The 56,665-nt window shown below is 70.4% G+C and carries 53 protein-coding genes, 1 pseudogene and 2 riboswitches (1 of these 56 cut by a window edge); of the genes and pseudogenes, 24 read left to right on the top strand and 30 right to left on the bottom strand.

The features are described 5' to 3' along the window. From ACWDUM_RS22790 to ACWDUM_RS22780, 3 genes are all read left to right on the top strand, one after another. Nucleotides 1-995: the 3' portion of a serine aminopeptidase domain-containing protein gene (locus ACWDUM_RS22790; protein ID WP_450135739.1), read on the top strand. The gene continues 103 nt to the left of window position 1, outside the view; the window shows 995 of its 1,098 coding nt (coding positions 104-1,098); its start codon lies off the left edge, out of view; it ends in the stop codon at nucleotides 993-995. Between the two features lie 23 nt (nucleotides 996-1,018). Continuing rightward, complete coding sequence (locus ACWDUM_RS22785) at nucleotides 1,019-3,196, top strand: AAA family ATPase (RefSeq protein ID WP_450135738.1); 2,178 nt, start codon at nucleotides 1,019-1,021, stop codon at nucleotides 3,194-3,196. A 62-nt stretch (nucleotides 3,197-3,258) separates the two neighbouring features. Then, complete coding sequence (locus ACWDUM_RS22780) at nucleotides 3,259-4,266, top strand: DUF3089 domain-containing protein (RefSeq protein WP_450135737.1); 1,008 nt, start codon at nucleotides 3,259-3,261, stop codon at nucleotides 4,264-4,266. 50 nt (nucleotides 4,267-4,316) lie between these two features. Here the strand turns inward: ACWDUM_RS22780 and ACWDUM_RS22775 are convergent, their stop codons facing one another. After that, nucleotides 4,317-5,069, bottom strand: coding sequence for an isocitrate lyase/PEP mutase family protein (locus ACWDUM_RS22775; RefSeq protein WP_450117103.1), 753 nt, complete (start codon nucleotides 5,067-5,069; stop codon nucleotides 4,317-4,319). Nucleotides 5,070-5,166: 97 nt separating this feature from the next. Here ACWDUM_RS22775 and ACWDUM_RS22770 point away from each other — a divergent pair, with 97 nt between their 5' ends. Continuing rightward, nucleotides 5,167-6,546 carry a hypothetical protein gene (locus ACWDUM_RS22770; RefSeq protein ID WP_450135736.1) on the top strand — a complete coding sequence of 460 codons (1,380 nt, stop codon included), beginning with the start codon at nucleotides 5,167-5,169 and terminating at the stop codon, nucleotides 6,544-6,546. After that, nucleotides 6,543-7,826 (top strand): hypothetical protein, encoded by a 1,284-nt coding sequence (locus ACWDUM_RS22765; protein WP_450135735.1) that lies wholly within the window; start codon nucleotides 6,543-6,545, stop codon nucleotides 7,824-7,826. Before ACWDUM_RS22770 ends, ACWDUM_RS22765 begins: the two co-directional genes overlap by 4 nt. 26 nt (nucleotides 7,827-7,852) lie before the next feature. Here ACWDUM_RS22765 and ACWDUM_RS22760 read toward each other — a convergent pair whose 3' ends face one another. Then, entirely contained in the window at nucleotides 7,853-8,521 is a 669-nt protein-coding gene (locus tag ACWDUM_RS22760) for a TetR/AcrR family transcriptional regulator (protein WP_450135734.1), read from the bottom strand. Nucleotides 8,522-8,706: 185 nt separating this feature from the next. Here ACWDUM_RS22760 and ACWDUM_RS22755 point away from each other — a divergent pair, with 185 nt between their 5' ends. Then, on the top strand, nucleotides 8,707-10,200 hold the full coding sequence (locus tag ACWDUM_RS22755) for an MFS transporter (RefSeq protein WP_450135733.1): 1,494 nt from the start codon (nucleotides 8,707-8,709) through the stop codon (nucleotides 10,198-10,200). A gap of 21 nt (nucleotides 10,201-10,221) precedes the next feature. Here ACWDUM_RS22755 and ACWDUM_RS22750 read toward each other — a convergent pair whose 3' ends face one another. The 3 genes from ACWDUM_RS22750 to ACWDUM_RS22740 are packed head-to-tail and all read right to left on the bottom strand — an operon-like array spanning nucleotide 10,222 to nucleotide 12,147. Then, nucleotides 10,222-11,055, bottom strand: coding sequence for an O-methyltransferase (locus tag ACWDUM_RS22750; protein ID WP_450135732.1), 834 nt, complete (start codon nucleotides 11,053-11,055; stop codon nucleotides 10,222-10,224). A 26-nt stretch (nucleotides 11,056-11,081) separates the two neighbouring features. Continuing rightward, on the bottom strand, nucleotides 11,082-11,702 hold the full coding sequence (locus ACWDUM_RS22745) for a hypothetical protein (RefSeq protein WP_450135731.1): 621 nt from the start codon (nucleotides 11,700-11,702) through the stop codon (nucleotides 11,082-11,084). 37 nt (nucleotides 11,703-11,739) lie between these two features. Beyond that, nucleotides 11,740-12,147, bottom strand: a complete 408-nt coding sequence (locus tag ACWDUM_RS22740) for an NUDIX hydrolase (RefSeq protein WP_450135730.1) — start codon at nucleotides 12,145-12,147, stop codon at nucleotides 11,740-11,742. A 120-nt stretch (nucleotides 12,148-12,267) separates the two neighbouring features. Here ACWDUM_RS22740 and ACWDUM_RS22735 point away from each other — a divergent pair, with 120 nt between their 5' ends. The 6 genes from ACWDUM_RS22735 to mnhG are packed head-to-tail and all read left to right on the top strand — an operon-like array spanning nucleotide 12,268 to nucleotide 18,499. Continuing rightward, nucleotides 12,268-15,111 (top strand): Na+/H+ antiporter subunit A, encoded by a 2,844-nt coding sequence (locus ACWDUM_RS22735; RefSeq protein ID WP_450135729.1) that lies wholly within the window; start codon nucleotides 12,268-12,270, stop codon nucleotides 15,109-15,111. Beyond that, nucleotides 15,108-15,704, top strand: a complete 597-nt coding sequence (locus tag ACWDUM_RS22730) for a Na(+)/H(+) antiporter subunit C (RefSeq protein WP_450135728.1) — start codon at nucleotides 15,108-15,110, stop codon at nucleotides 15,702-15,704. The genes ACWDUM_RS22735 and ACWDUM_RS22730 overlap by 4 nt, the downstream gene beginning before the upstream one ends. Next, nucleotides 15,701-17,329, top strand: a complete 1,629-nt coding sequence (locus tag ACWDUM_RS22725) for a Na+/H+ antiporter subunit D (RefSeq protein ID WP_450135727.1) — start codon at nucleotides 15,701-15,703, stop codon at nucleotides 17,327-17,329. Before ACWDUM_RS22730 ends, ACWDUM_RS22725 begins: the two co-directional genes overlap by 4 nt. Further along, complete coding sequence (locus ACWDUM_RS22720) at nucleotides 17,326-17,898, top strand: Na+/H+ antiporter subunit E (protein WP_450135726.1); 573 nt, start codon at nucleotides 17,326-17,328, stop codon at nucleotides 17,896-17,898. The genes ACWDUM_RS22725 and ACWDUM_RS22720 overlap by 4 nt, the downstream gene beginning before the upstream one ends. Continuing rightward, nucleotides 17,895-18,155 (top strand): monovalent cation/H+ antiporter complex subunit F, encoded by a 261-nt coding sequence (locus ACWDUM_RS22715; RefSeq protein ID WP_450117091.1) that lies wholly within the window; start codon nucleotides 17,895-17,897, stop codon nucleotides 18,153-18,155. Before ACWDUM_RS22720 ends, ACWDUM_RS22715 begins: the two co-directional genes overlap by 4 nt. Beyond that, the gene (gene mnhG / locus ACWDUM_RS22710; RefSeq protein WP_450135725.1) at nucleotides 18,152-18,499 is read left to right on the top strand and encodes a monovalent cation/H(+) antiporter subunit G; all 348 of its coding nucleotides are present in this window, start codon (nucleotides 18,152-18,154) and stop codon (nucleotides 18,497-18,499) included. The genes ACWDUM_RS22715 and mnhG overlap by 4 nt, the downstream gene beginning before the upstream one ends. Before the next feature lie 128 nt (nucleotides 18,500-18,627). Here the strand turns inward: mnhG and ACWDUM_RS22705 are convergent, their stop codons facing one another. From ACWDUM_RS22705 to ACWDUM_RS22685, 5 genes are all read right to left on the bottom strand, one after another. Next, complete coding sequence (locus ACWDUM_RS22705) at nucleotides 18,628-19,947, bottom strand: DUF5933 domain-containing protein (RefSeq protein WP_450135724.1); 1,320 nt, start codon at nucleotides 19,945-19,947, stop codon at nucleotides 18,628-18,630. Nucleotides 19,948-19,979: 32 nt separating this feature from the next. Continuing rightward, nucleotides 19,980-21,104: a glutamate--cysteine ligase gene (locus ACWDUM_RS22700; protein WP_450135723.1), complete on the bottom strand. Its 1,125-nt coding sequence runs from the start codon at nucleotides 21,102-21,104 to the stop codon at nucleotides 19,980-19,982. A 124-nt stretch (nucleotides 21,105-21,228) separates the two neighbouring features. After that, nucleotides 21,229-21,903, bottom strand: coding sequence for a superoxide dismutase[Cu-Zn] (gene sodC / locus ACWDUM_RS22695; protein ID WP_450117086.1), 675 nt, complete (start codon nucleotides 21,901-21,903; stop codon nucleotides 21,229-21,231). A gap of 109 nt (nucleotides 21,904-22,012) precedes the next feature. Then, nucleotides 22,013-22,573, bottom strand: a complete 561-nt coding sequence (locus tag ACWDUM_RS22690; RefSeq protein ID WP_450135722.1) for a LytR C-terminal domain-containing protein — start codon at nucleotides 22,571-22,573, stop codon at nucleotides 22,013-22,015. A 38-nt stretch (nucleotides 22,574-22,611) separates the two neighbouring features. Further along, entirely contained in the window at nucleotides 22,612-22,938 is a 327-nt protein-coding gene (locus ACWDUM_RS22685; protein ID WP_450116853.1) for a DUF3263 domain-containing protein, read from the bottom strand. A 258-nt stretch (nucleotides 22,939-23,196) separates the two neighbouring features. On the opposite strand from ACWDUM_RS22685, the gene ACWDUM_RS22680 reads away from it, so the two are divergent. The 3 genes from ACWDUM_RS22680 to ACWDUM_RS22670 all read left to right on the top strand — a co-directional run bounded on the left by ACWDUM_RS22680 (nucleotide 23,197) and on the right by ACWDUM_RS22670 (nucleotide 25,897). Beyond that, nucleotides 23,197-23,787: a peptide deformylase gene (locus ACWDUM_RS22680; protein WP_450116852.1), complete on the top strand. Its 591-nt coding sequence runs from the start codon at nucleotides 23,197-23,199 to the stop codon at nucleotides 23,785-23,787. Nucleotides 23,788-24,052: 265 nt separating this feature from the next. Beyond that, a complete protein-coding gene (locus tag ACWDUM_RS22675; protein ID WP_450136022.1) occupies nucleotides 24,053-25,009 on the top strand; it encodes an N-acetylglutamate synthase, CG3035 family in 957 nt (318 codons plus the stop codon). Nucleotides 25,010-25,081: 72 nt separating this feature from the next. Then, nucleotides 25,082-25,897, top strand: coding sequence for an exodeoxyribonuclease III (locus tag ACWDUM_RS22670; protein WP_450116851.1), 816 nt, complete (start codon nucleotides 25,082-25,084; stop codon nucleotides 25,895-25,897). A 94-nt stretch (nucleotides 25,898-25,991) separates the two neighbouring features. On the opposite strand, the gene ACWDUM_RS22665 is transcribed toward ACWDUM_RS22670, so the two are convergent. The 3 genes from ACWDUM_RS22665 to ACWDUM_RS22655 form a co-directional block, all read right to left on the bottom strand. Further along, the gene (locus tag ACWDUM_RS22665; protein ID WP_450116850.1) at nucleotides 25,992-26,420 is read right to left on the bottom strand and encodes an SPW repeat protein; all 429 of its coding nucleotides are present in this window, start codon (nucleotides 26,418-26,420) and stop codon (nucleotides 25,992-25,994) included. Nucleotides 26,421-26,527: 107 nt separating this feature from the next. Beyond that, nucleotides 26,528-26,908: a GNAT family N-acetyltransferase gene (locus tag ACWDUM_RS22660; protein ID WP_450116849.1), complete on the bottom strand. Its 381-nt coding sequence runs from the start codon at nucleotides 26,906-26,908 to the stop codon at nucleotides 26,528-26,530. Nucleotides 26,909-27,014: 106 nt separating this feature from the next. Further along, nucleotides 27,015-27,356, bottom strand: coding sequence for a GNAT family N-acetyltransferase (locus tag ACWDUM_RS22655; RefSeq protein ID WP_450116848.1), 342 nt, complete (start codon nucleotides 27,354-27,356; stop codon nucleotides 27,015-27,017). Nucleotides 27,357-27,522: 166 nt separating this feature from the next. Then, nucleotides 27,523-27,649, top strand: a riboswitch (TPP riboswitch). Here ACWDUM_RS22655 and thiC point away from each other — a divergent pair. Beyond that, nucleotides 27,640-29,292, top strand: coding sequence for a phosphomethylpyrimidine synthase ThiC (gene thiC, locus ACWDUM_RS22650; RefSeq protein ID WP_450135721.1), 1,653 nt, complete (start codon nucleotides 27,640-27,642; stop codon nucleotides 29,290-29,292). (Overlaps the previous riboswitch by 10 nt.) Nucleotides 29,293-29,302: 10 nt before the next feature. Beyond that, nucleotides 29,303-30,169, top strand: coding sequence for a bifunctional hydroxymethylpyrimidine kinase/phosphomethylpyrimidine kinase (gene thiD, locus ACWDUM_RS22645; protein ID WP_450116846.1), 867 nt, complete (start codon nucleotides 29,303-29,305; stop codon nucleotides 30,167-30,169). Here the strand turns inward: thiD and ACWDUM_RS22640 are convergent. The 8 genes from ACWDUM_RS22640 to thiO form a co-directional block, all read right to left on the bottom strand. After that, complete coding sequence (locus ACWDUM_RS22640) at nucleotides 30,157-30,342, bottom strand: hypothetical protein (protein WP_450116845.1); 186 nt, start codon at nucleotides 30,340-30,342, stop codon at nucleotides 30,157-30,159. The two genes, thiD and ACWDUM_RS22640, sit on opposite strands and share 13 nt — an antisense overlap. A 43-nt stretch (nucleotides 30,343-30,385) precedes the next feature. Then, nucleotides 30,386-31,210 carry an adenylate/guanylate cyclase domain-containing protein gene (locus ACWDUM_RS22635; RefSeq protein ID WP_450116844.1) on the bottom strand — a complete coding sequence of 275 codons (825 nt, stop codon included), beginning with the start codon at nucleotides 31,208-31,210 and terminating at the stop codon, nucleotides 30,386-30,388. 89 nt (nucleotides 31,211-31,299) lie between these two features. Beyond that, a complete protein-coding gene (locus ACWDUM_RS22630) occupies nucleotides 31,300-32,094 on the bottom strand; it encodes an ABC transporter permease (protein ID WP_450116843.1) in 795 nt (264 codons plus the stop codon). Then, entirely contained in the window at nucleotides 32,094-33,029 is a 936-nt protein-coding gene (locus tag ACWDUM_RS22625) for an ABC transporter ATP-binding protein (protein WP_450135720.1), read from the bottom strand. Before ACWDUM_RS22625 ends, ACWDUM_RS22630 begins: the two co-directional genes overlap by 1 nt. 132 nt (nucleotides 33,030-33,161) lie before the next feature. Next, a complete protein-coding gene (ppk2, locus tag ACWDUM_RS22620; RefSeq protein ID WP_450136021.1) occupies nucleotides 33,162-34,109 on the bottom strand; it encodes a polyphosphate kinase 2 in 948 nt (315 codons plus the stop codon). Between the two features lie 120 nt (nucleotides 34,110-34,229). Next, a complete protein-coding gene (thiG, locus tag ACWDUM_RS22615; protein WP_450116841.1) occupies nucleotides 34,230-34,985 on the bottom strand; it encodes a thiazole synthase in 756 nt (251 codons plus the stop codon). Further along, a complete protein-coding gene (gene thiS, locus ACWDUM_RS22610; RefSeq protein WP_450135719.1) occupies nucleotides 34,978-35,193 on the bottom strand; it encodes a sulfur carrier protein ThiS in 216 nt (71 codons plus the stop codon). The genes thiG and thiS overlap by 8 nt, the downstream gene beginning before the upstream one ends. A 7-nt stretch (nucleotides 35,194-35,200) precedes the next feature. Beyond that, entirely contained in the window at nucleotides 35,201-36,277 is a 1,077-nt protein-coding gene (thiO, locus tag ACWDUM_RS22605; protein ID WP_450135718.1) for a glycine oxidase ThiO, read from the bottom strand. Beyond that, nucleotides 36,274-36,385: riboswitch (TPP riboswitch) on the bottom strand. It overlaps the preceding gene by 4 nt. A gap of 26 nt (nucleotides 36,386-36,411) precedes the next feature. Here thiO and thiE point away from each other — a divergent pair. Beyond that, nucleotides 36,412-37,119: a thiamine phosphate synthase gene (gene thiE / locus ACWDUM_RS22600; protein WP_450135717.1), complete on the top strand. Its 708-nt coding sequence runs from the start codon at nucleotides 36,412-36,414 to the stop codon at nucleotides 37,117-37,119. A gap of 100 nt (nucleotides 37,120-37,219) precedes the next feature. Here the strand turns inward: thiE and ACWDUM_RS22595 are convergent, their stop codons facing one another. Then, a complete protein-coding gene (locus ACWDUM_RS22595) occupies nucleotides 37,220-38,092 on the bottom strand; it encodes an NUDIX hydrolase (protein WP_450116837.1) in 873 nt (290 codons plus the stop codon). Between the two features lie 199 nt (nucleotides 38,093-38,291). Between ACWDUM_RS22595 and ACWDUM_RS22590 the strand changes: the two genes are divergently transcribed. Genes ACWDUM_RS22590 through ACWDUM_RS22580 form a run of 3 tightly spaced genes read left to right on the top strand, consistent with a single transcriptional unit; the run spans nucleotide 38,292 to nucleotide 42,891 of the window. After that, nucleotides 38,292-39,614 carry a hypothetical protein gene (locus ACWDUM_RS22590; RefSeq protein WP_450135716.1) on the top strand — a complete coding sequence of 441 codons (1,323 nt, stop codon included), beginning with the start codon at nucleotides 38,292-38,294 and terminating at the stop codon, nucleotides 39,612-39,614. Next, nucleotides 39,611-40,597: a glutamate ABC transporter substrate-binding protein gene (locus tag ACWDUM_RS22585; protein WP_450135715.1), complete on the top strand. Its 987-nt coding sequence runs from the start codon at nucleotides 39,611-39,613 to the stop codon at nucleotides 40,595-40,597. The genes ACWDUM_RS22590 and ACWDUM_RS22585 overlap by 4 nt, the downstream gene beginning before the upstream one ends. A gap of 8 nt (nucleotides 40,598-40,605) precedes the next feature. After that, complete coding sequence (locus ACWDUM_RS22580) at nucleotides 40,606-42,891, top strand: tetratricopeptide repeat protein (protein WP_450135714.1); 2,286 nt, start codon at nucleotides 40,606-40,608, stop codon at nucleotides 42,889-42,891. A gap of 21 nt (nucleotides 42,892-42,912) precedes the next feature. Here the strand turns inward: ACWDUM_RS22580 and ACWDUM_RS22575 are convergent, their stop codons facing one another. Together ACWDUM_RS22575 and pta are read right to left on the bottom strand one after the other, a co-directional pair. Beyond that, the gene (locus tag ACWDUM_RS22575) at nucleotides 42,913-44,103 is read right to left on the bottom strand and encodes an acetate kinase (RefSeq protein ID WP_450116833.1); all 1,191 of its coding nucleotides are present in this window, start codon (nucleotides 44,101-44,103) and stop codon (nucleotides 42,913-42,915) included. Beyond that, on the bottom strand, nucleotides 44,100-46,196 hold the full coding sequence (gene pta / locus ACWDUM_RS22570; RefSeq protein ID WP_450116832.1) for a phosphate acetyltransferase: 2,097 nt from the start codon (nucleotides 46,194-46,196) through the stop codon (nucleotides 44,100-44,102). Before pta ends, ACWDUM_RS22575 begins: the two co-directional genes overlap by 4 nt. 143 nt (nucleotides 46,197-46,339) lie before the next feature. Between pta and ACWDUM_RS22565 the strand changes: the two genes are divergently transcribed. Together ACWDUM_RS22565 and ACWDUM_RS22560 are read left to right on the top strand one after the other, a co-directional pair. Continuing rightward, a complete protein-coding gene (locus ACWDUM_RS22565; RefSeq protein ID WP_450135713.1) occupies nucleotides 46,340-47,173 on the top strand; it encodes a hypothetical protein in 834 nt (277 codons plus the stop codon). Next, nucleotides 47,160-47,768, top strand: a complete 609-nt coding sequence (locus ACWDUM_RS22560) for a hypothetical protein (protein ID WP_450135712.1) — start codon at nucleotides 47,160-47,162, stop codon at nucleotides 47,766-47,768. Before ACWDUM_RS22565 ends, ACWDUM_RS22560 begins: the two co-directional genes overlap by 14 nt. A 45-nt stretch (nucleotides 47,769-47,813) precedes the next feature. Here the strand turns inward: ACWDUM_RS22560 and ACWDUM_RS22555 are convergent, their stop codons facing one another. From ACWDUM_RS22555 to ACWDUM_RS22535, 5 genes are all read right to left on the bottom strand, one after another. Then, on the bottom strand, nucleotides 47,814-49,175 hold the full coding sequence (locus ACWDUM_RS22555; protein ID WP_450135711.1) for a serine-threonine protein kinase: 1,362 nt from the start codon (nucleotides 49,173-49,175) through the stop codon (nucleotides 47,814-47,816). Between the two features lie 37 nt (nucleotides 49,176-49,212). Continuing rightward, the gene (locus tag ACWDUM_RS22550; RefSeq protein ID WP_450135710.1) at nucleotides 49,213-51,048 is read right to left on the bottom strand and encodes a S8 family serine peptidase; all 1,836 of its coding nucleotides are present in this window, start codon (nucleotides 51,046-51,048) and stop codon (nucleotides 49,213-49,215) included. Between the two features lie 45 nt (nucleotides 51,049-51,093). Then, nucleotides 51,094-53,730 (bottom strand): LuxR C-terminal-related transcriptional regulator, encoded by a 2,637-nt coding sequence (locus tag ACWDUM_RS22545; protein ID WP_450135709.1) that lies wholly within the window; start codon nucleotides 53,728-53,730, stop codon nucleotides 51,094-51,096. A gap of 102 nt (nucleotides 53,731-53,832) precedes the next feature. Next, nucleotides 53,833-54,435, bottom strand: a complete 603-nt coding sequence (locus ACWDUM_RS22540; protein ID WP_450116826.1) for a suppressor of fused domain protein — start codon at nucleotides 54,433-54,435, stop codon at nucleotides 53,833-53,835. A gap of 28 nt (nucleotides 54,436-54,463) precedes the next feature. After that, entirely contained in the window at nucleotides 54,464-55,114 is a 651-nt protein-coding gene (locus tag ACWDUM_RS22535; protein WP_450135708.1) for a TetR/AcrR family transcriptional regulator, read from the bottom strand. A 262-nt stretch (nucleotides 55,115-55,376) separates the two neighbouring features. Between ACWDUM_RS22535 and ACWDUM_RS22530 the strand changes: the two genes are divergently transcribed. After that, entirely contained in the window at nucleotides 55,377-56,363 is a 987-nt protein-coding gene (locus ACWDUM_RS22530; protein WP_450135707.1) for a tyrosine-protein phosphatase, read from the top strand. Nucleotides 56,364-56,428: 65 nt separating this feature from the next. On the opposite strand, the pseudogene ACWDUM_RS22525 reads toward ACWDUM_RS22530, so the two are convergent. Further along, nucleotides 56,429-56,665, bottom strand: a pseudogene (locus tag ACWDUM_RS22525) (glucose-6-phosphate dehydrogenase (coenzyme-F420)); the annotation flags it as partial.

The raw sequence follows: 56,665 nt of genomic DNA, 5'->3' as shown, positions 1-56,665 counted from the left end.
CGCCGATTCCGGCCGCGGGATCGTCGACTCCGCAACCGGGCGCGGACACAGAGGTCACGTTCGAGTCCGGAGGCGTGACGTTCCACGGCAGCCTGCGCACCCCGGCCCTGCCCCGCGCGGGGGCCGCCGCCCTGCTGTTGCCGGGCAGCGGCCCGACCGACCGCAACGGCAACCAGCCCGGACTCACCACGAACACGATCGCCCGGATCGCCGACGACCTCGCGGCGCAGGGCGTCGCCAGCCTGCGCTTCGACAAGCTCGGCAGCGGGGCCACCGGCCTCGCCGGGCTGACCCCGGACCAGCTCGCGGACATCGGGTTCACCGCGCAGGTCGACCACGCGGCCGCGGCCGCCGCCCTGCTCGCCGAGCGCACCGGCGTCCCCGCCGGCGGGCTGTCGGTGATCGGCCACAGCGAGGGCGGGTTCACCGCCCTCGCGCTCGCCCAGCGGGACATCGGCCGGGGCGGCCTCGGACTGCTCGCCCCCCTGCCGATGCGTTACCTGGACCTGCTGACCGCGCAGCTGAACACGCAACTCGACCAGGCGGTGCGCCTGGGTCAGATGACCGGCGAGAACGCCGAGGGCGCCCGTGCGACCCTCCGGGACAGCGTCGAGTCGCTGCGCGAGACCGGCAGCCTGCCCGCCAAACCGGATCCGCTGCTCGCGAGCATCGGACTGGTCCGCACGAACGCGAAGTTCCTCGCCGAGGCCGACGCCCTGGATCCGGTACGCCTGGCCGCCGCCGTCGCCGAGGACACCCCGGTCATGCTCACGTGCTCCGACAAGGACCTGAACGTCAGTTGCGATCAGCTCGTCCCCCTGCGTGACGCGCTCGGCCACACCGAACTCCGGTTCGCGCGTTTCGCCAATGCCAACCACCAGCTCGACGAGCTGGGACCGCTTCCCCCGAGCACGGTGGACCGGATTGTGGCACTACCGGAGTCGGCCGAGTTCGCCGCGACACTGCAGCAGTGGTCGGTGCGGCTCGTCCGCTGAACGTCGCCACTAGGGTGGATCTCGTGACGTCTCCGGAACTCGCCCTGACCGCCCGGTTGAACACCTCGGCCTCCGATGCCCGCCGCGGGGTGGTGCGCCTGCACCCCGAGGCGCTGGCCGCGCTGGGGCTGCGGGAATGGGACGGGATCGCGGTGGTCGGCGCCCGCCGGACCGCCGCCGTGGTTGCCCTCGCCCCGGCCGGGATCCCCACCGGCACTGCCCTGCTCGACGACGTCACCCTGTCCAATGCCGGCCTGAAAGAGGATGCGCGCGTTGTCGTCTCGCCGGTGACCGTGTACGGCGCGCGCGCCGCCACGCTGAGCGGGTCGGCACTGGCCACCCGCTCGATCTCCGAAACCACCTTGCGCCAGGCCCTGTTGGGCAAGGTGCTCACCGTCGGGGACACCGTCTCCCTGCTCCCGCGCGACCTCGGGCCGGGCATCTCGACCAGTGCGGCAACACAGTCGCTCTCACGCACCTTCGGGGTGGCGTGGACGTCGGAACTGCTGACGGTGGTCTCCGTCGACCCGCCCGGACCGGTGAGCGTGCAACCCAATTCGGCGATCGGCTGGGGAACCTCCCCCGTGGCCGCGGTGCCGGAAGCCACGGAATCGGCACCGTCCGCAGACCACCCGGCACCGCGTCCGGAACCGGTGGCGGTGCAGGACCTGGTCGGGGTCTCCGCACAGGCGGCCAAGCTGACCGAGTGGCTCAAGCTGGCCCTCGACGAGCCGGAACTGCTGCACACCCTCGGCGCTTCCGCGCATCTCGGCGTCCTGATCACCGGGCCGGCCGGAGTCGGCAAGGCGACCCTGGCGCGGGCGGTGCTCGCCGACCGCACGGTCGCCGAGCTCGACGGCCCGACCGTGGGCGCCCTCGAGTCCGCGGCCCGGCTGCAGCGCGTCGCCGACAGCGTCACCCGCCTGCGGCACGATCGCGGGGTCCTGCTGATCACCGACCTGGACGCCCTGCTCCCGGCCGAACCGGAACCCGTGTCGGCGCTGATCCTCGACGAGCTGCGTCGCGCGGTGGACACACCGGGGGTCGCCTTCGTCGCCACGACCGCCCACCCCGATGCCCTCGACAGCCGCGCCCGCGGGCAGGACGTGTGCGACCGGGAGCTGACGATCCCGCTGCCCGACGGCGGCACACGCCGCGCCCTGCTCGAGCAACTGCTGCGCCGGGTGCCGACCTCCACCCTCGACCTCGGCGAAATCACCTCCCGAGCACCGGGGTTCGTCGCCGCCGACCTGGCGGCGCTGGTCCGGGAAGCTGCCATGCGGGCGGCGTCACGGGCCAGCAGCGAGGGCACCGAACCGCGACTCGAGCAGTCCGACCTGGTCGGTGCACTCGACGTGATCCGTCCGCTGTCGCGGTCGGGCACCGAGGAGCTGGCGGTCGGGTCGGTCACCCTCGACGACGTCGGGGACATGGTGGAGACGAAGCAGGCGCTGACCGAAGCGGTGCTGTGGCCGCTGCAGCACCCGGATTCGTTCGCCCGGCTCGGCGTCGACCCGCCGCGCGGCGTACTGCTGTACGGGCCGCCCGGCTGCGGCAAGACGTATCTGGTTCGGGCGCTGGCCAGTTCGGGTCAGTTGTCGGTGCACGCGGTGAAAGGCGCGGAGCTGATGGACAAGTGGGTCGGCGCATCGGAGAAGGCGGTGCGCGAGCTGTTCCAGCGGGCCCGCGATTCCGCGCCGTCGATGATCTTCCTCGACGAGGTGGACGCCCTGGCACCGCGGCGCGGACAGTCCACCGACTCCGGCGTCACCGACCGCGTGGTCGCCGCACTGCTCACCGAACTCGACGGCGTCGAGCCGCTGCGCGACGTCGTGGTGGTCGGCGCGACGAACCGTCCCGACCTGATCGACCCGGCCCTGCTGCGGCCCGGCCGGCTGGAGAAGCTGGTGTTCGTGCCACCGCCGGACTCCGACGCACGGCACGAGATCCTGCGCACCGCAAGCCGATCGGTGCCGCTGGCCGCGGAGGTCGACCTGGCCGCGCTCGCCGTCGACCTCGACGGTTACTCGGCGGCGGACTGTTCGGCTCTGCTGCGGGAGGCGGCGCTGGCGGCGATGCGGCGCAACGTCGACGCCGCCGACGTCACCGCCGACGACGTCGCCACCGCCCGTGCGGCCGTCCGCCCGTCCCTGGACCCGGAGCAGGTCGCGCACCTGGAGGCGTACGCGCAGAACCGGTAGGCCCCGTGGGGGCGCGCAGTTCACCGGGTGCGGACCCGCAGACCGACCTACACTCGGCTGTCATGAGCGCTCGATTCGCCGCCGCGGCGGCGCTCCTGGGGACGGTGCTTCTCGCTCTCGTGGCCGCGCCGCCGGCATCGGCACAGACCACGACCACGTGGCTGTGCCGGCCCGGCCAGCCGGACGATCCGTGCGGTGGCCGCTCCGGCGCCCCGGTCGACTGCTTCTACGTGTACCCCACCGCCTCGCTGCAGCAGGGCACGAACGCGAATCACGACCGCGCCCCCGAACTGCAGGCGGTTGCGCGGCTGCAGGCGGAACCGTTCGGCACGTCCTGCGACGTGTGGGCGCCGGTGTACCGGCAGATGACGCTGCGCGCACTGAACGGCGCGTCGCGGGAGGTCCGCTCCGCGGCACTGGATCTCGCGTACGACGACCTCGAGCGAGCCTGGGACGACTACCTCGCACAGCACAACCACGGCCGCGGCGTCGTCCTGATCGGACACTCGCAGGGCACCCGGATGTTGCGCACGCTCATCCACAACCGGATCGACGGGCAGCCCTTGCAGTCTCGACTCGTTTCCGCCCTGCTGATCGGCGGGAACGTCCTGGTCCGCAAGGGTGAGACCGTCGGAGGCGACTTCACGTCGGTACCCGCCTGCACGGACCGCGACCGGACCGGCTGCGTCGTGGCGTACTCGGCGTTCTCCCGGACCCCGCCGCCGGACACCCGCTACGGCCTCTCGCCCCAGGCACCCGCCACCTCCGGCACCCGCGCCGATCTGCCGTACGGCCCGGACTACGAGGTGCTGTGCACCAATCCCGCTTCCCTGTACGACAACTCGGATGCACCGCTGCGCGGCACGATCGGCGGCCGCGACGTCGACGTCTTCCGCGCCCGCTGCACCGGCGGAAGCGGGCCCCACGTGCTGATGGTGGACGGCCCGGGTGCGTCCCTGCTCCCCGCCGTCCCGAACGAGACCTGGGGCCTGCACGTGATGGACGTCAACCTCGCGCAACGCGACCTCGTCGACCTGGTCGCCACCCAATCCCGGGCCTATCTGCGCTGACGCGCCCTGTGCGTGAGTTTCACCCGGGGGTGAAACTCACGCACAGGGCGCTAGCTCCAGCGAGCGAGGATCTCGTTGGCCCGCACCGCGAGCGCGGCCTGCAGCAGTGGCCCGAAGCTGACCCGGCCCACGCCGAGCGCCGCGTAGTTCGCCTTGTCACCTCGCACGGGATCGGCGATCGCGTTCACGGGCAGCGGCAGCGCCGCCGTCAGCTCGCGGTACACCTCGTCGGTGTGGAAGCCGACCGGGTACAGGGAGTCGGCGCCGGCCTCGGCCGCGAGCGTGAGCCGGGCGATGGCGCGTGCGGTGCGATCGGACTCGTCGCCGACCTGCTTGAGGAACAGGTCGGTACGGGCGTTGATGACCACGTGCACACCGACCGCGTCCGCGGCGCGACGCAGTCCCCCGACGAAGTCGGCGTGCTCCTGCGCCTCCCGCAGCCGCCCTCCCTCACCGTGCACGGTGTCCTCGATGTTCAACCCGACCGCTCCGACCTCGACGAGACCGTTGATCAGGGTCTCCGGGCTCTGGCCGTAGCCGGACTCGATGTCCACGGACACCGGCAGCTCCACGGCTCCGGTGATCTGGGCGACGCGGGCGAGCAGTTCACTGAACGTCATGCCCTCGTTGTCGGGCCGACCGATGGAATCGGCCACCGGGTGCGAGCCGACGGTCAGCGCGGCGAAACCGGCCTGTGCGGCCAGGTTCGCCGACCAGGCGTCCCAGACGGTCGGGAGGATCACCGGTTCCCCGGGCCGGTGCAGCCCAAGGAGCGTGGTGGCCTTCTCGGTGATCGATGCCATGGTGGGTTCCTCGCCTCGTATTTGTGGTGTGAACATCGTGGCACGCCGGGGCGTTCGGCTCAGCGCGTGCACGGTCGTCGTCCGTTAGCGTCGGGCAATGCCCGTCACTCCCCGCGCCGCCCTGTCGGCACCAGCCGGACTGCTCGGCGCCTTCCTCGCGGCGTTCGTGCTGACCGATCCGCCCGGCGGGCGCTGGGCCGTCCACACCTCCGGCCGGGAACTCGACCGGTGGCTGAGCGCCCAGCCGACCGGGATCGCGATCGGTGTGGTGGTGGCCGTCGCCGGGTGCGCCGTACTGCAGCGGGGCGGTTCCCGGCGGATCGCGTGGGCGGTCGGTGCGGCCGCGACCGCGGTGCAGTTCGCGGTCCGATTCGCGGTGCCCGACGTCGCGGGTGTCGACGCCCTGATCGCCCTGCACATCCTCAAGACCGTTGCCGCCGGTGCCCTGCTCGGCGCGGCCGTCGCCGCGGCCTGGGGCCATCGGGGTGCGCAACTCGCCCTCACCGCAGGCGCCGTCACCGGCTTCCTGTCCGTGTCCGCGTGGGGTGCGACGGTGTCCGTGAAGAGCACGTCGACGCTCGGGGAACCGGCCTGGTGGCTGCTCGGGGCAACGCTCGTCGCGACGGCGGCGGCCGCCGCGGCTGCGAACACGGCATCACGGATCCAGCGCGTCACCGGTCCCGAGGCAGGGGCCGCGTTGCTGACGGTCGCGGCGATCGCCGTGATCAACAGGCTGCAGATCGCGTGGATCGGCCAGGACGGCGACCAGACCCGAACCCACCAGTGGGTCGTCGTCGCGGTGGCGATGGTGGTGGTCCTGGTGGCGACGGAAGTGTGCGCCCGGCTGATCGCCCGCCGCACCGGCCCCGGCGAGGGGGTGATCGTGCTTGTCGCCACCGGTGTCGCGGCCGCCGCGATGCCGGTACTGGTGGACCTGCGCAGCCCGTTTCGGGACGTGCCGGCGTGGGCTGCCGTGGCGGTCGCCGGTGTCGCGGTGCTCGTCGGTCTGATCGTCGCCGCGCGCCGCCCGGCCCCGATCGCGGGACTGGCGGTGGCGGCACTGGTTCCGGTGGTCGGCGCGATCTTCCCCGACTTCGGCGACCAGGGCCCGTGGCTGCTGGCGCGGCTGGCGGTGCTCGGCGTCGGTGCCGGCTGGGCGGTCGCCGCCGCTCTGCCGGGGTCCGCGGCGGTCGCGGCGGTGGGCCTGTCGATTCCGTTCGTGTCCATGGTCTTTCACGCGGCGGCGACGGTGATCGCACCCGCGGAGGCCACCGAGATCATCTACAACGGCGCATACGAGCCGCTCCCCGGGGTCGAGATGAGCAGGGCCTATGACGCGGAGCTGGACCAGCGCTTCCACGACGCCGCCCTGCTCGGTGTCCCCCACTACGACGACCGCATCGCCGGCATCGCGCTGGCGATCGCGGTGGCGTTCTGTGCCTGGGGCGTCCGCAGTCTGCGACGGGTCCGGCGATGAACACGGCCCGGCGCACCGTCGAGCTCCTCGCGGCGCTGCTGGTCGGTGCGGCCGCGGGCTGGGCGCTGCTCGCTCCGATCGCACCCGGCTTCGCCCTCGGCGGCTCCGACGCCCGGTTGACGGTGCTGGCGACGAGCCGACCACTCGCGGCGGCACTCGGGGTCGTGCTGGCGGCGGTGGTCGCGGGATGGCTCTCGCGGCGCGGCTCCGTGCGAGTGGCGCGGCTGGTGGTGATCGTCGGGCTGGGCGCCATGGTGGCGGTGGCTTTCGCCAACGAGAGCGCCCGGCAACTGGAATGGCTGACCGCATCGAGTTACCTCACCGGTGTCGCCGCGGGACTCGCGCTCGGTGGTGCCGCCGCGACGGCCGCCGACGCGGTTGAGTCGGCGACGATGGCCGCCGGGGCGCTTGCCGCCTTCCTGCTCACCGCACCGGTCACCGCGCGCCTCGGAGAGATGGCCGATCGCGGGTGGACGGAGTACACGCTGCCGAACGACTCCGGCACGTTCACCGTCGCGCCGCCGTGGTGGCTGCTGCTGCCCGCAGCGGCCGCCACCGCCGTCGCGCTGCTGCTCGGCGGAGCCCGTGCCGCACGACCGTCGAGTCGGGCGGGCGCGGTCACGACCTCGGTCGTGGTGGCCGCACTGGTGACGAACGCGGCGATCGGCGCCGTGCCGGAGAACCGGCAGCTGACCTGGGTGCTGCTCGCTGTGTTCGTCGCGGTGACGATCGCGGGGGCGGCCGCGCTCGACGGCCGGGACGGCACGCTGCTGCTGGTGACGACGGCGGTGGTTGCAACGGCAGCCCCGCTGAGCGACTGGTCGGACACCACGTGGATCGGCGTGGTGATCCTGGCGGTGTCGCTGGCCGTCGGGGTGGTCGTCGGGACGAGGTGGCCGAGCGTCGTCGTCGGCCTGACGCTGCTCGCGGCCGTGTCGCTCGCCGGCCTGCTTCCCGATGTCGCCGACGGGATGGGTGACGCGGTGCGCTGGCTGGCACTCGCCCCGATCGCCGGCTACACCCTGGGCTCGTGTGGCGGGGCGCGCTCGGGGGCGACCGTTGCGGGCGTGTCGGTGCTGTTCGTGCCCAGCGCGCTCACGGTCGCCGGTCAGGCCGCGGCGTCCGGGCCGCTCGCGGAGCTGTCACCGTTCACGGAGTTGCCGCGCGGCGTGCTCGCGTACGGGTCCCCGCCGGATCCCTGGATGCTCAACCTGACGATGACGGTGGTGGTGCTCGGGACGATCGCCGCGGCCGGGGTGCTGCGGCAGCGGACGGACTGACCCGGAACCCGGTTGCCCGTGGACCCTCAGCCGCGCGCGGCGGATGCGACCTTGGCCGCCTCGACCTGCTCGTCGGTCAGCGACGGTTCGGTCAGCGGCGCACGCGGCACACCCTCGGCCCGCAGGCCGTCCAACGCGATCCCCAGGTAGCGGCGCCAGGCGTCGGGTGCGACGGGTCCGGCGAAGTCGATGACGGCCTCGACCATCTTGGCGACCGTGAACAGGTCGTTGGTGGTGACGTCGGAACGCAGCGTGCCGGCGTCCTTGGCGCGGGTGACGAGCTGTTCGGCGAGAGGTGCGACGCGTTCGCGGGCGCACGCGATCTGCTCGCGGCCTACGTCGCAGCTGAAGAAGACCTCGCCCATGCCGCGATTGGTTGCCATCTGTTCGCACGTGAAGGCCAGGAAGTCGACCAGCCCCTGCCACGGGTCCTCGACCTCGAGAGCCTTGGTGGCGCCCGCGGCCATGTCCGCCATGTGCTGCTCGAAGACGCCGTCGACGAGCTCCTGCTTGCAGCTGAAGCGCCGGTAGACGGTACCTACGCCCACCTTGGCGTGCCGTGCGACGTCGTCGAGCGTGATGTCGATGCCGCGTAGCGCGAACAGCTCGGCAGCCGCATCGAGGATCTTGCGGCGGTTGCGTTCGGCGTCGGCGCGCAGCTTGCGCCCTCCTGTGACGGTGCTCACGAAACTCATTCTGTCATCCCCGAGAATCCGACAAACCCGGCCCGAGAATCCGACAAACCCGGGCAAACCTCGCAGCCTCCCGAAATTAAGTGGAGACATCTTCTCCACTTAGGCGTACGGTGGCCCAAGTGGAGCCTACTCCTCCACTTCGTTCGAATCGACGACGCCGACCCACCTCTAGGGGGCTGCAGATCATGACCACGACCACACTCGACCGGCCGGCGGCCGCATCGGGATCCACCGGAAGGGAACACCGCCTGCGCTGGTTCGTCATGGCGGTCATCGCCCTGGCCCAGCTGATGGTCGTGCTCGACGCGACCATCGTGAACATCGCACTGCCCGCAGCCCAACGCGGACTCGGCTTCTCCGACGGCGACCGCCAATGGGTGGTCACCGCCTACGCCCTCGCCTTCGGCAGCCTCCTGCTCCTCGGCGGACGGATCAGCGACTTGTTCGGCCGCAGAAACGCTTTCGTCGTCGGACTGGTCGGATTCGCGGCCATGTCGGCGGTCGGAGGCGCGGCCGTGAACTTCCCCATGCTGGTCGCCGCGCGTGCCGGGCAGGGCGTGTTCGCGGCCCTGCTTGCCCCGGCCGCCCTGTCGCTGCTCGCGACGACCTTCACGCAACCGGAGGAGCGGGCCCGCGCCTTCGGCATCTTCGGCGCCGTCGCCGGCGCGGGCGGGGCGATCGGCCTGCTCCTCGGCGGCGCGCTCACCGAATGGACATCGTGGCGGTGGAGCCTGTACGTCAACCTGATCTTCGCGGCCGTCGCCCTGGTCGGCGCCCTGACGATGATGGCGCCGCACCGGTCCGAGCACCGTCCGCAACTCGACCTGCCCGGCGCGATCACCGTGTCCGCCGCGCTGTTCGGCATCGTCTACGGCTTCTCGCACGCGGAGTCGCACGGCTGGTCGGACCCCGCCACCGTGGCCTGGCTCGTCGCCGGCGCGATCCTGCTGGCCGTGTTCGTGGTGATCGAGACCCGCGTGACCCACCCGTTGCTGCCGCTGCGGATCGTGCTCGACCGGACCCGCGGCGGGTCCTACCTGGCGATGTTCCTCACCGGCTCGGGCATGTTCGCGGTGTTCCTGTTCCTGACCTTCTACCTGCAGACGAACCTGCAGTACTCGCCCATCGTCACCGGGGTGGCGTTCCTGCCGATGGTCGCCGCGATGGTGATCTCGGCGACCACCTCGACCGCGGTCCTGCTGCCCCGGATCGGGCCGCGTCCGCTGATGACCACCGGACTCGCATTGGGCGCGAGCGGTCTGGCGGTGCTCGCCCAACTCCAGATCGACAGCACCTATGCGCTGCACATCCTGCCCGGCCTCGTTCTGCTCGGCGCCGGCATGGGCATGGTCTTCGCGCCCGGCATGCAGGGCGCGGTGACCGGTGTCGATCCGGACGACGCCGGCGTGGCGTCCGCGACGGTGAACACCATGCAGCAGGTCGGCGGTTCGATCGGCACCGCCCTGCTCAGCACCGTCGCCGCGACGGCCGCGGCGAACTTCCTGTCGGGCCGGACACCGAGTCCGGAGAGTCAGGCGCTGGCCGCGGTGCACAGTTACACGACGACCTTCTGGTGGGCGGCCGCGATCTTCGTTGCCGGCGCCGTCATCTCGGCGTTCCTGCTGCCCGGGGGCAAGCTGCCCGAGTCGACCACGACGCAGCCGGCGACGGTGCACTGACCGACACCTCGGCACCGGCGATCACTCGTCGCCGGCGCCGAGGTACGTCGACTCCAGCACCAGATCCGGCAGCAGCCGTTGGTATTCCACGTGTGCGTGATGCTCGTGGGTGCGCCACTCCAACCCCTCGGTGCGGCGCATGTACGCGAGATAGTCGGGGGCGCCGGGGATCCGGACGTTGTCGGCGACGACCACTGACCCCGGGTGCAGCCAGTCCGCGTCGATCATCGACTGCAGATCCGGAAGGTATGCCGACTTGAGATGGTCGAGGAACACGAAATCGACTGCGCCGGAATCGAAACCCAGCGCCTCCAGGGTCCGGCCGCCGTCGCCGATCGAACCGACGACCGCGGTGATCCGGTCCGCCATCCCGGCGTGCGCCCAGACCCGACGCGCGACATCGGCGTTCGCCGCGCTGATCTCCACCGAGTACAGGTGGGCGTCCGGCGGGGCGGCACGGACGGCACGCAGCGCGCTGTAACCGCAGTACGCCCCGAGTTCGAGCAGCACCCGAGGCCGCGCCCGTCGCACCGCGTCCTCGAGAACGACGCCCTTCTCGTCGCCGACGTTCATCAGGAAGCTGGTGCGGCGCGCGAAGACGTCGATCGCGGCGATCACCGCGTCGATGTCACCGGCGGGCGCGGCGGTGACGACGTACCGGGCCAGGGCTTCCTCCCGACCGTCCCCGACCCGACCCTCCCGCAGCAACCGGCGCCCCGACAGCAGGAACCGCAGCACGGACCAGCGCAGGAACGGAACCGGTGTGCCGGCGAGGCGGTTCGCGAGCACCGCGGCGGTTACCGCCGCGGCGCCGAGTCCGATTGCCGCGCCACCGCGCAGAGCACGCCTCGACATCCGAGCCGAGTCCATGCCAACCGAATCTAGTCCTCCGAGAGGGAGGCCGTGCCGTTTCCCGGCGCCTGCCCTCCCCCGTCCCACCGATTCAGCAGTGCCTGTCCGCGCGGACTGATCCGGTAACCGACGTCGAGGCTTTCGGTCAGCCCCAGCTCCTTCAGGCGGCGCACCCGCTGTTTGAACGTCGGCCGGTCCATCCCGACGACGGGAGCCAGTTCGGTCGAGACGACCGCCGGGCGGGCAGCGATCAGCCGCAGGGTCGCCTCGGTCCACGGGCCGTTCGCATCCATCCGCGCCATCCGGCGGCGAAGTACGGCGAGGTCATCGGTGGTCAGCTCTGCGTCCTCCCGCAGCGCGGCGCGCGGATCCGGACCGGCGAGGCGTACCCGGATCCGGTACAGCTGCGGACCGTGCGCCTTCTTCTCCACGAACGCAAGCAACGCGGCCGCCGAGCCGAAGCCCGCCGCCCGCGCGTCGGCGTCGGTGACGTCGGCGGGCTCGACCCGGTCGACGGAATCGAACGCGACCACTCCGATCGACGTGCGCTGGCTGCCGCCGGTTCGGACCCGCGGCCGGTCCCACCGCCGGTACGCGACCGTCACCGCACCGGTGACGATCCCGTCGAGCGTCGCGGCCGTGAAGATCATCCGTCACATCCCTCCGTCGCTCCGCTCGCCCGGCCGCTCAGTCCACGAGGCCGCGCGACCGGAGATGCTCGAACACCAACCGGGATCCGGGCGCGGACTCGGGCATCGCCGCGTACTCGTCGGTGGTGAAGTACCGCAGCTCCGCGATCTCGCTCGTCGGGGTCGGCTCGGTGGTGAGGGTCGCCAGATAACAGGTCATGTGCAGCCGGGTGCCGGTCGGATGCCCGAACGCCTCGGCCTCGAACACTCCGAGGCGTTCGAGCGTGCCCGCCACGATCCCGGCGTCGAGTTCCTCGCGAATCTCCCTGTGCAGGGCCTGTTCCGGAGTCTCGCCCGGGTCGATCTTGCCGCCGGCCATGTAGAACGCGGTCTTGCCCGCCGATCGCGCCTGCAGCATCCGCCGGTCCTTGATGTGGGCGAGTGCCACGGTTCTGATCTCGGCCATCACCACAGGGTAGGCGCATGCAAAAAGTTCGCGTCCCCTAAACTGGACATCGGACGTCCGGATACTCCCGGGCGTATCGACACCCCGCCGCCACCCGCACACGACACCGACGGAGTGCCCTTGCTCGCTATATTGTTCGCCCACGCAATCGCTGCCGTCCTGGCGCCTGCTGTCGTGCGAACAATGGGGCGCAACGCATTTCTCCCACTGTCCCTGGTGCCCGCCGCGTCGCTGGTTTGGGTGATCGCGAACTGGAACACCGAACAGTCCTTGCACATCACCTGGGCGCCGGGTCTGTCGATGGACATCGACATGCGGTTCGACTCCCTCGCCGCGATCATGTCCGCGCTGATCCTCGGTATCGGCGCCTTGGTGTTGATCTACTGCTCCCGCTACTTCGAGAGCGACGAGCCGCGGCTGGGCATCTTCGCAGCCGAGATGGTCGCCTTCGCCGGTGCCATGTTCGGCCTGGTCACCAGCGACAACATGCTCATTCTCTACACCTTCTGGGAACTGACGACGATCCTGTCGTTCCTGCTGGTCGGGCACTACGCCGAACGCGCGTCGAGCCGCCGCGCCGCCACCCAGGCACTGCTGGTGACCACCGCGGGCGGCCTGGCGATGCTGGTCGGCTTCATCATCCTCGGCCAGGTCGGCGGCAGCTACCAACTGTCGGTGCTGGTGGCGAACCCGCCCGGAGGCTGGCTCGCCGGGGTCGCGGTGGTGCTGGTGCTGGCCGGTGCGCTGTCGAAGTCCGCGATCATCCCGATGCACTTCTGGTTGCCGGGCGCGATGGCCGCCCCCACCCCGGTCAGCGCGTACCTGCACGCCGCCGCGATGGTCAAGGCCGGCATCTACCTGATCGCACGACTGGCACCCGGATTCGCCGACTCCGGGCCCTGGCGGGTCACCGTCATGACCCTCGGGCTCGGCACCATGCTGCTCGGCGGCTGGCGCGCGATGCGCGCATTCGACCTCAAGCTGATCCTCGCGTTCGGCACCGTCAGCCAACTCGGCTTCCTGACCATCCTCGTCGGCACCGGTACCCGCGACGCCGCCCTCGCCGGCATCGCGCTGGTCGTCGCGCACGCGATGTTCAAGGCCGCGCTGTTCATGGTGGTCGGCATCATCGACCACACCACCGGCACCCGCGACATCCGCAAGCTCGCGCACCTCGGCAAGGCCGCGCCGGTGCTCTGTGTCGTCGCGATCGCGGCGGCCGCGAGCATGGCCGGACTACCCCCGTTCTTCGGGTTCGTCGGCAAGGAGGGTGCACTCGAGGCGATCGCGACCGCGTCGGTGCTCGACCCGACCGTCCGCACCCTCGAGCTGGCCGGCATCGTGGCCGGCTCGATCCTCACCGTCGCGTACAGCATCCGCTTCATCTGGGGTGCGTTCGGCCGCAAGCAGCTCAAGCGGCCCAGCCCGGCGGTCGCCAACATGCACCCGGCCGGACCACTGTTCCTGACGGTGCCCACCCTGCTGGCCGCCGCCGGCCTGGTCACCGGCCTGATCTCCCCGGTGATGGACAGCCTGCTCAGCGCCTACGCGCGCAGCCTGCCCGGCGGCGACCACGACTACCACCTCGCGCTGTGGCACGGGCTCGGTCTCGCACTGTGGTTGACGGTGCTGGTGGTCGCAGGCGGTGTCGCGCTGTACCTGATGCACCGCAAGATCAGCAGGCTGCGGTTCGAGCACTCGCTGCTCGGCAACGCCGAACGGATCTACGACGCGACGCTGCGGGGCATGGACACCGCGTCCATGCGGCTGACCGGTGTCACCCAGCGCGGTTCGCTGCCGCTGACGCAGGCGACGATCCTGGTCACGCTGGTGCTGCTGCCGACGATCCTGCTGGTCCTCGGCACCGACACCGTGACGCGGATGCGGCTGTGGGAATCGCCGATCCAGTTCGCCGTCGGCCTGATCATGATCGCCGCCGCGCTCGCCACGACGGTGATGCGCAACCGGCTCGCCGCGGTGATTCTCGTCGGTGTCACCGGCTACGGCTGCGGCGTCATCTTCGCCCTCGACGGCGCCCCCGACCTCGCGTTGACGCAGTTCCTCGTCGAGACCCTGACCCTGGTGATCTTCGTGCTGGTGCTGCGCAAACTGCCCGCCGAGATCGACGAACGCCAGTCCGTCGGCTTCAAGCCTGCGCGGGCGCTGCTCGGCGTCGCGGTCGGCGCGACGGTCACCGCGCTCGGCGCGTTCGCGATGAACGCCCGCTCCACCGAACCCATCTCGGTGCACATGCCGGATCTCGCGTACCACGTCGGCAATGGCAAGAACGTCGTCAACGTCCTCCTCGTCGACATCCGTGCGTGGGACACCCTCGGCGAGATCTCGGTGCTGCTGGTCGCCGCGACCGGTGTCGCCTCGCTGGTGTTCCGCACCCGCCGATTCGGCACCGCACCCCGCGTCGCGGACGCACCGTCCTTCGCGCCGACGCCGGAGACCACGTGGCTTCTCGGCGGCGACCTGATCGACCCCCGGCACCGGTCGCTGATCCTCGAGGTCACCACCCGGATGATCTTCCCGACCATGATGGTGCTGTCGGTGTACTTCTTCTTCTCCGGCCACAACGCACCCGGTGGCGGGTTCGCCGGCGGGTTGACCGCCGGTCTGGCCCTGGTGCTGCGCTACCTCGCCGGCGGTCGGTACGAGCTAGGAGAGGCCGTCCCCATCGACGCGGGCAAGATCCTCGGCCTCGGACTGATCTTCTCCGCGGGCACCGCACTGGCCTCGCTGTTCCTCGGCGCACCCGCGCTGTCGTCGGCGACGATCGAGGTCACCCTGCCGCTGCTCGGGCACATCAAGCTCGTCACCGCGATGTTCTTCGACCTCGGCGTGTACCTGATCGTCGTCGGCCTCGTCCTCGACGTGCTGCGCAGCCTCGGCGCCCGCCTGGACGCCGAGGTCGAGAACCTGCCGGTCCGTTCCGGCGAGGAGGTGCCGGTCCGATGAGCGTAAACCTCGGATTCCTCATCGTCATCGGCGTCCTCGTCGCCTGCGGTGTCTACCTGCTGCTCGAGCGGTCGATCACGAAGATGCTGCTGGGGCTGATGCTGTTCGGCAACGGCGTCAACCTGCTGATCCTGTCGGTCGGCGGCCCGCCCGGCAGCGCGCCGATCGTCGGCCGCACCAACGATGTGTACGACACCATGGCCGATCCCCTCGCGCAGGCGATGATCCTGACCGCGATCGTCATCACCATGGGCATCGCCGCGTTCGTGATGGCCCTGGCGTACCGGTCCTACAAGATCAACACCAAGGACGCCGTCGAGGACGACCCCGAGGACACCAAGGTCAAGACCCGCCGCAGCCCTGCGGAGGCCCCCGACCACGACCGCTCCGACGACCCGATCACCGGCGACTCCACGTTCAGCGGCGACGCCTTCGACGACAAGGGCAACCCCATCCCACTCGAACAGCTCAAGAACCTCGAGGACCTCGAGGTGTACGAGGACCTGCGCGAAGGCGACTTCGACGAGTTCGACCCCAACGGCGACGACGACCCCCGCGAGTCGGTGCAGGCCCCGGGCGGTGACCGCACATGACGTGGCCCGACAACCTCGTCCAGTACCTGACGCCGTTGCCGGTCCTGGTACCGATGCTCGCCGCGGCGGTCACCCTCGTCGGCGGCAGGCGGCCCCGGTTCCAGCGCACCGTCACCATGACGGCTCTCGTCGTCGGGCTCGGCATCTCCCTCGTGCTGCTCTATCTGGCGGACCGGGACGGCATCTCCACGCTGCAGGTCGGCGGCTGGGACTCACCGATCGGCATCACCCTCGTCGTGGACCGGCTGTCGGCGATCATGCTGGTCGTCTCCTACACCGTGCTGCTCGCGGTCATGGCGTTCGCCGTCGGGCAGGGCATCCACGACGGCACCGAACGTCAACCGGTGTCGATCTTCCTGCCGACCTACCTGGCGCTGTCCGCGGGCATCTCCAACGCGTTCCTCGCCGGAGACCTGTTCAACCTGTACGTCGGGTTCGAAGTGCTGCTGGCGGCATCGTTCGTGCTGCTGACCCTCGGGGCCAGCGCCGACCGGGTCCGCGCCGGTGTCTCGTACGTGATGGTGTCGATGGTGTCGTCGCTGATCTTCCTGATCGGCATCGCCCTCGCCTACGGCGCGACCGGCACGCTGAACATGGCGCAGATGGCGGTCCGGCTCGACGACATCCCCGAGGGCACCCGGATGGCGATCTTCGGGGTCCTGCTCGTCGCGTTCGGCATCAAGGCGGCGGTGTTCCCGCTGTCGACGTGGCTGCCGGACTCCTACCCCACCGCACCCGCGCCGGTCACCGCGGTGTTCGCGGGCCTGCTCACCAAGGTCGGCGTGTACGCGATCATCCGCGCCCACACACTGCTGTTCCCGCAGGGCGAGCTCGACGACGTGCTGCTGGTGTGCGGCCTGCTGACGATGATCGTCGGCATCCTCGGCGCCATCGCCCAGTCCGACATCAAACGACTGTTGTCCTTCACCCTGGTCAGCCACATCGGCTACATGGTGTTCGGCATCGCGCTGTCCACCGAACAGGGCCTGTCCGGGGCGATCTACTACGTGGCGCACCACATCATCGTGCAGACCACGCTGTTCCTCGTCGTCGGTCTCATCGAACGCCAGGCCGGTTCGTCGTCGCTGCGCCGCCTCGGCGGCCTCGCCGCCGCCAGCCCGGTGCTCGCGATCGTGTTCCTGATCCCGGCGCTCAACCTCGGCGGCATCCCGCCGTTCTCCGGGTTCATCGGCAAGATCGCGCTGCTGCAGGCCGGTGCCGCGCACCCGAGCGTGCTGTCCTGGATCCTGGTCGCGGGCGGCACGATCACCAGCCTGCTGACCCTGTACGTCATCGCCCGGGTGTGGACGAAGGCGTTCTGGCGGGCCCGCGCCGACGCCCCCGAGGGCGAGCTCGCGGACGTCAGCCCGTCCGCCCTGATCGACGAGTCCGAGCAGGACATCGCGTTCGTCGACCGCGAGGACGTCGGCCGGATGCCGGCGCTGATGCTGCTCCCGACGATAGCGCTGGTCGGGGTCGGCATCGCACTGACGGTGTTCGCCGGCCAGATCATCGCCGTCACCGACCGCGCGGCCACCGACCTGCAGGACCGTTCCATCTACATCGACGCGGTCCTCGGTCCCGGCTACCACGAACAGGCGACGGCGTCCGGAGGTGACCGATGACCCGGGCGGTGGCGTTGCGGGCCGGTTCGCTGGCCTGGCTGGTGCTGGTGTGGATCCTGCTGTGGGGCAACCTGTCCGTGGCGAACGTCGTCGGCGGACTGATCGTCGCCGTCCTGATCACGGTGCTGCTGCCGCTGCCGCGGGTCCCCGTCGAGGGACGCATCCACGTGTGGTCCATCGTGAAACTCATCGGGCTCAGCATCTGGTACGCGGCGCAGTCCAGCGTCCAGGTCGCGTGGCTGGCCGTCCGGCCCGGCCCACCGCCCGTGACGGGCGTGCTGCGGGTGCGGCTGTCGATCAAGTCGGATCTCGTGCTCACCCTGTGCATCGACGTGCTCAACCTGATCCCCGGCACCATGGTGCTCGAAATCGACCAGGTCAAACGCACCGTGTACGTGCACGTCCTCGACGTCGGGACCGACAAGGCCGTCAAGCACTTCTACCGGACCGTCCGCCAGCTCGAGCGGCTGTTCATCGCGTCGTTCGAACGCGACGCAGAGTGGAAACCGTCCCCGTGGCACGTCGACGATCCCCTCCACGACCCGTCCGCCCGAAAGGAGATTCCGTGACGACCGTCCTCGTGATCGCCGGGGTGATGCTGTCGGTCGCCGCGGTGATGACCTCCTACCGACTGCTCGCGGGTCCGGGGACCCTCGACCGTCTCGTCGCGATGGACACCCTGGTCGCGGTCGCGATCTGCGGCCTCGCGGTGTGGGCGGCGTTCAGCATGGACACCACGCTGGTGCCCGCGATCGTCGCGCTGTCGCTCGTCGGTTTCGTCGGCTCGGTCTCGGTGGCCCGGTTCCGGGTGCGTGACGACCAGTGAAGACCGCACTCGACGCCCTGGCCGCCGTCCTCCTCCTGCTCGGGGCGCTCCTCGCGATGACCGCCGCGATCGGCATCGTCCGCTTCCCCGACACCCTCTCCCGCATGCATGCCGCCACCAAGCCGCAGGTCATCGGCCTGGTGCTGGTGCTCGCCGGTGCAGTGATCCGGCTCCGCGGCAACGTCGACATCTGGATGCTGGTGCTCGTCGGCCTGTTCACCCTGCTCACCGCACCCGTCATCGCGCACACCGTCGGCCGCGTCGCCTACCGCGAGCAGCGCGGCAAGGACGGTCTCGGCATCGTCGGCGAACTGGACCGCGAGCAGGGTCCACCCTCGCGCTGATCGGTCCGGCTGCCCGGGCCTCGCCGGTGGCGTGAGGTGCGTGACCGCAGTCCCCGGGACGGCACCAGGGTCCGCGTCGACCTCGACGGGGGACGGTCCGGTTCGACGGCTGACCGGCGACGGTGCCCTCAGACCGTCACGAACTGCCCGGCACTCCGCCCGCCCCACCGGCCCAGCGCCGACTCGGGTGCGGCGAAGAAGGTGGAGTAGAAGCCGACGACGACGGCGGCAAGGACGCCGAGGATCACCGGCACCGACACGACCGGCACGGCGGCGATCGGCGCGGCCAGGTATCGATAGCTCGCGAGCAGCGCGGCGAACGCGACGGCGCCGCCGACCACGAGCCGGATCCGGAACCGGTCCCACCCGCGTTCGGGGTCGCGCAGGGCCGCCTCGATGGTCAGGCACAGCACGGCACCGGCGACCAGGTCGACGCCGTAGTGGTAGCCGAAGCCGAGGGTCGCCATCAGCGTGCACACCAGCCAGAAGGCGCCGCCCCAGCGCAGCCACCGTGGCCCGCGCCGCGAGTGGACGAAGATCGCGAGCGCCCACGCGGTGTGCAGGCTGGGCATGCAGTTGCGGGGTGCCGGACTGTCGAACACGAACGAGGCCGGGTCGGTGCCGGTTGGGATCACCGTCGGCCAGTAGTCACCCAGCTGCGCGCCCTGCCCCGCGGTGCCGAACGCGAAATCCGGTCCGACGACCGGAAACAGCAGATAGAACAGCGGCCCGATCAGGCCGATCGCCAGGAACGTGCGGACCAGGTGGTGCGCCGGCCAGCCGTTCCGCAGCTGGTACAGCGCGACGACGATCGCCGCGACGGGCAACTCGATGTACACCCAGTGCAGGACGCCGTAGCCGACCGGCCCGAGGGCATCGACCACCTGCCCGAGCACCCAGGACGGGCTACCGAAGGCGCGGTCGGCGAGTTCGACGTACTCGTCGAGGACCGCGGGCCGCGTCATCACCGTGATCTGCAACCAGACGTCGCCGATCTTGGTGGCGACGATCAGCAGTGCCCCGAGCCCGGCACCGAGCAACGCGCTGCCCCGACGGTCCCCGGTCCAGCGCGCGGCCGCGACGACGGCGATGCCGAGGAGCACCCAGGTCGGTCCGTTCCCGACCGCTACGGGGCCGCCGTCGAGCAGTCGGACGGCGAGAGCCACCAGGTCGATGCCGATCGCGGCGGCGACCGCGACGATCCGCTGCCGGTTGGTCAGCCCGACGAGCCCCAACGCCAGCCCGGCCCACGGCACGGACATCGACTTGGGGGTGCCGACGAAGTCACGGGCCAGGGACTGCAGCGGCCCCTCGAAGCCGGAGCGGGCGGCGATCACCTGGAGGATCAGCATCGCGAGGACCACCGCGACCGCCGCGCCGCCCGCGACAACTCTCGCTCCACCCGGCCGTCGCCAGGGCGTGGAAACGGGTGAGTCGTCGATCAGCACGCGTACATAGTAAACCGCGTGTGAACAGCACCTTAACGGTCCAGTTCGTGAACCAGCGAGTCGACGACCGCGGTCAGGTCACCACCGTGCGCGGCCGCGACCGCACGCTGCCGCTGATAGGACGCGCCGTGCCGCGGGATGTCGGCGACCCGGGACAGTTCGTCCGCACACCTGAGTTCCGCGGCGAGCGGGGCCAGCTGCTCGAGCAGGTCGTCGAGGTCGTCGGTGACGAGGCGTTCGTTGCTGTCGACGTCGAGGATGATCTCGGCGTCGAGGCCGTAGCGGGCGGCCCGCCACTTGTTCTCCTGCACGTGCCAGGGCGGCATACCCGGCAGTTCCACACCGGCGTCGAGTTGCCGGTCGAAGTGCACGACCAGACAGTGAATCAACGCGACGAGCGACTCCAACTCCGCTCGCGTGGACACGCCGTCGCAGACCCGGACCTCGATGGTGCCCCACTGCGGCGCGGGCCGGATGTCCCAGTGCAGCGCCCCGAGCCGCTCGATCACCCCGGTCTTCATCTGGTCGTGCACGAAGCCCTCGAACTGCGCCCACGTCTCGAACTGGAACGGGAGCCCGGCGGTCGGCAGCTGCTGGAACATCAGCGCCCGGTTGCTGGCGTACCCGGTGTCGACGCCCGCCCACATCGGCGACGACGCGGACAGCGCCAGCAGATGCGGGTACTTGACCAGCAGGGCGTTGATGATCGGGAACACCTTGTGCGCCGAGGACACCCCGACGTGCACGTGCACACCCCAGATCAGCATCTGCCGACCCCACCACTGGGTGCGTTCGATCATCTCGTCGTAGTGCGGGTTGGGGGTCACCTGCTGCGCAGACCACTGCGCGAAGGGGTGTGTGCCCGCGCACATCAGCTCGACGTTCTCCCGGGCGGTGGCCCGGCGCAGCAGCGTCATCGTCTCCCGCAGATCGTCCATCGCCTCGGCGGTGGTGTCACAGATCCCGGTGACCAGTTCCACGGTGTTTCGCAGGAACTCCTTGTGCAGCCGCGGCGTGGCCCCGTCCGCCAGCTCGTCGGCGGCGGACAGTACCTGCGCGGCGCTGTTGGTCAGGTCGCGCGTGATCGGGTCGACCAGTGCGACCTCCCATTCGACGCCGATCGTGGGCCGGGGCGAACCGGCGAAATGGACTGCCACAGCCCGAATCCAACCACAGTGCAGACGACAACGCCGCGACCGGGAACCGACCTGTGGTCGAGGTCATCCGGCCGCGGCGTCGCGGGTGTTCGGGGCGGAGCCCCCGATCGACTCGGCGGTGGTGTTACTTGATCACACCGCAGGCGACGCGGGAGCCGGCGTCACCGGTGTCGAGAGTGGTCTGGTCGGGTGCCGGCGCGTACCGGGTGGGGATGTTGGCGAAGTTGTCGGCACCGGAGTGCACGACGATCGCGCGGCCCTCACCGTGGTTCTGCAGGTCCTCGATCGTGAACGCGTCGGTGGTGGTGGTCAGGTTCCCGTTGCCGTCCTCGCGAACGAACAGCGACGGCAGGTCACCGCTCGACGGGTGGCCGCTGTGCCCCTCGACCTGGAGATGTCCGCCGGCGGACGCGAAGTCGCCCTCACAGGTACCGACCGTGTGGATGTGCAGGCCGTGGAAGCCCGGCTGGAGGCCGTTCGCGGCGACGGTCACGACGACGTTGTCGCCGGAGCCGACGAAGGTCACCGTGCCGGCGGCCTTGCCGTCCGCGCCCTTGAGCACGGTGTTGAGACGATCGGCATGCTCGGCGCCGTGGCCCTCGGCACCCTGACCACCCTCGGGGGCCGCCACACCGGTCCACACCGCCGGGGTGGTGCCCGGGACGTCGCTCGCGACCTGGTTGGGCGGGCTGCACGCGGTGAGGCCCGCGGCTGCGATCGCAACCATCGGGGCGACGACGCGCAGGGACACGCGGCCCGACCGGGTCGTCTGCGAATCGCGTCGGGTAAGCAAGGCCATCAAACCGCTCCTTCGAGATGGGCTGGAAGTGCACTGATCATAGCCAGCCGGTGGAACCGACCGACCGGTGGTCTACGACGCCGCATAGTTGAACGGCAGCGGGGGTCGCCTATGGCGAGGTGACGATCACGATCACGCCCGGCGATGCGGTCGCGATGCCGGCGAAACGCTGCTCGGCGGTGATCCCGAGTTCCGCGGCGATCTGCTGCGCGGCTTGCTTCTCGGTCGCGGAGTTCGCGCTGTAGAAGGCCGTCGTCTTCGCAACGTTGCCACTGCTGTAGTTGCCGGTCTCGGACACCGTCCAGCCGTCCGACTCGAGGGTCCCGGCGGTCTCGGCGGCCAGCCCGCTGACGGTGCTGTTGTTGAAGACCCGAACCTGGACCGCGGACCGATCGAACGTCGATGCTGCGGTCGGCGCGCCGGCCGAGGCCACGACCGCTGCGGCGCTGGTGACCGGCGCCGGGGTCGTCGGGCGAGCCGACGCGGCGGGGCTGTTCGGGGCCGCCTTGACCGGCGCGACGCTGGGCACGACATCGGCTGACTGCGGGTCCGAACCCGAGTTGGACAGGGTCATCGCACCGATGCCCGCGAAGGCGATCGCCAGTGCGATGAGAACCATCGCGAGCGCGCGTAGTGGGGGTCCCGACGGTGCCGGCTGCGGGGTGCTCACCGTCTCGACCTTACGGGTCCGGACATGGTCGGCGGCATCTAGGTGACGTCGAAACCGAGACGGCGGGCGGCGCGGGCCTTCTGCCGGCTGGCACGCAACCGGCGAAGACGCTTGACCAACATCGGATCCGCGGCGAGCGCCTCCGGGCGGTCGACCAGCGCGTTGAGGACCTGGTAATAGCGCGTCGCGGACATGTCGAACAGTTCCTTGATGGCGTCTTCTTTTGCGCCGGCGTACTTCCACCACTGGCGCTCGAAGGACAGGATGTCGTGATCGCGACGGGTGAGTCCGTCCGCGCCGACCTCGTTGGCGTCCCGGTCGTCGGTGGGCTGCGAATTCCGGCTACGCGCGACTGCGCCGTCCATCTCACTCCTCAACTTCGAGCTCTCGCCCCATACTTCGGCGAAGCGTGAAGCTCCCCGGCCGCCCGATCGGGTCCATTTCACCGGACGACGAATTACAACCCTGTACTTCTGCGCGTCCATTCAACCACGGTCGCCGCGCTCACCCAGGGCTTCGCGCCGACGGCGCGTCGCTCGCGGATCCCACGACCCGACAACACGCCCCGGCATCGGGGCAACCGGGAAACGGCCGGGCCGATCGCCACCATTATTCTTTCCCGCATGGCAATTCTTCCGATCGTGATCGTGGGCGACCCGGTACTCCACCAGCCGACCAAGCCGGTGACCCAGCCGCTGTCCGAGATCGCCGAACTCGTGGCCGACATGTACGACACGATGGACGAGGCCAACGGCGTCGGCCTGGCCGCCAACCAGGTTGGCGTCCCGCTGCGCCTGTTCGTCTACGACTGCCCCGACTACGACGCCGACCCCAAGGGTGCGCGCCGTCGCGGCGAGGTGATCAACCCCGTCCTCGAGACCTCGGAGATCCCCGAGACGATGCCGGACCCGGAGGACGACGACGAGGGCTGCCTGTCGGTGCCGGGCGAGCAGTTCCCGACCGGCCGCGCCGACTGGGCGAAGGTGACCGGCGTCGACGTGAACGGTGAACCCGTCGAGATCGAGGGCACCGGATTCTTCGCCCGGATGCTGCAGCACGAGGTCGGGCACCTCGACGGCTTCCTCTACACCGACGTGCTGATCGGGCGGCACGCGCGCGCCGCGAAGAAGATCATCAAGCGGTCCGGCTGGGGCGTGCCGGGGCTGACCTGGACCCCCGGCACGGTCGAGGACCCGTTCGGACACGATGACTGACGCCCCAGCGGGCACCGGTAGACATCGCCGCCGCGAGGCGACCGAACGCGACGCAACCACACCCGAACCGAGTGGTGGTCCCACCCCCGAACCGAGTGCCGGACCCGACACCGAGTCGACCGGTGGTCCAAGCCCCGAGCCGACCGGTGGTCCCACACCGGAACCGAGTGCCGGACCCGACACCGAGCCGACCGGTGACGCAAGCCCCGAGCCGACCGGTGGCCCCACATCCGCGGACGAGGGCGCGTCCGCGGCGACCGTGCAATTGCCCACCGCGCCGCGACTCGGCAGCCGGGTCGTCCTGCGGTACAAACTGCCGCCGGGCTATCCCCAACCGTTGACCGACATCATCGGGGAACTCGTCGCCCTGACGCCGGCCGTGGTGGTGCGCGCCGAGGACGGCCGGGTGGTTCAGGTGTCCGCGGACCAGGTGGTGGCGCTCAAGGCGATCGGGCCGCGCCGGGTCACGACGCGGGAGATCCGGGCGCTCGAACTGGCGGCCGCGGACGGCTGGCCGGGAACCGAACAGTCGTGGATCGACGGCTGGTTGGCCCGCAGCGGCGGGGGGTTCACCCGCCGCGCCAACGCCGCGGCGCCGCTGGGGCGGGCGCACCGGATCGGTGACCTGCATTCGGGCGACACCCTGGACCGGCTGCGGGCCTGGTACGCCGACCGCGGGCAGCCGCTGACGCTGCTGCTGCCCCACCGGCTCGGCGCGGCGCCGGAGGGCTGGACGCTGTCGGCGGAGGTGCAGGTGATGGCCGCCGACATCACGAACCTGACGCTGCCGGAAGGCGAGTCACTGGTGACGGTCTCCCCGGAACCGGGACCCGGGTGGCTTCCGCTGTACCACTACCGCGGCGCGCCCCTGCCGGAATCGGCGCCGGCGGTGCTGGCGTCGGTCCGGGACGGCGAGCTCGGGTTCGGTGCGCTCGGCAGCCCGGAGACCGAACTGCTCGCAATCGCCCGCGCCGCGATCACCGAGGCCCCCGACGGGCGGCGCTGGGTGGGGCTTGCGGCCGTCGAGGTCGCCCCGGCGCACCGCCGCCGCGGACTCGGCATGCTGATCTGTGCGGAGATGATCCGGTGGGGCCGCGGCCGTGGCGCCACCCACGCCTACGTTCAGGTCGAGGCCGACAACGCGCCTGCGATCGAGCTGTACCGCACCCTCGGGCTCATCGACCATCACCGCTACCGCTACGCCACCGCACCCGAGCGCTGAGCCGCCGTGCGGGTGGAGTTTCCCTTCCACCCGCACGGTCGCGATGTCGGTGGGCGGCACTACGCTGCGGGCATGCGATTGGCGACGTGGAATGTGAACTCGGTGCGAGCCCGGACGGACCGGATCGTGGACTGGCTGACCCGCACCGACACCGACGTGCTCGCCATGCAGGAGACCAAGTGCCGGGACGACCAGTTCCCGACCGAGCGGTTCACCGAACTCGGCTACGAGGTCGCGCACGTCGGCCTGAGCCAGTGGAACGGGGTGGCGATCGTCTCCCGCGTCGGGCTCGAGGACGTGCAGGTCGGGTTCGAGGGGCAGCCCGGGTTCGCCAAGCAGGCGCCCGACACACTCGACGTCGTGACCCCGGTCGTCGAGGCCCGCGCGATCGGCGCGACCTGCGGCGGGGTCCGGGTGTGGAGCCTGTACGTGCCGAACGGCCGCGAACTGTCGGACCCGCACTACACCTACAAGCTGGACTGGCTCGCGACACTGCGGGACGACGCCGCGAAGTGGTTGGCCGAGGACCCGAACGCGCAGGTCGCCCTGGTCGGGGACTGGAACGTCGCCCCGACCGACGAGGACGTGTGGGATCCGGCGCTGTTCGAGGGCAAGACCCACACGTCGCAGCCGGAACGGGACGCGTTCGCCGCGTTCGAGGAGGTCGGGTTCGCCGAGGTGACCCGTCCGCACACCCCCGGCCCGGGTGTGTACACCTACTGGGACTACACGCAGTTGCGGTTCCCGAAGCGGCAGGGCATGCGGATCGACTTCCAGTACGCCTCCCCCGCGTTGGCCGCCCGCGTCACCGGCGCCTCGATCGACCGCGAGGAGAGAAAGGGCAAGGGCGCCAGCGATCACGCGCCCGTCGTCATCGAACTCGACTAGCGCGGAATTCGGGTCCACGAAGCCGGCCGGGGACGGTCACGACCGTCCCCGGCTGCTCGACAACCCGGGCCGCCGACGGGGTTGCTCCGGTTCCTCACCTTCTGGTGCGCATGAATCCGATACCCATCAGGCCGAGTCCCAGCACCAGGACCACGGCACCACAGACCACGTTCGACCAGATCATCCCGGTCGTCGTCGACACTCCGGTGACCACCCACGGCGAGATGATCATCCACACGCCGAGGACGGGCAGTGTGAATGCGACTCCGTGAAGGCGGCCGAAGGCCGACGCGAGTCCGAACGCGAACACGGCCGTCGCGAGTCCGGCGATCAGGTTGCTCATCATCAGCGTGGTTGTGCCACTGAATCCGATGACCCACGGCGACGCGGCCATGTAGAGGCCGGCCAGCATGAGCAGACCCTCGTTCGTCTGCGCGAGCGGGTCGCCCGCGGCCTGGTCGTACTTGTCACGTAGCGCGGCGATGTCCGGGTGCTTCTCAATGGGCAGGTTCGCTGTCGACATGATGCCAACACCTCCTCGAGATGGAGAGGGAACACGTCCTCCCTCTCCCCTCGATTCTATTGCGAGACTGGGGCCAGGGACCGCCGCGAGCTGGACCGATGTGCCGATCAGCCGGCGTCGTCGAGCAGCCCCAGGTACTCGGTGTGGGTGCCGAGGTAACGCTGCACGTAGGTGCAGACGGGGTGCAGTCGCCACCCCCGGACCCGGGCCTCCTCGAGGACCTCGCGCACGAGCACGGCCGCCCAACCGCGGCCGCCGTACTCCTCCTTGACGACGGTGTGCATGAGCGCGACGGCGGCGCCGTCCTCGGGAGCGCCGTCCCGGTCGTCGAGCCGGCGGTAGCCGAGAATGCCGATCAGATCGCCGTCGACCCAGAGGTCGAAGCGCGCGTGTGCGGGATTGTGCTCGACCTCGGCCAGGGCGGGGTCGGCGGGCGCAGCGACGGGCGTCGTCACCGCCGCTGCCTGGTCCGGGTGTCGCTTGAACATGGCGTCATGCAATCAGCATTCGGGTCGATTCGCCGCCCGGCGCGGGCCCGACAGACAAGTTGTCGCTCATCCTTCGTCGAATCGTGGCCGAATCGCCGCCGGGCGATCACACCGGCACCAGCATGTCCCGGTACTCGGGGTTCGCCACGACGAATCGCTGCAGGTAGGTGCACACCGGGCGGATCTTCCAGCCGTACCCCCGCGCCGCGTCGAGGGCACGTCGGACCATCACGGCGGCCAGGCCGCGGTGCCCGAAGTCCTCGACGATGACGGTGTGCAGGAAGGACACCACCGGCGCTCCCGCCCGCCGTTTGGCGCTCACCGCTCCGCCGTTCGACTCCAGGTCGTAATACCCCAGGATGCCGACGAGGTCGCCGTTGAGCCACAGCTCGAAGCGGTTCTGAGCTGCATTGTTCATCACCTCGGCGGTCGGTGTGTCCGCGAACATCGGCCTTGTCTCCTTGCCCACCCGTAACAAAAATGTGATCCACGCCACTATAGGTCGGTGCAGGTTTGCGCGACAGGGAACGCGCAGAAAACTCGCCAACCGGACAGGTGCGCCTCCCCGGCCCGCACCCGCGGGAGGCGCCCGGCTATCGTCGGCGGCGACAACTCAACAAACCCACGGGGGCTCGCACCAGCGGGCTGAGAGGACGGCTAGCTCTCCACGAGCGGACAGGGCCGTCGACCGTATGAACCTGACCGGGTAATGCCGGCGTAGGGAGATTTCGATGAGGGACACCTCAACCTTCGACGGCGCCGTCGCCACGACTGCCGTCACGACCGGTCCGATCGCGGGCAGCAGCAAGCGGTACCTCGAGGTCGACGGGCTGTCGATTCCGGTCCGGCGCGTACAGCTGACCACCGGCGACCACCTCGACCTGTACGACACCTCCGGCCCGTACACCGACGAGTCCGCACGGATCGACCTCGACGCCGGCCTGCCGCCGGTACGCGCGTCCTGGCCACGCCCGGAGGGTGCCACCACCCAACTCGGCTGGGCCCGAGCCGGGGTGATCACCGACGAGATGCGCTATTGCGCTGCCCGCGAAGGGGTTTCCCCGGAGCTGGTGTGCGAGGAGGTCGCGGCGGGACGGGCGGTGATCCCCGCCAACCGGCGCCACCCGGAACTCGAACCCATGGTGATCGGCAAGCGGTTCGCGGTGAAGATCAACGCGAACATCGGCAACTCGGCGGTGACCTCCTCGATCGCTGAGGAGGTGGAGAAGATGGTGTGGGCGACCCGCTGGGGCGCCGACACCATCATGGACCTGTCCACCGGCCGCAACATCCACGAGACGCGGGAGTGGATCCTGCGCAACTCCCCCGTCCCGGTCGGCACGGTCCCGATCTACCAGGCACTCGAGAAGGTCGGCGGCGACCCGACGAAGCTGACGTGGGAGCTGTACCGCGACACCGTGATCGAGCAGTGTGAGCAGGGCGTGGACTACATGACGGTGCACGCCGGGGTGCTGCTGCGGTACGTACCGCTGGCGGCGAAGCGGGTCACCGGCATCGTCTCGCGTGGCGGGTCGATCATGGCGGCCTGGTGCCTGGCACACCACCGGGAGTCGTTCCTGTACACGCACTTCGAGGAACTCTGCGAGATCCTCGCCCGCTACGACGTCACCTTCTCGCTCGGCGACGGACTGCGTCCCGGCTCGATCGCCGACGCCAATGACGAGGCCCAGTTCGCCGAGCTGCGGACCCTCGGCGAACTGACGAAGGTCGCGAAATCCCATGGCGTGCAGGTGATGATCGAGGGTCCCGGGCACGTGCCGATGCACAAGATCGTCGAGAACGTGCGACTGGAAGAGGAGTGGTGCGAGGAGGCGCCGTTCTACACCCTCGGCCCGCTTGCCACCGACATCGCGCCCGCCTACGACCACATCACGTCGGCGATCGGCGCCGCGATGATCGCCCAGGCCGGGACCGCGATGCTCTGCTACGTGACCCCGAAGGAGCATCTGGGACTGCCGAATCGCGACGATGTGAAGGTCGGTGTCGTCACCTACAAGATCGCCGCGCACGCCGCGGACCTGGCCAAGGGCCATCCGCGTGCCCAGGAGCGTGACGACGCGCTGTCCACGGCCCGTTTCGAGTTCCGCTGGCACGACCAGTTCGCGCTCTCCATCGACCCGGACACCGCCCGCGAGTACCACGACGAGACCCTGCCCGCGGAGCCGGCGAAGACCGCGCACTTCTGTTCGATGTGCGGCCCGAAGTTCTGCTCCATGCGGATCTCCGCCGACGTCCGGGCCTACGCCGAGGAGCACGGCCTGACCGACGCGACCGCGATCGAGGCAGGCATGGCGGAGATGTCCGACGAGTTCACCCGTTCCGGCGGCCAGGTGTACCTGCCCGTCGTCTCGACCGATCGATAGGCTTTTCGTTGTGAACCTGCTGCCACTGACCCCCGACGGGCAGACGCCCGTCCGCGCCCTCACCATCGCCGGGACCGATTCCGGCGGCGGTGCGGGAATCCAGGCCGACTCCCGCACGATGGCGATGCTCGGTGTGCACGCATGCGTCGCCGTCGCGGCGGTGACGGTGCAGAACTCCGTTGGGGTCAGTGGTTTTCACGAGATTCCGCCGCAGATCGTCGCCGACCAGGTGCGCAGCGTGGTCGGCGACATCGGGGTGAGCGCCGCGAAGACCGGCATGCTCGCGTCCACCGCGATCATCGAGTCCGTCGCGCAGGTGTGCACCGAGGTGGGCATCGGCAAGGGGCAACCGGTCCCGCTGGTGGTGGACCCGGTGTGCGCGTCCATGCACGGCGACCCACTGCTGCACGCGGAGGCCCTCGACGCGGTGCGGCACACATTGATCCCGATCGCGTCGCTGGTCACGCCGAACCTCGACGAGGTGCGGCTGATCACCGGTGTCGACGTCGTGGACGACGCGACCGCCCGTCGCGCCGCCGAGGCGCTCCACGGATTGGGGGCGCAGTGGGCCCTCGTCAAGGGTGGGCACCTGCGCACGTCGACCGAATCGACCGACCTGCTGTTCGACGGTGAGCGCTTCCACGAGTTCACCAGCCCGCGGATCGACACCGGCAACGATCACGGCGGCGGCGACACGCTCGCCGCCGCGGTGGCGTGCGCGTTGGCGCACGGCCGCACGATGCCCGAGGCCGTCGAGTTCGGGAAGCAATGGGTGACCCGCTGCCTCGCGGCGTCCTACGACCTCGGCGCGGGACACGGGCCCGTCTCGCCGCTCTGGCGCCTGCACGTGGGCGCGGAGGAAGGTCAGCGCGAGTAGTCCCTGAACGTCATCACGAACCCGACCGCGACCACGGCCGCCGCCACGAGATACACGGCGATACGGAACCAGTAGGCCCCGTAGCCGTAGTAGTTCACGGCGAACGCACCCGCCATCGCGGCGAGGATCAGGACGAGTCCGTAAAAGGGTGTGCGTTGTTCCCGATCAACCATGCCTCCAGTGTCGGCGCCGTTGGCACTGGAGGCAATGGTCGCGTCACAGCGGCCGAACGGTGTACATCTGGAGGTCGTTCGGCACTCCGCGCGGGGCGCTGGCGAACAGTCCGCGGCGGTAGGGACGGACCCGCAATCCCAGCTCGTCGAGGCGGTCGGAGCCCAGGGCGTCGACGGTGGCCGCCGACGCCATCACCTTGCCGTCGGCCCCCGCCTGCATCACTCGCGCGGCGACGTTGACGTCCACGCCGAGCCAGTCGGCACCGACCTGCCTGGGCATGCCCGTGTGCACGCCCACCCGCATCCGGGGCCGGTGGCCGTGACACTCGACCGTCGCGAGTGCGGCGCGGGCCTCGAACACCGCCTCGAGCGCGCCATCCGGTCGGGCGAAGACGGCCATCATGCCGTCGCCCATCCGTTTGACGACGTGGCCGCCGTGGTCGGCGACCGGTGGTTCGATCGCCCGCGCGACCGCGCGGAGCAGCTCGACCGTCGCCTCGTCGCCGGCGGCGAGCGCGAAGTCCGAGTAGCCGACCAGATCGGTGAACACGAGCGTCATCGCGCGGGTGCCGCGGCCGCGGCCGGTGCGTTCGAGCAGCGCCTGCCACACCTGCAGCGCGCCGAGGCCGACCTCCCGGGAGACCCCGGGGTGGTCGTCGAGGAGTCGGTCGGCGACCCGGGCGACGGCCCGCGCCCCGCCCGGTCCGGCGGTGGAGAGCGGGTCCCCGAACCCCGGATCGCCGGGCAGCGCCCGGCGCACCCGGCGGACTGCGTCCACCGCGGCGGGCGCCCTGTCGACCGCCAACGCCCAGGCCAGGGCCGACGCGACGCGGCCGCGTCCGTCACCGCCCTCGGGTTGCTCGGTCATCGACGAAGTGTAACCACCGGTCACACACATGCGCCTGTGAGTCCTTTTGGCCCGCGTGGGGGCCAAAAGGACTCACAGGCACGAAGTGCCTACGCGTCGCGGCGGTTGACGACGAACAGGGCCGCCCCGAACACGACCGCGACGAACGCGGTGAAGTACACCAGGCTGCCCCACGGACCCCAGTGCCAGTCGATGCCCTGATCGGAGCCGAGGAAGTGGTTGGCATTCGCGAACGGCAGGAACGGCTGGATCTCCCGGCCCACCTTGCCGAACAGGCCGAACAGCGACTCGATCAGCAGCGGCCACAACAGCAGCAGGGTGATCGCGCCGGCCGACTGCCGCACCAGCGACCCGACCGCGACGGCGAGCACGACGCACAGCAGCGCGTAGATCGGCACGCCGTAGATCGCACGCCAGGCGTCGGATCCGGAGAGCTTCAGGAGGGCACCGGCCTCGCTGCCCGCGGTGGTCTTGGCGATCGCGTAGGCGCCGAAGGTCAGCACGAACGTCAGCACGGCACCGAAGATCCCGATCAGCCCGGCCTTGGTGATCAGCACGGTGTCGCGCTTCGGCACCGCCTGGAAGGTGGTCCGGATGATCCCGAACCGGTACTCGCTGGTCACCGCCAGCGCCGCCAGGATCATCAGGACGAGCACGCCGAATCCGGTCACGCCGCCGACCGCGTCGGCCAGCGTGGGCAGGAACGGGTCCATGCCCGGATTCTCGCCGTTCGCGAGCTGGTCGTTGTACGCGGTCAGGCTCACTTTCGCGGTCAGACCGATCACCGCGGCCAGGCCGAGCCCGAGCGCGATGATCGCGACGGTGCACCACAACGGCGACTTCGTCGAGGTGAGCTTGATGCGTTCCGCTGCCACGACACCCATCAGAGCGCCCCTCCCATCACGTCGGCCTGGTACTGCACGTCGTCGCCGGTCATCTTCATGAACGCGTCCTCGAGCGAGCCACGCTGCGCGGACAGCTCGTGCAGGACGATGCCCCGTCCACCGGCGATCTGCCCGACCGTGTCGGTGGTGGCGCCACGAACGATCAGCACCGCGGCCCCGTTCTCCCCGACGCCGTCCGACTGCACGGCCAGACCCTGTGCGACCAGCGCGGACTTCAGTGCGTCGAGCTGCGGGCTGCGCACCCGCACCGACGACTCGGAGGACCGGTCGACGAACTCGTGGACCGGCGAGTCGGAGACGAGTCGGCCGCGACCGATCACGACGAGATGTTCCGCGGTCAGCGCCATCTCGGACAGCAGATGGCTGGACACGAGGACGGTGCGCCCCTCCGCGGCCAGCTGCTGCATGAACTTGCGGATCCAGACGATGCCCTCCGGGTCGAGACCGTTGACCGGCTCGTCGAAGAGCAGCACCTTCGGGTCACCGAGCAGCGCACCCGCCAGCCCGAGCCGCTGCGCCATGCCGAGCGAGAACCCGCCGGCCTTCTTGCCCGCGACCTCGGTCAGGCCGACCAGCCGCAGCACCTCGTCGACGCGCGAGCCCGGGATCCCGTTGGATGCGGCCATCCACTGCAGGTGCGCTTTCGCGGACCTGTTGGGGTGCACCCACTTGGCGTCCAGCAGGGCACCGACGGTGCGCAGCGGCTGCTTCAGGTCGTGGTACGGCTTGCCGTCGATCAGCGCGACACCGGCGGTGGGCCGATCCAGACCGAGGATCATCCGCATGGTTGTCGACTTGCCTGCGCCGTTCGGGCCCAGGAAGCCGGTGACGATTCCGGGACGCACGGTGAAGGTCAGGTCGTCGACCGCCCTCACGTCCCCGAATGTCTTCGTCAATCCCCTCACTTCAATCATGCCCGCCAGCATTCCGGAAAAACCCGGCGCGCACATCCTCCACAGGTCGCGCGTCGTGTCGTCCTCAGGGATGACACGCCGGTACCGCGCCGGGGCCGCGACGTCGTCGCGACACGGCGCGCGTCGGGGATGTCAGGGTCGGACCTGACCGTTCCCGCTCACCGGATCGGGGATGGTCGGGAACCGGTCGGCAGGCATCTCGCCCTCGTCGTACACCGTCTGCGGCGGACCGATGATCAACGGATCCGGGGTCCCGACGACCCGCGGGTCCTTGCCTGCGTAGTCGAACTTCGACAGCACCCAGCGCATCGCCTCGAGCCGCGCCCGCTTCTTGTCGTTGGACTTGACGATCGTCCACGGCGCGTGCGGGGTGTCGGTGTAGAACAGCATGTTCTCCTTGGCCTCGGTGTAGGCGTCCCACTTGTCGAGGCTCGCCAGGTCGGTCGGCGAGAGCTTCCACTGCTTGACCGGGTCGGTGCTCCGGGCCACGAACCGCGCGTGCTGTTCCTCCCGCCCGACCGAGAACCAGAACTTGACCAGACGAATGCCCGATTGCACCAGCATGCGTTCGAATTCCGGTGCCGATCGGGTGAATTCGAGGTACTCGGTGGGCGTGCAGTAGCCCATGACCCGTTCCACGCCTGCCCGGTTGTACCAGGACCGGTCCATCAGGACGATCTCGCCGCCGGCGGGCAGGTGCGCCACGTACCGCTGGAAGTACCACTGGGTCCGCTCGCGTTCGGTGGGCTTCTCGAGCGCCATCACACGGGCACCACGGGGGTTGAGGTGTTCGGTGAACCGTTTGATCGCGCCACCCTTGCCCGCCGCGTCCCGGCCCTCGAAGATGATGACGATCTTCTCGTCGTTCTCCTTGACCCATGCCTGCAGCTTGAGCATCTCGATCTGCAGGGCACGTTTGCGGAACTCGTACTGCCGCCGCGTCATCTTCTTGTCGTACGGGTAGCCGTGCCGCCACGGCGCGTCGGGGCCCTCTTCGAGCCGGGCGCGACCGGACTTGCGCAGCAGCTCGCCGATCTCGTCGATCTCCGGGGTGACGTCGATGGTTCCGGGTGCGGCCAGCTCGAAGTTCCCGTCGGCTCGTTGCCCGTCAGGATGTGCGTGACCGGATTGCTGCTCGTTCACGTTGTCGAGACTACCGCCGCGCGACCCGTCCGGCAGGCCGCGCGGCGGACGAAAATCCTATAGTTCGGGTGACGACGCCTGCGCCCAGAACCGCTTCGGGATCCGGCCGGCCCGCCGCGCCTGGTACCCGGCGGTGACGGCCGACGCCATCGCGGACGCCATCAGGGCCGGATCCTTGGCACGGGTGACCGCGGTCGCCAGCAGCACTGCGTCGCAGCCGAGTTCCATCGCACGGGTCGCGTCGCTCGCGGTACCGATGCCGGCGTCGAGGATCACCGGCACCCCCGCCGCCTCGACGATCATCTCGATGTTGTGCGGGTTGCAGATGCCCAGCCCGGTGCCGATCGGTGCGCCCAGCGGCATCACCGCCGCGCAACCGACGTCCTCGAGCCGCTTCGCCAGCACCGGGTCGTCGGTCGTGTACGGCAGCACCGTGAAGCCGTCGTCTACGAGTTGCTCTGCGGCACTGACCAGTTCGATGGCATCGGGCAGCAGGGTACGGTCGTCGGCGATCACCTCGAGCTTGACCCAGTCGGTTTCCAGCGCCTCCCGGGCCAGCTGCGCGGTCAGCACCGCCTCCGCCGCACCACGACAACCGGCGGTGTTCGGCAGCGGCGCGATGTCCAACCGGCGCAACAGGTCGAGCACGCCGGTGCCACCGGCGGCATCGACCCGGCGCATGGCGACGGTGGTCAGTTCGGTACCGGACGCGACGAGCGCCTCCTCGAGCACCGTCAGGTTCGCGGCACCGCCGGTCCCCATGATCAGCCGGGACCCGAAGGTGCGACCGGCGATCGTCAGCTGGTCACCCACCCTGCACCGCCGTGAGGATCTCGATCTCCCAACCCTTTTCGATCACGCGGTCCCACGTGGCGCGCGGGACGACGGCGCCGTCCACCGCGACCGCGATGCCCTTCTCGGGCAGGCCGAGACGGGCGAGAAGCTGCGCCACCGTCGTCGGTTCGGACAGCTGGTGGTCCTCGCCGTTGACGGTGATCCCGATGTTCACCATGTCTGTCATCGATTCCTCATTCGTGCGTCGAAACCAGTGTGCCGAAGCGTTCCGGGCGGCAGGACGTCGCCTCCGGCAGCGGCGTGCCGTTCAGTTCGGCGACCACCGCGTCCGCGGACAGCGGGGTCAGCAGGATGCCGTTGCGGCCGTGCCCGGCGGCGAGCACCACCCGGTCGGTGACCCGGCCCAGGATCGGCAGGTTGTCGGGACTCATCGGGCGCAGACCCGCGGCAGTCTCGTGCAGTTCGTACTCGCCGATGCTGGGCATCAGGGCCTGCGCGTCGGCGATCAGGTCCCGGACCCCGGCCACGGTCACGGCGGTGTCGTCACCGGACTCGTGCTGGGTGGCGCCGACGACCAGTCCGTCGCCGCGGGGTACCAGGTACACCGGCCTGCCGTGGACGCTGGCGCGGATCGTCCGGCTCGGCGCGGGCGCCACGCCGGGCCGATACCGCAGCCGCAACACCTCCCCCTTGACCGGTCGCACCGGCAGCCCCGGCCACAGCCGCGCCGCGGCCGTGCCTGCGGCGAGTACCACCTGATCGGCGGGCAGCGCGTCCACGTCCGCGACGGCCTCGGCCACGAACGTCACCCCGGCGGCGGTACACGCGGACCGCAGCGCCCGCACCAGCGCGCGGTTGTCGACGGCGAACTCGGCGGCGGCGAGCAGCGCCAGCCTGATCGTCGGGGCGAGGGACGGTTCCGCTTCCCGGATCTGCGCGCGGGTCAACAGGTCCAGCCGGTAGCCGCGCCCGTCGAGCCACTCGGCGACGGTGCGCAGGTCCGTCGCGTCGGCGGCGTCCAGCGCGACGGTCATCGAACTCTGCGAGGTGAACAGCGTCTCGCTCGTCGCCCGTTCGAGTTCGGCCCCGAACCCCGGCCAGCGGTCCAGGGACGCGGCCCCGGCGGCGAGCACCTCGTCCTCGCCGGGCCAGCCCTCGGACAGCGGGGCGAGCATGCCGCCCGCCACCCACGACGCCCCCGACCCGACGGCCGGGTCGTGCAGGGTCACCGCCCACCCGGACCGGGCCGCGCGCCACGCGATCGACAGTCCGATCACGCCGCCACCGACCACCGCGACGGTTCCGTTCACCACTCCACCTCACTCCCTGCGCCGGCATGATCCGGGTCAGGTCTGACGGTCGGGGCTCGCGAGCCCCCTCTCAGCCCCGCGTTCGCCGGGACTCCCGTGTCACTTTCGTTCACCCAGAGACTACCGTTGGCCCCGTGCCCACCTCGCAAGCCGGTCATCACCCGACACCGCGCGAACGCCTCGCCACCGCGCGCCTGTACCTGTGCACCGACGCCCGACGGGAGCGCGGCGACCTGGCGAAGTTCGCCGACGCCGTCCTGTCCGGCGGTGTCGACATCATCCAGCTCCGTGACAAGGGCTCGGCAGGCGAACGCGAGTTCGGCCGGATCGAGGCCCGCGAGGAGCTGGCGGCGCTCGCCGAACTGGCGGCCGCGTGCCGACGACACGGTGCACTGCTCGCCGTCAACGACCGCGCCGACCTCGCGCTGGCGTCCGGGGCCGACGTGCTGCACCTCGGGCAGGGCGACCTGCCGGTGCACTATGCGCGCGAGATCGTGGGGCCGGACGTGGTGATCGGCCGCTCGACCGGCAGTCGTGCGCAGGCGCAGCTCGCCGCGATCGAGGAAGGTGTCGACTACTTCGCCACCGGTCCGGTGTGGGCGACCCCGACCAAGCCCGGCCGCAGCGCCTCCGGTCTCGAGCTGGTCCGCCAGGTCGCCGAGTCGGATCCGATGATGCCGTGGTTCGCGATCGGCGGCATCGACGAGGAGCGCCTGCCCGAAGTCCTGAACGCGGGCGCCACCCGGGTCGCCGTGGTACGGGCGATCACCGAGGCCCGCGATCCGCAGGCCGCGGCCCGCTTCCTCGCCGACGCCCTCGACCGCAACGCCGCCGCCCGCTGACCCCGTTCCCCCCTCGCCAGCTGTTCCCTGATGTCACATTGGCTCACTTGGCGATACCCAATGTGACATTAGGGAACCTCGGCGAGGGTGGGCGAAGCGGTCAGTCCAACCAGGACAGCACGGTGGAGGGCGAGAAGCGCAGCACCGTCTCCGGCAGCCTGTCACGCAGGCCGCGGTCGGCGGTGACGACGGCGGTCAGTTCACCCGCGACGCCGGTCAGGGTGGTCGCCCCGCCCGGGCCGGTCGCGAGGAGTGCGAGGGTGTCGTCGCCGCTTCCCGACGCGACGTGCACCGGAACCCGCACGTCCGCCTCGGCGACGGCCGCGGCCTGACCTTCGAGCACCGCCTCGACCCGCGGCAGCCAACCGAACCCGCCGTCCGGGAGCTCGATCGTCCGCGGCAGGGTTGCCGCGATGCCGGCGAGTAGCCGCCCGGTCGCGCCTGCGCGGTCCCGCCACCAGCCGTCGGGACGCGACCCGACGACGTTGGCGGTGTCGAGGAGCAAGCGCACCGGGGCGGCCCGCAATCCCGGCCAGCTCGCCTCGAAGCCCGGGTGCAGCGGCAGGTCCGTCACCTGATCCTCGGGCACCCAGCGCAGTTCGGTGCTCTCCCCGTTCGGCACGGTGTCCAGTGTGAACTCGGCGTCCGCGATCACCGTCGTGTACGTCCAGTCCCCGCCGGCGGCGCGGGCGGTGACTCGTTCTGCCCGCACCCGTAGGTGGGCGGAGTCGATCCCGGCCTCCTCCTCGGCTTCCCGAACCGCGGCGTGGGTGGTGGTCTCGTGCGAGTCCCTCGCTCCGCCCGGCAGGGCCCATGTTCCGCCCTGATGGCTCCACGCGGCCCGGTGTTGGAGCAGCACGGCCGACCCGCCGCCGGGCATCGGGGCACGCAGCAGCAGACCGGCAGCGCCGTACCGTCCCCAGTAGCGGCTGCCGTCTCCGCTCTTCGCCCAGCCGTCCCCGTCACCGCGCATCGACTTCGCTCACCTACCCCGTGTACTCGGATCACCTCGTACCCGGCCGACGGGCCGGGTACGAGACGCATCATGCGCCTTCGGAACCGCGCGCCTCGAACTTAGCCAGTCGATCGAGCCGAAGCACGGTTACTGCTTATATGCTGCCCTCTGTCCGGCGATCGAGCCAGGTGCGAAGGGATGCGCGGTGGTTGTACGGGTGGCCCCCTCCACGCAGCCGCGTGGCGCCGGGCCGGACGGCGATCCGGTCGGCCCGTCCGCGCGGCTGCGATCGCGGCTGCGCACCAGCCCTTCCCGGATCACGATGCTCGGCATCGGACTGGTCATCGCGGCGATGGTCTCCGGAACCGTGGCCGCGGCACAGGTCACGGACCGGCAGCGCACCCTCGACGCCCTGCAGTCGGAGGTCGAACCACTCGCCTTCGCGGCCCAGGACATCTACAGCTCGCTGTCCATCGCCGATGCCGCGGCGACGACGGCCTTCCTGTCCGGCGGCGTCGAGCCGATCGCCGTCCGCGACCGCTACACGCAGGCGATCGCCGACGCGGGCGCCGACCTGGTCGACGCCGCCGCGGGGATCGACACCTCCGACACCGCCTCGCACGACCTGCTGGCGAAACTGTCGGTGGGGGTGCCCGTCTACACCGGTCTGATCGAGACGGCCCGCACCAACAACAGAGACGGTCATCCGGTGGGATCGGCGTACCTGAGCGAGGCGTCGACGATGATGCAGTCGACGTTGCTGCCGTTGGCACAGCAGTTGCATGCCGCACAGGCCGCGCGGGTCGTGCAGACCCAGGCCGAGTTCGCGACCCCGCCGTGGCTGTCGATCGCGTTGCTGATGGCAACCCTGGCCGCGCTGCTGCTGGCACACGTGCTCCTCGCCCGCCGGACCCGCCGACGCCTGAACGCGGGGCTGATCGTGGCGTCGCTGGCGGTCACCGCGTCACTGGGGTGGCTGGTGATCGCCGGGGTCGTCTCCGCGACGTCCACCGCCCGCGCGCTCGACCACGGCGCGCGGCCGCTGACCGAGCTGACCACCGCGCGGATCCTGGCGCAGCAGGCCCGCGCCGACGAGACGCTGGGACTGGTGCGCCGCGACTTCACCGGACGCTACAACAGCGACTTCGAAAGACACCTCGACGAGCTCGGGTCGACGCTCGACGGCGTCGCACGCGTCGGTCCGCAGGTCGGGTCCGACGAGGTCGCGGCCGCGGGCCGAGCCCGCTCGGCATGGGCGAGCGCGCACACCCGGTTGATGGCGCTGCTCGCCCGCGGCGACTGGCAGGCGGCCGTCACCGTCGCCGTCGCACCGGGTGGTGACGGCTCTGCCGCGCAGTACGCCGCCGCCGACACCCAGCTGACCGATGCGATCGGGGAGACACGGACGGAACTGCGACGGGGTGTCGACCGGGCGCTGTCGATGCTGACCGGCCTGGCGCCGGGCATCCTCGGGTTGGCCGCGGTGGCGGTCGCCGGTGTGGCGATCGGCCTGTGGCCCCGGCTGCGGGAGTACCAGTGACGCGCCGCCGGACTGCCGCCCGCCGGTGGGGGGCTCTGCTGGCCGCCGTCGCCGCGGTGGTCTGTGGGTGCGCCACCACCGCCGAACCCGACTCGTCCGAGCCGTCGTCGACGTACCTCGAGCCGCCGCTGCCGTCGGGTGCGGCGATCGCCGCGTCGCCCACCTCGACCGCTCCCACCCCGGACTGCGGCGACCCGACCGCGAGCCTGCGCCCGGCACCGGCGGGCTCCACAGCGCCGACACCCGCTCTCGACCGGATCCGGGCGCGCGGCAGGCTGCTCGTCGGCCTGGACACCAGTAGCAACCTGTTCAGCTTCCGCAATCCCGCGACGGGCACCATCGAGGGCTTCGACGTGGACATCGCCCACGAAGTCGCTCGTGACCTGTTCGGCGACCCGGACCGGATCGAGTTCCGCATCCTCTCGTCGGCGGATCGTGTTGCGGCGCTCGACGACCGGACCGTCGATGTGGTCGTGAAGACGATGACCATCACATGTGAACGGCGGGCGAAGGTGGGGTTCTCGACCGTGTACTACGAAGCCGGGCAACGGGTCCTGGCGATGAAGGGGTCCGGCATCCGGGACGCGGCAGACCTCTCCGGCCGCCGGGTGTGCGCGGTCGCGGGCACGACGAACCTGCAGCGCATTCAGCAGGTGCAGCCGGAGGCGACGGTGTTGTCGGTGCCGAACTGGGGCGACTGCCTGGTGGTGTTGCAGCAGCGTCAGGTCGACGCGGTGACGTCCGACGATTCGATCCTCGCGGGCCTGGCCTCCCAGGACCCGAACCTCGAACTCGTCGGCCCCGCAATGAGTTCCGAGCCGTACGGGATCGGTGTCAACAAGTCGGACACCGATCTTGTGCGGCAGGTCAACGGGACCCTGGAGCGGATCCGCGGTGACGGGACGTGGCAGCGCATCCACAACCGCTGGCTGGGCACGATCGGTCCCGCTCCCGCACCTCCGACGCCGCACTACGAGGACTGAACGAGGCGATGAGCGAGACCCCCGACGAGGTGCCCCCCACTCGGGCCGCACGGCCCACCCAGGGAGCACGGCCCACGCAGGCGACGCCCGCGCCGGCCCCCGCCGCCACCCCCGGTGAGGAGGACACGTCGGGCCGGTCGGGCTCGGCGCGCAGCAGCAGGCGCAGCCGGTCCGGGCGGACCCGCACGAGCGCGCGTCGTCGTATCGGCGGCGGACTGGTCGAGGTCCCGTCCTTTGCGATGCCCGATCCTTCCACCGCGGTGATGACGGAACCCGTTGTCGCCGTGAACAAGAGGTTCTGCTGGAAGTGCGGAAAGCCGGTGGGACGCGGAGGACTCGACGACACCACGGGCAACTGCCCGGCCTGCCACGCCGGGTTCGACTTCTCGCCACGGCTGGCGGCCGGGGACATGGTGGCCGGCCAGTACGAGGTGCAGGGCTGCATCGCGCACGGCGGGCTGGGCTGGATCTACCTGGCCATCGACCGCAACGTCAGCGACCGATGGGTGGTGCTCAAGGGCCTGCTGCATTCCGGGGATTCCGAGGCGCAGGCGGTTGCGCTGGCCGAACGGCAGTTCCTCGCCGAGGTCGAGAGTTCGAGAATCGTGAAAATCTACAACTTCGTCGAGCACCCGGAACCGGACGGCAGCAGCGTCGGCTTCATCGTGATGGAGTACGTCGGCGGACACTCCCTGCGCGACGCGCTTCGCGCCCGGCCGCGCCCCGAACGACTCCCCGTCGACCAGGCCATCGCGTACCTGCTCGAGGTGCTGCCCGCGTTGGACTACCTGCACTCGATCGGCTTGGCGTACAACGACCTCAAGCCGGAGAACATCATGATCACCGACGATCAGGTCAAGCTGATCGACCTCGGTGCGGTGGCAGGCCTCGAGGACTTCGGCTACCTGTACGGCACCCCCGGCTACCAGGCCCCGGAGATCCTCCGCACCGGTCCCACCGTCGCGACCGACATCTACACCGTCGGACGCACGCTGGCCGTAATGTGCCTGAACATGCCCTCGGAGAACGGGCACTACCGGGCGGGTATCCCGGCCCCGGCGGACGCACCACTCCTCGCCGAGCACGAGTCGCTGTACCGGTTCCTGTTGCGCGCCACCGACCCCGACCCCGATCGCCGGTTCGGCGGCGCCGCCGAGGCCGCGGGCCAACTGATCGGCGTGCTCCGCGAGGTGCTGGCCCAGCAGAGCGGGGAGGAACGCCCCGGCCTGTCGGAGGTGTTCAGCCCCGGACGCACCGTGTTCGGCACCGAGTGGGCGGTCCGAGGCACCGACGTCTACCTCGACGGGCGACAGCACGACGGCACCATTGAGGCGCGGGATGTCGTTGCCGCGCTGTCCGTTCCACTGATCGATCCGTCCGATCCCAGTGCCACGTTGATCGCCGCGACGGTGCACGCCGAACCGGCCCAGAGCCTCGACGCGATCCGCCGCGCCCGCGCGGGCGGCCTCGAACGGACCGCCGACGGCGGGCCCGGGTTCACCACGGAGATCGCGCTCGCCGAGACGAAGGCCCTCCTCGACCTCGGGGACGGGGAGTCCGCAGGCCGGGTCCTCGACACGGTCCCCGAGACGAAGAGCGGCAACTGGCGGGTCGACTGGTACCGCGGCATGGTGGCGTTGCTCGTCGGCGAGTACGAGGCCGCGATGACGTACTTCGACGTGACGCTGGCCGCGCTGCCCGGGGAGATCGCCCCGAAGCTGGCGCTGGCCGCGACCGCCGAACTGATCCTGCAGCACTGGCACACCGACGATCCCCACCAGTGGCGCACCTTCGCCGAGAAGTACTACGGCACGGTGTGGCGCACCGACCGGGGAGTGGTGAGCGCCGCATTCGGCCTGTCCCGGCAGCTCGCCGACCGGGGCGACATCGCCGGCGCGGTCGCCGCGCTGGACCAGATCCCGCCGACGTCGCGCCTCTACTCCACCGCCCGGATGACCGCGGCCCTGACCCGGCTGTCGGGGGCACCGATCGCAAGGCTGGACGAGGCGGCGCTGCGGGACGCCGCGGGTCGCGTGCAGGCGCTGCCGCCCGACGAGGGCCGAGCGCTGCAGATGCGTGCGGTGGTCCTGGGCACCGCCCTCGACTGGGTGCTGTCCGGCCATGTCGCCGACCGCGACCGCGGCCCCGTCCTCGGCGCCGAGTTCACCGAACGGGGCCTGCGCGCCGGAACCGAGACCGTGCTGCGCGCGTTGGCCCGCAACACGTCCAGCCGTGCGCACCGGAACACCCTCGTCGATCTCGCCAACCGGACCCGCCCCCGCACCTGGTGGTGAGCCGCGGCATCCCCGGAACGCCTAGCCGGCGAACTCCCGGGCGAAGCGGGCGATCGCGAGTTCCTCGTTGGTCGGCACGACGAGAACGGTGACCGCGGAGCCGTCGGTGGAGATGACGCGGGGTTCGTGGCTGCGCACGGCGTTGCGTGCGGGGTCGATCTCGATGCCGAGCCGGTGCAGGCCGGACAGCGCATCGGCCCGCACCTCGACGGCGTTCTCCCCCACGCCCGCGGTGAAGGTGATCGCGTCGACGCCGCCGAGTGCGACCAGGTAGGCGCCGATGTACTTGCGCAGCCGATGGACGTAGACGTCGTAGGCCAGCGCCGCGGCGGCGTCGCCCTCGTCGATCAGGCGGCGCAGTTCCCGGAAGTCGTTGACGCCGCACAGCCCCTTGAGTCCGGACCGCCGGTTGAGCAGGTCGTCGATCTCGTCGACGTCGAGTCCGGCGCTGCGCCGCAGGTGCATCACGAGCCCGGGGTCGATGTCGCCGCTGCGGGTACCCATCACGAGCCCTTCGAGCGGGGTCAGTCCCATCGACGTGTCGACTGCCCGCCCGCCGGCGATGGCGGACGCCGACGCCCCGTTGCCCAGGTGCAGCACGATCTGGTTCAGCTCCGTCAGATCGCGTCCGAGCACCTCGGCGACCCGCGCGGACACCCACTCGTGGGAGGTGCCGTGAAAACCGTAGCGGCGCACACCGTGTGCCGCCGCGACGGCCGCGTCCACGGCGTAGGTGCGGGCCCGCGCGGGCAGGGTGTGGAAGAAGGCGGTGTCGAACACTGCGACGTGCGGCACGGACGGCAGGGCGAGCATCGCGCTCTCGATGCCGATGGCGTTCGCGGGGTTGTGCAACGGTGCGAGCGCCGAGAGCCGGGAGATCTCGGCGAGTACGTCGGGGGTGATGAGCGTGGGCCGGTAGAACACCTCGCCGCCGTGCACCACCCGGTGTCCGACCGCCGCGATCCCCGCCGTGGCCAGATCCACGCCGTCCTCGGCGAACATGCCGAACGCCAACCGCAGACCGTGCGCGTGATCGGTGATCGGGCCACGGTGTTCACGGTCCGCGCCCCGGTAGCGGTGGGTGATCACACCGTCGGGCTCCCCGATCCGCTCGACCAACCCGGCCGCGAGCGCGTCCCCACTGTCCGGGTCGACGAGCTGGTACTTGATCGACGATGATCCCGAATTGACTACCAGTACCGACCCTTTCACGCGCTCTCCTCCCCCGTCGCGATGCCCTGCGCCTGGATGGCGGTGATTGCCACCGTGTTGACGATGTCCTGCACGAGCGCGCCCCGGGAGAGGTCGTTGACCGGCTTGTTCAGCCCCTGCAGCACCGGCCCAACGGCGACGGCGCCGGCGCTGCGCTGCACCGCCTTGTAGGTGTTGTTGCCGGTGTTCAGGTCCGGGAACACGAAGACCGTGGCCCGACCGGCGACCTGCGAGTCCGGCAGCTTCGTGGTGGCCACGCTCGGCTCCACGGCGGCGTCGTACTGAATCGGCCCCTCCACCAACAGGTCCGGACGTCGCTCCCGGACCAGCGCCGTGGCCATGCGGACCTTGTCCACCTCGACGCCGGCACCGGAGTCGCCGGTCGAGTAGGACAGCATCGCGATCCGGGGGTCGATGCCGAACCGCGCCGCCGTGCCCGCAGAGGAGATCGCGATGTCCGCGAGTTGCTCGGCCGTCGGATCGGGCACCACGGCGCAGTCACCGTAGGCGAGGACCCGATCCGCCAGGCACATCAGGAAAATGCTCGACACCGTCGACACCCCGGGTTCGGTCCTGATGATCTCGAACGCAGGACGGATGGTGTGGGCGGTGGTGTGCACGGCGCCGGAGACCATGCCCTCGGCAATTCCGGTGTGCACCATCATCGTTCCGAAGTAGGAGACGTCGGTCATCACCTCCCGGGCGCGTTCGACGGTCATGCCCTTGTGTGCCCGCAGCCGCGCGTACTCGACCGCGAACCGCTCGGTGTACTCGCAGTCCGGCGGATTCAGGACCGCGGCACCGTCGAGGTCGACACCGAGTTCGGCGGCCCGCCGACGCACCAGCGCCTCGTCCCCGAGGATGGTCAGGTCCGCCACCTTGCGTTGCAGCAGCCGTCCGGCCGCGCGCAGGATCCGGTCGTCGTCCCCCTCGGGGAGCACGATGTGCCGTCGATCGGCGCGAGCGCGTTCGATCAGTTGGTACTCGAACATCTGCGGGGTGACCACCTCCGGACGCTCGACCTGCAGCCACGCCAGCAGGTCCGCGGAGTCCACGCGCCGCTCCATCAGACTCAGTGCGGTGTCCACCTTGCGCTGCGAGCCGACGGCGACCCGGCCACGGGTACGCGCAGCCGCGGACGCGGTGTCGAAGGTGCCCAGGTCGGTGGTCAGGATCGGCAGGCTCGGGCGCAGGCCGGCCATCAGCTTCGCGATCGCGGGGTGCGGCCGCAACCCGCCGTTCATGATGATCCCGGCGATGGACGGGAATCCTTCCGCCTCATGGGCGTTGACCACCGCGAGCAGGACGTCGGACCGATCCGCCGGGGAGATCACCACCATGCCGTCGGTGAGCCGCTCGAGGATGTGCTCGGCGGTCATCCCCCCGACCATCACCTGCAGTGCCTCCCGTTGCAGCAGTTCGACGTCTCCGCTGTAGAGCTCCCCGTCGATGGCGTTCTGCAGTTCGGCCACCGTCGGCGCCACCAGCAGCGGGATCTCCGGCAGACTCCACACCGGTACGTGCATCGGAACCAACGCGACCACCACCGCATCGAGATCCTCCGGTTCGCACCGGTTCACCACGACACCCACCAGATGCGCATGCTGGGAACGCAACTCGGCGGCACAGATCTGCCCGAGCTGGTACACCTCGTCGGGGGTGCGGCCCGCCCCACGCAACGCCAGCAGCACCGGTGCGTCCAGGTTCACGGCGATCCGCGCGTTGAACTCGAGCTCGCTGGGGCTGGCGATATCGGTGTAGTCGCTGCCGACGATCACCACGGCGTCGCAGTACCGGGCCATCGCGTGGTATCGCGAGACGATCTCCGCGATCGCCAGCTCGGGGTCCTCGTGCACCTGCTCGTAGGTGACGCCGAGGCACTGGTCGTAGGCCAGGTCCGCAGTGGTGTGTTCGAGCAGCAGTTCGAGGATGTAGTCGGGCTCGTCGGTCGAGCGCGCGATCGGCCGGAACACCCCCACCCGGGCGGTCGACCCGCAGAGCATCTGCAGCACGCCCAGCGCGATCGTCGACTTGCCGGTGTCGCCCTCCGGGGAGGCGATGTAGACGCTCGAGACTGCCGCTGCGGGTGCCATGCGACCAGACTAGGGCGTGACCGCGTAATCCCTCCCGATGCGCCCACCCGGATTCGGGTAGCCGGCTACGCATGGCGGGACGATCCCCGAGTGGCACCGTCGACCGTGTCCGATCCTTCGGTCCACGACCAGCGAGGCCCACCATGTCACCCGACGACACGCGCATCCGGAACACCACCCGATGCCCGTGGAGCACCCTTTCCCGGCGTCGCTCGGTCCGGCGGTTCGCGGTCCGGCTCGCCGCCGCTGCCCCGATCCCGGCCCTGCTCCTGCTCGCGCCGGCGGCTGCTGCCGCGGTCGTGGACCCGGGCGTGAGCATCCCGGGCCCGGACGGCGGATACCCGAGCCCGGGCGACCTGGTGAACTTCTGCCAGCGGCATCCGGACCTGTGTCCGACCTCGGGCTACACACCTCCGACGATCCCGACCTGGACACCGCCCCCGCCACCGCCTCCACCGCCGCCCCCTCCACCGCCTCCGCCTCCGCCTCCGAGGATCTCCAGCTCGGAGGGCGCCCCGACACCGACGACGTCGGCCTCGAAGCCGGCAGCCGAACACCCCCGCCCCGAAAGGCCACCGGCACCGGGGGTCCCCGCGCGAACGACGCCGCCACCATCGATCCCGAAGCCCGGGCCGACCACCGTCGCGACGAGGCCCGGCCCGCCGACGGGCGCCCTGCCTTCCCTGCCCCCGACCACCACGGGGCCCGCCCCCGAATCGAACGACGACGAACCGCAGGTCGGCGCCCTCGCCCTGGCCGCGTTCGCGTCCGTCTCCACCGCAGCGGTGGTGGTGACCACCCGGGCCGGCCGGGGCCGCAAGTGGGTGAACGCACACGCCGACACCCGGCCGACCCTTGGCCCCGCCGCGATCGCGGCGGAACGGGCCGACGAGGCGCCGGACCACACGGTTCGACTGGACCCGCGCGACGATGCCGGAGTCCAGATGTTCGAGGAGGATCACGATGACCGGGACTGACCACGACAACGACGCCAGCCTGCGCACGGCAGTGTTCGAGCACGCACCCGACAACGTGCTCACCGGCCGGATGCGGCCGAAGGTGCCCGCGGACGGACTGGTGTCCGGTCGGGTGCGGAGCGCGCACCCGCTGCCGCGATCTGCGTGCCGTCTCCTCGACTCGCGAGTCCTCGAGGCCGCGCTGCGGTTCCTCGACCAGGACCCGCATCCACTGCTCCTGACGGGACTGGCGCGGTATCGCGCCCTGACCGACGCCGCCCGGCAGACCCTCGCCGCGCCGGAGAAGGACGTGGTCGTGACGCTCGCCAAGCCGTATCACGTCACCTCCGAGCATCATCCGCAGGTCGCGGTGCTCATCGACGGGACCGAGGCCGGCACGATCGAATTCGACCTCGACGTCGCGTTCGACATGGGCGAGACGTCGCTGGCCGTCAAGAAGGGCGCGATCGCGGGGGTCGACTGTGTGGCCGGGGCCGTGACCCTGGACCTGTCGCTGGCGAAGGGAGAAAGTCTCCTGCACGGCCGCAGGAGTTTTCCGGTGCACCGGGACGTGGATCCACCGATACCGATCCCCGTGCCGCCCCAGGGTCTCTGACCGGCGGGGCGATGCGCGGGCCCGGCACGGCCGCCACCCGAGCGGCTATCGACCTGCCAGCCCACCGGCCCGCGCGACCACCCAGGCGAGTTCCTCGTGCACGATGTCGCTGTGGGCTCCTGAGGGCGGCCGTCCCGCCTTGACGATCTCCGAGGCGTCGATGTTGAGCAGATGGCCCGCGTCGAACGGGTAGTCGGAGTCGACCTTTCCCAATGTGACCATCGGGGTGGCGTGCGCACCCACCGCGCCGAGGGCGCTCCACCGGGACCTGGCGTCCTCGGCCGCGGCCGCGTCGGATCTCGATACGGCCGAGGCGATCGGGTAGAGCACCCCGAGTGCCGAGTCGTGGCTCGAGTAGCACACCGAGATCGGTCCGTCGACGCGCGCGGCCCGGCTGGCGAGCGCGCCGCTGCGCCCGGAATCGAAGGGCAACCGGTCGGCGAACGCGAACGCCGAGAAGGCCGGTTGCAGCAGCGTCACCGACTTCACCGGCGAGGGGTCCAACTGCTCGGGGAGACCGGCCAGCGCGAACGACACGACGCGCCCACCGAAGCTGTGCCCCACGAGGTGGACCCGGAGACCCGGCAACCGGTCGTGCAGTTCGCCGATCAGCGGGCCGAGCCCACGTTCCCCCACGACGCCGGCGCGATTCTTCATCTCGTAGTACGTCAACTGGCGCAGCGCCTCTTTCGCGCCGTTCCAGACCGTGCGCACCATGTCTCCGAGGCCGGCGGCTCCACCGACCTCGTCCGAGTCGAACTCCACCCCGCAATCGGACAGCGCGACCACGAAGTCGTCGAACACCGTCCTCGGATCGTTGTCCGCTGCGAGCATTCCCGGCATCACCGCGCCGTCACTCTCACCGTCGTCGAACCCACCGGCGGTGCGCTCGGCGAACGACCGCAACTGCAGGAACAGCTCGTCGACGGCGTCGGGATCCGGTGGGGCCGAGAGCAGTTCGGCGATTCTGTGCAGCTGCGGGGCTCCCTCCGGGAACATCGATTCGAGCTGCGCGACGTCGGCCGGGTCCAGTTCGGGGTCGCCGGCGGACACCGTCGTGCGCTGCTGCAACGCCGCCCCTCCCTCCGTGTGTGACGGACCGGCAGCCGGTTCGAAATCCGGGATCGGTTCGTCGCTCCACCGCGCCGACGGCCAGAACAGCCCGACCAGACCTGCCTTCCGGGTTGCCCCGTCCCGCAATTGGGGTGCAAGCAGATCGAACCAGGCGTGGTAGAGCCTGTCCGCGACCCGCCGATCGTTGTTCCAGCCGTGCGAGAAGATCACCAGATCGGTCAGTCCCGCTTCGCCCGCCTCCCGGACCACGGTCTCCACGGTGGCACGGTCGACGTCTCCGTCCTTGTCGAAAACAATGTTCCAGTACGGCTTCCCACCAATGAGCTCGGACATCTGCGTTCCTCTCGTCGGATGCGGTGTCGAACTTCCCTCACACGGCTTGCATCGCCCGCATCAGGTCGACGAGGCCGGCGCCCTGACAGTTGGCGTCCCGGCCGAGCGACGTCGCGGACTCCACGAACACCCGCTTGACCTCCTCGGGGTCACCGATGAACTCGCGGCGCACCGACAGGAAGGCCGCCACCGCACCCGACACGTGCGGCGCGGCCATCGACGTGCCCCGCGACGAGACGTACACCGCCGCGCCGCTCTGCTCGGGAGTCAGGACCACCGGCTTGGACATCTCACCGGCCGCCGCGGACACGACTCCGTCACCCGGAGCGACCAGATCGGGTTTGCGGCGGCCGTCGCTGGTGGGGCCGCGGGACGAGAAGTACGACACCCCGTACCGGTGCGGACAGTCACGGTGAGTGGATCCGACGGTGATGGCCCGCGCGGCGTTTCCCGGATCGTTGATCGTCATCCCCATGCTGAATCGGCGCGGGCTCGCGAACGTCGGGTTCACGGTGACCGACCCCGAGTTGCCCGCAGCGACGACCACGACCACACCTGACCGCACCAGCTTGTCGATCTCCATGCACAGCGGGCTGCGTCCGCACGCATCCCATTCGGCGTCGAACTCGTAGCCGAGACTGAGATTGACTCCGTGGATGCGCGGTTCGCTCCCAACGTTGATGTCCCGCACGTAGTTCAGCGCCTGCACGACCCGCCCGACCCGGGACGCCGCAGGGCCCGACCCGCCGAGCACCTTGAGGCTGACCAGGCGGGTCCGGGGCGCCATTCCGGCGAGGCAGTTCGGATCGGGGACCGAACGCGGTTTGAGGATCGGATTGTTCGGGGCGGCCATGCTGTAGCGCTCCTCGGCCACCACCACGTCCCGCTTGGGCTGCCAGAGTTCGAGTCCGCCGGCGATGATCCCCGCGACATGCGTCCCGTGGCCCAGGTCGTCCACGAGCGCGCCGTCCGTCACCGGGACGTCGCCGGTGAAGTTGCGATGCAGATCTTTCACCGAGTCGTCGTCGAGCGTGTGGTAACCCTGGAAGTGCGGGTGCTCGCCGGAGATGCCGGAGTCGACGACCGCCCACACGATCCCGTCTCCGTAGCAGTTGAACGATCGGTGGGCGGCGTCCGCTTTGATGGTGACGACGCTCCGATCGATCAGTCGGTGCATCTTGAAGTCCGGCCACATCTGAATGATGCAGCGGTCCGCCCAGTCGACGGCGGCGCCGTTGGCGGCCTCGAGCCGCCCGATCTGGTCGGCACTCAGCACGCCGGTCACGTAGTTGCCGGACACCCGGAGGGGTTCGCCCGGTCCGTCGACCAGTTTCCACAACTCGCGTAGCCGATCGAACGCGCGCTCCGGTCCGGCCCGGAAACCCGGGTTCAGCTCGATCATGATCGACACCTCGGCGCCGCCCGATTTCGGCGCCACCGCATCGCGCAACGCGGGGGTCAGCACACCGGCCGGTGGCGGTGGCACGTCGATTCCCGTAGGAGAACCGACCTCGGGCGTCGGCGGTGACGCGTCGGTGGCCACTGGGGGACCGATCCCGAGCCTCGGCGGTGGGTCCTTGTCCTCCTGCGCGCACGCCCGCTGCGCCCGATCCTGACCGGTCTCGGTCAGCCGAAGGCCCGGCATGCTGCTCACCAGGCCGTCGGATTCGAGGTCGTCGGCCGCCGACCTGGTAGCCCTGTACCAGCGCGGTTCACCCTGCACGTACTTCCAGTCGTCGGCGTCGAAGAGTCGTCCGTAGCGCGCGCCGATCCGTTCGAGCAGCCCGTGTTCGTCCACCTCCGAGATCCCCGGTCCCAGCGATCCGAGCACGCACAGCACCCGGTCGGACCAATCCGTTCGCTCGTCGCTCATGGATCCACCCTGGCCCCCTCGCGAGTGGGCGTCACGAGTAGTGCACTACTCGCCCTCGTCGGGGGGATCGGTGTGCCGCTCGCGCAGCGAGTCCCCCAGCTCGTTGCGGTCGGCGACGCCGAGTTTCATGCAGGCGCGGTAGATGTGCCCCTCGACGGTGCGGACGGACACCACCAGCCGCTCCGCGATCTCGCGGTTCGACAGCCCGACCGCGACCAGCGAGGCGATCTCACGTTCACGGCTGGTCAATGGCAGCGGGCGCGCGGCCTCGAGGATCGCGGGTGTCGACGCGTGGTCACACCGCTGCGCGAGTGCGTTGGCTGCCGCGGCGGCATCGAGTGCGTCGCGTCGGCGATCGAAAGCGGAGTACGCGACCGCGGCCTGCGCGGAGGCGTCCGCGGCATCCAACAATGCACCGATCCCCTCGAACTCCCCTGAGATTCTGGACAGTTCGTCACCGTCACCGGATGCGAAGGCGGCGGCCTGCGCCGCGGCCAGGGAGACGTACGGCCCGTCGCACCGCTCGGCGAGTTCCGCGAGACGCGGCGCCGTCGTCGCATCACCGAGCCGGGTCGCCAGATGCAGTGCCACCGCCTCGACGGCGAACTGGCCGGATTCGCGTGCCGCGTCGGCGGCGCCGTGCGCGGTGGCGATCCCGCGGGACACCTCCCCCTGGCCGGCCGCCTCCCACGCCGCGCCGATCTCGAAGATCGGCCCGAAGACCGCGACATGCCTGCCGTAGCGGTCCCGTCCCGCGGCCACCACCTTTGCCGCGTCCACCATCCGACCCAGGACCGAATACGCCTGCGCCAGATACGGATAGGCAGGGAAGCTCCATGCGAGAGCCGATCCGGAGTCTCCGACCGTCAGTGCCGCCATCGCCTGTTCGAGGCGCCCTGCCGCGTCCGCGAACCGGCCCGCCGCCAAATCGGCGGATGCGTACAAAATGTTCGCCTGCCCCCAGCCGATGTACTGGCCGGTGCCGGCCCCGTGGTCGAGGAACAACTGGGCGCGGCGCGCGGCACCGTCGAGGTCCCCGGTCAGGACCAGCGCGAGAATCGGCCCGATCGCGGCCGGGTAGCGGGTCAGCCCGTCCACCTGGTTCACCACGGCGTCCCCCCGCATCGCCAACGCCGCGACCGCGTGACCTCTGCCCGACAACGCGAGCGCCATCGACGCCGCGAAGGTTCCCCACTCCTCCGCCCAGGGCAACGGATCCTTTTCGGCGAGAACGGCTTCTGCCTCCCTCAACCCCTCGTCGAGTCGATTCTCGAACACGGCGACGACGGCGCCGAGGCCGCGAACCACCGAGACCGCGTGGGGGTCGTGCACCCGCCGCCGGACCTCGTCGAGTACCCGGTCTGCGCCATCCGCGTCGCCCGCCGCCCAGAGCAGGTTCGCGATCCGGGTCACCCCCCAGCGGACCAGCTGGGGCTCGTCGAGGGTGTCCGGGTCGAACCTGCGCAGCGCGGTTTCGGCCTCGGCGGCGTGTCCCTGCCACAGCTGTGAACGGGCCAGCAGGTTCGCCGCCCGGAATCCGCCGTCCCTGTCGACCGCGGCCTGGGCCAGCCGCTCACCCAGTGGCACGTTCGCCAGCGCGATCGCGTCTTTCGCGGCGTGCACCAGCAGGTCGAGGTCGGGAGTCTGGTCGCTGTCGAGGGCCAGTTCCGCCAGCCGGATCCGGTCGCTGGGGCTTTCGGTGGGACGCGTCCGCAACGCCTCCACGAGGTTGCCGCGCAACCGCCTCGCCGCGGCCCTTCCAACCCTGCGGCGGACGACCTCGCTGAACATGGGGTGGTTGTAGTGCACCTCGACCTTCGGCCCCTCCTCGACGATCTGAACGAGCCCGCGCTGCTCGGCATCCTCGACGGCCTCTTCCCCGGCAAGGTCGACGAGGGTGTCGAGCGCCAGCGGTTCGCAGAAGGTGAGCAGTTCGAGCACCCGCATCACATCCGGTGGCAGGTGTTCGATGCGATCCTCGAGGAGGGACGCGAGTTCGGACGTGATAGCCGCCCGACCCCGCAGCTGCCAGACACCGCGGCACTCGCGCAGGGTCCCCGCCTCGAGCGCGCCCTCGACTAGATGGTGCAGGAACAGCGCATTGCCCCCGGAAGCGTCCCACATCAGATTGGCGCTGAGTCCCTCGAGCGGCCCACCGAGCACCGACTCGATGAAGGCGACGCTCTGCTGGCGCGTGAACGGGGTCAGCTCGAGACGCGTCAAATGCCCGTCCTTCCACAGCGACGTCACCGCGTCCGGTGCGGACTCTCCGCTGCGGATGGTCGCGACGATGTGCGCCGCCCGGTCGATCGCCAGTTGGTGCAGGAAGGTCGCCGAGAGCTGGTCGAGCAGGTGCGCGTCGTCGACACCGATCACGACCTGCCCTGACGCACCCAGAAGGGCCTCCCTGGCCGCCGACATGAAGGCCACCGGGTCGCGTGCGGTCGAGGGGCCTACGAGGTGGGCGAACACACCGAGGGGAATGCTCCGTGCCGATTCCGTACCCGCAACCCAGCGCACCTCGCCGGGGAGCGACCGTGTCGCGGCCCGCGCGAGGGTGGTCTTGCCGACACCGGCGTCGCCCGTCAGGACGACCCCACACGCACCGGTGGCGGACGTCAACGCGGACCTGAGGGTTTCGAACTCGTGCTGCCGCTGAATCAGCGGCCACGGCCGATTCATGATCAAAAGCCTATGCCCGACGGCACCCCGCGACAGCGGTTTCACACAGATGGAACACGACCGGTCGGTGTCCGGGTCCTCGACGTGCGGCGATCCCCGAGGTCAGACCACCGAGGCCCGGTCGATGTCGGAGACGTCGGCGCCGGCGGCCTCGAGTCGGGAGAACAGTTCGCCGGTGCCGCGGCGGGAGGCGAACTCGAGTTCGGCGTCGGTGATCGGCACCGCCTGCAACCAGGTGGTGACGTCCTCCTCGCGGTCGACGAGGATTTCGAGGTCCGGCCAGATGAACGGGACGACGAGCAGCACGTGCTTGGTGCCCCTGCCCGGGTCCGCCTCGTGCACCGCGTTGGGGACGATGGTGTTCGGGGTGACGTGGAAGGACCCGGACGCGACGGCGAACGCGCACTGCGCGAGGACGTCGGCGAGGCGCCGGTAGTCGGCGCGGCCGACGGTGATCAGCTCGGTGCGGATCGGTCGTCCGTCGTCGGTGGTGACGTTCGTCGGGTACCGGACCAGGTCGAGCGTGGCGTACGACGCGAAGCCGGGGCCGGGGCAGCCGTCACCGACCGCGATCGACACCTCGTCCGGCTCCTCGCCGTCGGTGTCCGCGTCGACAGCCGCCCGGAACCGCAGCACCTGCGGCATCATCCCGAACACCTCGCCGATACGGCGGGCGGCCTGCCTGACGTCGTCGCTGGAATCCATGGGATGTGAGCCTAGTGCCGACCCCCGGTCACGATTCCGCGGCGCTTGCGTCGGGGGCGGACGGCCCGGGCAGGATCCCGTGCAGAACGATGTCGGTGAGTGCGCCTGCAAGCGCTTCGGTGTCTTCGACGTCGCGGATGCACAGCGCGAAGATCGCGGCACCGCCGAGAATGTCGAGGAGCGTGTCGGCGTCGACGCCACGGCGGATCTCTCCGGCATCGACGGCCTCGGCCAGGCGCCGCCGCAGTTCCGCCCGGACGCCGGCGAGCTGGCGGACGACGAGCACTTCGCGCAGCGCCTCGTCCGAGCGCGACTCGCTGATCAGCCCCGGTACGCCGGCCCGGGTGTGCGGTGCGGCGAACAGGGCGACCGCACCGTGGACGAGGTCACGAATCTGGTCGGGCATCGCGCCCGCGGTGCCGAGTTCGGCGTCGATGTCGGCGTCGCGCTCCGGGTCGAGCACCGGGTAGACGGCGTCGTTGACGACGTGCGCCTTCGAGGGCCACCGGCGGTAGATCGCGGGGCGCCCGACGCCGGCCCGGGTGGCGATCGCGTCGATGGAGGTTCCCGAATAGCCCTTTTCGACCAGCAGCTGCCGCGTGGCCTCGAGCACCGCCTCGTCGATGGCCGGATCGCGCTGCGGTCCGAGCCGGTGCTTCGACTCACGTTCCTTCGACATTCTTCAAACCCCTTGCAGACCTCTGTGATGGCCGTTACATTGTGTCACGGCTTAGTGATTACAGACTGTAACGACTCCTGTCTGGATGCCCGCCGCTCCACCACGGCGTCCTCGCTCCTCGCGTCGCACCATCTCGCCGGTCCCGGTTACCAGGGGCCACGCACCACGCACTCATCGGGCCGCACGGCCGCCACGAATCCACCGACCCCGCCCACGTCGCACTCCGATCGCTCACCGCCCCACCCCACAGGAAGGTTCCACCATGTCCAGTCGCACCATGAAAACCTTTGCCGCAGTGATGCTCACGGGTGGCCTGCTGGTCGGCGCCCCGACCGCCGCCGGCGCCCTCGACACCGGGTCGCTCGGCCCCCTCGGCGCCCTCGACACCGGATCGCTCGACACCGGGTCGCTCGGCCCCCTCGGCGCCCTCGACACCGGATCGCTCGACACCGGATCGCTCGGCTCGGGCAACCAGTCCGGTCCGTCGACGTTGGCCTCCGTCAGCAACTTCCGCGACGTCGCGGGCAACACAGACGGCGGCTACGTCACCGCAGACGGCGGGCACCTCCAGCGCGGCGTGTTCTTCCGCTCCAACGGGCTCGACAAGGCCTCCGACGCGGACCTGCAGACCCTCACCTCGCTCGGTGTCGCCGACATCTACGACCTGCGCGGCGACAGCGAGATCAGCAACCCGATGGTCGGCGGCCCCGACAAGATCCCGGCCGGAGCCGAGTACACGCACCTGCCGATCGAGTTCGGGGATCTGACGAGCCTGGCCAAGACGATCACCACCCCAGAGGAGGGCCGCGAGTTCCTGCGCGAGACGAATCGCTCCTTCGTCACCGACGCAGCCAAGCGAGCGACCTTCGGTCAGCTGCTGACCTCCCTCGCCACTGAGGACGGGGCCCAGCTGTTCCACTGCTCGTCAGGCAAGGACCGCACCGGTTGGACGGCGATGTTGCTGCAGACGATCGCCGGGCTGCCCCAGCAGACGATCATGGACGACTACCTGCTGAGCAACACCTACCTGGAGCAGTCGAACAAGAAGACCCTCGGCTTGATCGGTCTGACGCTCGGGCAGAAGGCCGCGACGAACCTCGCACCGGTGGTGGCGGTCGAGGCGAGCTACCTGCAGGCCGGCCTCGATCAGATCGCCGCGGACTACGGCACGGTGGACGCCTACCTCACGCAGGGTCTCGGTCTGGACGCCGCCACGATCGCGGCCCTGAAGGACAAGCTGGTCGCCTGACCTCACCCCTCGACGACTCCCTGTGCGTCCCGACCCGGAACTCCCGCCGGGTCGGGACGTCGTCGTCAGGCGAGGGCGCGCAGGCGCGGCGCCAAATCCCGCTCGAACAACTCCAGAAAACGCCGCTGATCATGACCCGGCGCATGAAACACCAGATGATTCAGCCCGGCGTCGACGTACTGCTTGACCTGCTCGACCGCGTGGTCGGGATCCGACGCCACAATCCACCGCTTCGCCACCTGCTCGATCGGCAACGCATCCGCCGCCGCCTCCATCTCGATCGGATCCTCGATCGAATGCTT

It is taken from the genome of Rhodococcus sp. NPDC003322 (genome assembly GCF_053589555.1).
This window is presented reverse-complemented; position numbering and strand designations above follow the sequence as displayed.

Coding starts and splice junctions, on each gene's coding strand:
- ACWDUM_RS22780 (WP_450135737.1), top strand. CDS start 3,259: ATGAGCGCTCGATTCGCCGCCGCGGCGGCGCTCCTGGGGACGGTGCTT.
- ACWDUM_RS22775 (WP_450117103.1), bottom strand. CDS start 5,069: ATGGCATCGATCACCGAGAAGGCCACCACGCTCCTTGGGCTGCACCGG.
- ACWDUM_RS22770 (WP_450135736.1), top strand. CDS start 5,167: ATGCCCGTCACTCCCCGCGCCGCCCTGTCGGCACCAGCCGGACTGCTC.
- ACWDUM_RS22765 (WP_450135735.1), top strand. CDS start 6,543: ATGAACACGGCCCGGCGCACCGTCGAGCTCCTCGCGGCGCTGCTGGTC.
- ACWDUM_RS22760 (WP_450135734.1), bottom strand. CDS start 8,521: ATGAGTTTCGTGAGCACCGTCACAGGAGGGCGCAAGCTGCGCGCCGAC.
- ACWDUM_RS22755 (WP_450135733.1), top strand. CDS start 8,707: ATGACCACGACCACACTCGACCGGCCGGCGGCCGCATCGGGATCCACC.
- ACWDUM_RS22750 (WP_450135732.1), bottom strand. CDS start 11,055: ATGTCGAGGCGTGCTCTGCGCGGTGGCGCGGCAATCGGACTCGGCGCC.
- ACWDUM_RS22745 (WP_450135731.1), bottom strand. CDS start 11,702: ATGATCTTCACGGCCGCGACGCTCGACGGGATCGTCACCGGTGCGGTG.
- ACWDUM_RS22740 (WP_450135730.1), bottom strand. CDS start 12,147: ATGGCCGAGATCAGAACCGTGGCACTCGCCCACATCAAGGACCGGCGG.
- ACWDUM_RS22730 (WP_450135728.1), top strand. CDS start 15,108: ATGAGCGTAAACCTCGGATTCCTCATCGTCATCGGCGTCCTCGTCGCC.
- ACWDUM_RS22725 (WP_450135727.1), top strand. CDS start 15,701: ATGACGTGGCCCGACAACCTCGTCCAGTACCTGACGCCGTTGCCGGTC.
- ACWDUM_RS22720 (WP_450135726.1), top strand. CDS start 17,326: ATGACCCGGGCGGTGGCGTTGCGGGCCGGTTCGCTGGCCTGGCTGGTG.
- sodC (WP_450117086.1), bottom strand. CDS start 21,903: ATGGCCTTGCTTACCCGACGCGATTCGCAGACGACCCGGTCGGGCCGC.
- ACWDUM_RS22685 (WP_450116853.1), bottom strand. CDS start 22,938: ATGGACGGCGCAGTCGCGCGTAGCCGGAATTCGCAGCCCACCGACGAC.
- ACWDUM_RS22680 (WP_450116852.1), top strand. CDS start 23,197: ATGGCAATTCTTCCGATCGTGATCGTGGGCGACCCGGTACTCCACCAG.
- ACWDUM_RS22670 (WP_450116851.1), top strand. CDS start 25,082: ATGCGATTGGCGACGTGGAATGTGAACTCGGTGCGAGCCCGGACGGAC.
- ACWDUM_RS22665 (WP_450116850.1), bottom strand. CDS start 26,420: ATGTCGACAGCGAACCTGCCCATTGAGAAGCACCCGGACATCGCCGCG.
- ACWDUM_RS22660 (WP_450116849.1), bottom strand. CDS start 26,908: ATGTTCAAGCGACACCCGGACCAGGCAGCGGCGGTGACGACGCCCGTC.
- ACWDUM_RS22655 (WP_450116848.1), bottom strand. CDS start 27,356: ATGTTCGCGGACACACCGACCGCCGAGGTGATGAACAATGCAGCTCAG.
- thiC (WP_450135721.1), top strand. CDS start 27,640: ATGAGGGACACCTCAACCTTCGACGGCGCCGTCGCCACGACTGCCGTC.
- ACWDUM_RS22640 (WP_450116845.1), bottom strand. CDS start 30,342: ATGGTTGATCGGGAACAACGCACACCCTTTTACGGACTCGTCCTGATC.
- ACWDUM_RS22635 (WP_450116844.1), bottom strand. CDS start 31,210: ATGACCGAGCAACCCGAGGGCGGTGACGGACGCGGCCGCGTCGCGTCG.
- ACWDUM_RS22630 (WP_450116843.1), bottom strand. CDS start 32,094: ATGGGTGTCGTGGCAGCGGAACGCATCAAGCTCACCTCGACGAAGTCG.
- ACWDUM_RS22625 (WP_450135720.1), bottom strand. CDS start 33,029: ATGATTGAAGTGAGGGGATTGACGAAGACATTCGGGGACGTGAGGGCG.
- thiS (WP_450135719.1), bottom strand. CDS start 35,193: ATGACAGACATGGTGAACATCGGGATCACCGTCAACGGCGAGGACCAC.
- ACWDUM_RS22595 (WP_450116837.1), bottom strand. CDS start 38,092: ATGCGCGGTGACGGGGACGGCTGGGCGAAGAGCGGAGACGGCAGCCGC.
- ACWDUM_RS22580 (WP_450135714.1), top strand. CDS start 40,606: ATGAGCGAGACCCCCGACGAGGTGCCCCCCACTCGGGCCGCACGGCCC.
- pta (WP_450116832.1), bottom strand. CDS start 46,196: ATGGCACCCGCAGCGGCAGTCTCGAGCGTCTACATCGCCTCCCCGGAG.
- ACWDUM_RS22565 (WP_450135713.1), top strand. CDS start 46,340: ATGTCACCCGACGACACGCGCATCCGGAACACCACCCGATGCCCGTGG.
- ACWDUM_RS22560 (WP_450135712.1), top strand. CDS start 47,160: ATGACCGGGACTGACCACGACAACGACGCCAGCCTGCGCACGGCAGTG.
- ACWDUM_RS22555 (WP_450135711.1), bottom strand. CDS start 49,175: ATGTCCGAGCTCATTGGTGGGAAGCCGTACTGGAACATTGTTTTCGAC.
- ACWDUM_RS22550 (WP_450135710.1), bottom strand. CDS start 51,048: ATGAGCGACGAGCGAACGGATTGGTCCGACCGGGTGCTGTGCGTGCTC.
- ACWDUM_RS22545 (WP_450135709.1), bottom strand. CDS start 53,730: ATGAATCGGCCGTGGCCGCTGATTCAGCGGCAGCACGAGTTCGAAACC.
- ACWDUM_RS22540 (WP_450116826.1), bottom strand. CDS start 54,435: ATGGATTCCAGCGACGACGTCAGGCAGGCCGCCCGCCGTATCGGCGAG.
- ACWDUM_RS22535 (WP_450135708.1), bottom strand. CDS start 55,114: ATGTCGAAGGAACGTGAGTCGAAGCACCGGCTCGGACCGCAGCGCGAT.
- ACWDUM_RS22530 (WP_450135707.1), top strand. CDS start 55,377: ATGTCCAGTCGCACCATGAAAACCTTTGCCGCAGTGATGCTCACGGGT.